The sequence below is a fragment of the Agromyces humatus genome, assembly GCF_021228295.1.
Classification (GTDB): Bacteria; Actinomycetota; Actinomycetes; order Actinomycetales; family Microbacteriaceae; genus Agromyces; species Agromyces humatus.
In genome coordinates this window covers 1-56,335 of record NZ_JAJQPD010000011.1, presented here as the reverse complement: position 1 = coordinate 56,335, position 56,335 = coordinate 1, and the positions used below count along the sequence as shown (strand labels likewise).

At 68.7% G+C, this 56,335-nt stretch carries 54 protein-coding genes and 3 tRNA genes (1 of these 57 cut by a window edge); 31 read left to right on the top strand and 26 right to left on the bottom strand.

The genetic code is table 11. The features are described from left to right. A protein-coding gene (locus LSF15_RS16500; RefSeq protein WP_232499654.1) for a type II secretion system F family protein crosses the window boundary here: on the top strand, positions 1-80 show its 3' portion. The gene continues 796 nt to the left of window position 1, outside the view; only the last 80 of its 876 coding nucleotides appear in the window; the start codon falls outside the window, past its left edge; its stop codon occupies positions 78-80. 23 nt (positions 81-103) lie between these two features. On the opposite strand, the gene LSF15_RS16495 is transcribed toward LSF15_RS16500, so the two are convergent. After that, positions 104-916 (bottom strand): HTTM domain-containing protein, encoded by an 813-nt coding sequence (locus LSF15_RS16495; RefSeq protein ID WP_232499653.1) that lies wholly within the window; start codon positions 914-916, stop codon positions 104-106. Continuing rightward, positions 907-1,293: a hypothetical protein gene (locus LSF15_RS16490; RefSeq protein ID WP_232499652.1), complete on the bottom strand. Its 387-nt coding sequence runs from the start codon at positions 1,291-1,293 to the stop codon at positions 907-909. The genes LSF15_RS16495 and LSF15_RS16490 overlap by 10 nt, the downstream gene beginning before the upstream one ends. Before the next feature lie 93 nt (positions 1,294-1,386). Between LSF15_RS16490 and LSF15_RS16485 the strand changes: the two genes are divergently transcribed. Together LSF15_RS16485 and LSF15_RS16480 are read left to right on the top strand one after the other, a co-directional pair. Further along, a complete protein-coding gene (locus tag LSF15_RS16485; RefSeq protein ID WP_232499651.1) occupies positions 1,387-2,412 on the top strand; it encodes an alpha/beta hydrolase in 1,026 nt (341 codons plus the stop codon). Between the two features lie 277 nt (positions 2,413-2,689). Continuing rightward, positions 2,690-3,808: a hypothetical protein gene (locus LSF15_RS16480; protein ID WP_232499650.1), complete on the top strand. Its 1,119-nt coding sequence runs from the start codon at positions 2,690-2,692 to the stop codon at positions 3,806-3,808. A 213-nt stretch (positions 3,809-4,021) separates the two neighbouring features. Here LSF15_RS16480 and LSF15_RS16475 read toward each other — a convergent pair whose 3' ends face one another. From LSF15_RS16475 to LSF15_RS16445, 7 genes are read right to left on the bottom strand one after another with little or no spacing between them, the layout of a single operon-like run. Continuing rightward, a complete protein-coding gene (locus tag LSF15_RS16475) occupies positions 4,022-4,783 on the bottom strand; it encodes an NUDIX domain-containing protein (RefSeq protein ID WP_308188485.1) in 762 nt (253 codons plus the stop codon). Positions 4,784-4,838: 55 nt separating this feature from the next. Next, a complete protein-coding gene (locus LSF15_RS16470) occupies positions 4,839-5,327 on the bottom strand; it encodes a YajQ family cyclic di-GMP-binding protein (protein WP_232499649.1) in 489 nt (162 codons plus the stop codon). Positions 5,328-5,386: 59 nt separating this feature from the next. Then, the gene (locus tag LSF15_RS16465) at positions 5,387-7,072 is read right to left on the bottom strand and encodes a glycoside hydrolase family 13 protein (RefSeq protein ID WP_232499648.1); all 1,686 of its coding nucleotides are present in this window, start codon (positions 7,070-7,072) and stop codon (positions 5,387-5,389) included. A 44-nt stretch (positions 7,073-7,116) separates the two neighbouring features. Then, positions 7,117-8,034, bottom strand: a complete 918-nt coding sequence (locus LSF15_RS16460) for a carbohydrate ABC transporter permease (protein WP_232499647.1) — start codon at positions 8,032-8,034, stop codon at positions 7,117-7,119. Further along, positions 8,034-8,972 (bottom strand): carbohydrate ABC transporter permease, encoded by a 939-nt coding sequence (locus tag LSF15_RS16455; protein WP_232499646.1) that lies wholly within the window; start codon positions 8,970-8,972, stop codon positions 8,034-8,036. The genes LSF15_RS16460 and LSF15_RS16455 overlap by 1 nt, the downstream gene beginning before the upstream one ends. Before the next feature lies 1 nt (position 8,973). After that, positions 8,974-10,296, bottom strand: coding sequence for an ABC transporter substrate-binding protein (locus tag LSF15_RS16450; protein WP_232499645.1), 1,323 nt, complete (start codon positions 10,294-10,296; stop codon positions 8,974-8,976). 30 nt (positions 10,297-10,326) lie between these two features. Beyond that, on the bottom strand, positions 10,327-12,507 hold the full coding sequence (locus LSF15_RS16445) for an alpha-galactosidase (RefSeq protein ID WP_232499644.1): 2,181 nt from the start codon (positions 12,505-12,507) through the stop codon (positions 10,327-10,329). Between the two features lie 124 nt (positions 12,508-12,631). Here LSF15_RS16445 and LSF15_RS16440 point away from each other — a divergent pair, with 124 nt between their 5' ends. After that, complete coding sequence (locus LSF15_RS16440) at positions 12,632-13,780, top strand: ROK family transcriptional regulator (protein WP_232499643.1); 1,149 nt, start codon at positions 12,632-12,634, stop codon at positions 13,778-13,780. A gap of 7 nt (positions 13,781-13,787) precedes the next feature. Here LSF15_RS16440 and LSF15_RS16435 read toward each other — a convergent pair whose 3' ends face one another. Then, positions 13,788-14,807: a LacI family DNA-binding transcriptional regulator gene (locus LSF15_RS16435; protein ID WP_232499642.1), complete on the bottom strand. Its 1,020-nt coding sequence runs from the start codon at positions 14,805-14,807 to the stop codon at positions 13,788-13,790. A 209-nt stretch (positions 14,808-15,016) separates the two neighbouring features. Here LSF15_RS16435 and LSF15_RS16430 point away from each other — a divergent pair, with 209 nt between their 5' ends. The 5 genes from LSF15_RS16430 to LSF15_RS19105 all read left to right on the top strand — a co-directional run bounded on the left by LSF15_RS16430 (position 15,017) and on the right by LSF15_RS19105 (position 19,983). Continuing rightward, positions 15,017-15,181 (top strand): hypothetical protein, encoded by a 165-nt coding sequence (locus LSF15_RS16430; RefSeq protein WP_231047932.1) that lies wholly within the window; start codon positions 15,017-15,019, stop codon positions 15,179-15,181. 22 nt (positions 15,182-15,203) lie between these two features. Continuing rightward, entirely contained in the window at positions 15,204-15,941 is a 738-nt protein-coding gene (locus LSF15_RS16425) for a PH domain-containing protein (protein WP_232499641.1), read from the top strand. A 199-nt stretch (positions 15,942-16,140) separates the two neighbouring features. Further along, positions 16,141-16,222 (top strand) — tRNA-Tyr (locus tag LSF15_RS16420). A 120-nt stretch (positions 16,223-16,342) separates the two neighbouring features. Continuing rightward, complete coding sequence (locus LSF15_RS16415) at positions 16,343-17,176, top strand: inositol monophosphatase family protein (protein ID WP_232499640.1); 834 nt, start codon at positions 16,343-16,345, stop codon at positions 17,174-17,176. A gap of 764 nt (positions 17,177-17,940) precedes the next feature. Next, a complete protein-coding gene (locus LSF15_RS19105; RefSeq protein WP_232499639.1) occupies positions 17,941-19,983 on the top strand; it encodes a M23 family metallopeptidase in 2,043 nt (680 codons plus the stop codon). Between the two features lie 41 nt (positions 19,984-20,024). On the opposite strand, the gene LSF15_RS16405 is transcribed toward LSF15_RS19105, so the two are convergent. Continuing rightward, the gene (locus LSF15_RS16405; RefSeq protein ID WP_232499638.1) at positions 20,025-20,414 is read right to left on the bottom strand and encodes a hypothetical protein; all 390 of its coding nucleotides are present in this window, start codon (positions 20,412-20,414) and stop codon (positions 20,025-20,027) included. Positions 20,415-20,481: 67 nt separating this feature from the next. Beyond that, positions 20,482-22,200, bottom strand: a complete 1,719-nt coding sequence (locus LSF15_RS16400) for a glycoside hydrolase family 13 protein (protein WP_232499637.1) — start codon at positions 22,198-22,200, stop codon at positions 20,482-20,484. Positions 22,201-22,471: 271 nt separating this feature from the next. Between LSF15_RS16400 and LSF15_RS16395 the strand changes: the two genes are divergently transcribed. The 6 genes from LSF15_RS16395 to LSF15_RS16370 all read left to right on the top strand — a co-directional run bounded on the left by LSF15_RS16395 (position 22,472) and on the right by LSF15_RS16370 (position 28,797). Beyond that, a complete protein-coding gene (locus LSF15_RS16395) occupies positions 22,472-23,704 on the top strand; it encodes a sugar ABC transporter substrate-binding protein (RefSeq protein WP_232499636.1) in 1,233 nt (410 codons plus the stop codon). A 78-nt stretch (positions 23,705-23,782) separates the two neighbouring features. Next, complete coding sequence (locus LSF15_RS16390) at positions 23,783-25,411, top strand: ABC transporter permease subunit (protein WP_232499635.1); 1,629 nt, start codon at positions 23,783-23,785, stop codon at positions 25,409-25,411. Continuing rightward, positions 25,411-26,397, top strand: coding sequence for a sugar ABC transporter permease (locus tag LSF15_RS16385; protein WP_232499634.1), 987 nt, complete (start codon positions 25,411-25,413; stop codon positions 26,395-26,397). The genes LSF15_RS16390 and LSF15_RS16385 overlap by 1 nt, the downstream gene beginning before the upstream one ends. A 156-nt stretch (positions 26,398-26,553) precedes the next feature. After that, positions 26,554-28,476, top strand: a complete 1,923-nt coding sequence (locus LSF15_RS16380; protein ID WP_232499633.1) for a glycoside hydrolase family 13 protein — start codon at positions 26,554-26,556, stop codon at positions 28,474-28,476. A 138-nt stretch (positions 28,477-28,614) separates the two neighbouring features. Continuing rightward, positions 28,615-28,686 (top strand) — tRNA-Thr (locus LSF15_RS16375). 37 nt (positions 28,687-28,723) lie between these two features. Beyond that, a tRNA-Met gene (locus LSF15_RS16370) sits at positions 28,724-28,797 on the top strand. A 123-nt stretch (positions 28,798-28,920) separates the two neighbouring features. Here the strand turns inward: LSF15_RS16370 and LSF15_RS19100 are convergent. Beyond that, positions 28,921-30,054, bottom strand: a complete 1,134-nt coding sequence (locus tag LSF15_RS19100) for a site-specific integrase (RefSeq protein WP_232499632.1) — start codon at positions 30,052-30,054, stop codon at positions 28,921-28,923. Between the two features lie 2 nt (positions 30,055-30,056). Continuing rightward, positions 30,057-30,704: a helix-turn-helix domain-containing protein gene (locus LSF15_RS16360; protein ID WP_232499631.1), complete on the bottom strand. Its 648-nt coding sequence runs from the start codon at positions 30,702-30,704 to the stop codon at positions 30,057-30,059. A gap of 101 nt (positions 30,705-30,805) precedes the next feature. Here LSF15_RS16360 and LSF15_RS16355 point away from each other — a divergent pair, with 101 nt between their 5' ends. The 13 genes from LSF15_RS16355 to LSF15_RS16295 all read left to right on the top strand — a co-directional run bounded on the left by LSF15_RS16355 (position 30,806) and on the right by LSF15_RS16295 (position 38,476). Continuing rightward, on the top strand, positions 30,806-31,021 hold the full coding sequence (locus LSF15_RS16355) for a helix-turn-helix domain-containing protein (protein WP_232499717.1): 216 nt from the start codon (positions 30,806-30,808) through the stop codon (positions 31,019-31,021). Continuing rightward, complete coding sequence (locus tag LSF15_RS18890) at positions 31,018-31,239, top strand: helix-turn-helix transcriptional regulator (RefSeq protein WP_269756565.1); 222 nt, start codon at positions 31,018-31,020, stop codon at positions 31,237-31,239. The genes LSF15_RS16355 and LSF15_RS18890 overlap by 4 nt, the downstream gene beginning before the upstream one ends. Beyond that, positions 31,236-31,457 carry a hypothetical protein gene (locus tag LSF15_RS16345; protein ID WP_232499630.1) on the top strand — a complete coding sequence of 74 codons (222 nt, stop codon included), beginning with the start codon at positions 31,236-31,238 and terminating at the stop codon, positions 31,455-31,457. Before LSF15_RS18890 ends, LSF15_RS16345 begins: the two co-directional genes overlap by 4 nt. After that, positions 31,441-32,796: a DNA primase family protein gene (locus LSF15_RS16340; protein ID WP_232499629.1), complete on the top strand. Its 1,356-nt coding sequence runs from the start codon at positions 31,441-31,443 to the stop codon at positions 32,794-32,796. The genes LSF15_RS16345 and LSF15_RS16340 overlap by 17 nt, the downstream gene beginning before the upstream one ends. 19 nt (positions 32,797-32,815) lie before the next feature. Then, positions 32,816-33,025, top strand: coding sequence for a hypothetical protein (locus tag LSF15_RS16335; protein WP_232499628.1), 210 nt, complete (start codon positions 32,816-32,818; stop codon positions 33,023-33,025). Then, positions 33,022-33,168: a hypothetical protein gene (locus LSF15_RS16330; protein ID WP_232499627.1), complete on the top strand. Its 147-nt coding sequence runs from the start codon at positions 33,022-33,024 to the stop codon at positions 33,166-33,168. Before LSF15_RS16335 ends, LSF15_RS16330 begins: the two co-directional genes overlap by 4 nt. Further along, a complete protein-coding gene (locus tag LSF15_RS16325) occupies positions 33,165-33,476 on the top strand; it encodes a hypothetical protein (protein WP_232499626.1) in 312 nt (103 codons plus the stop codon). The genes LSF15_RS16330 and LSF15_RS16325 overlap by 4 nt, the downstream gene beginning before the upstream one ends. 4 nt (positions 33,477-33,480) lie before the next feature. Continuing rightward, on the top strand, positions 33,481-34,140 hold the full coding sequence (locus LSF15_RS16320) for a hypothetical protein (RefSeq protein WP_232499625.1): 660 nt from the start codon (positions 33,481-33,483) through the stop codon (positions 34,138-34,140). 43 nt (positions 34,141-34,183) lie between these two features. Beyond that, positions 34,184-35,329: a hypothetical protein gene (locus tag LSF15_RS16315; protein ID WP_232499624.1), complete on the top strand. Its 1,146-nt coding sequence runs from the start codon at positions 34,184-34,186 to the stop codon at positions 35,327-35,329. After that, complete coding sequence (locus LSF15_RS16310) at positions 35,326-35,682, top strand: hypothetical protein (protein WP_232499623.1); 357 nt, start codon at positions 35,326-35,328, stop codon at positions 35,680-35,682. The genes LSF15_RS16315 and LSF15_RS16310 overlap by 4 nt, the downstream gene beginning before the upstream one ends. Further along, entirely contained in the window at positions 35,679-37,097 is a 1,419-nt protein-coding gene (locus tag LSF15_RS16305; RefSeq protein WP_232499622.1) for a tyrosine-type recombinase/integrase, read from the top strand. The genes LSF15_RS16310 and LSF15_RS16305 overlap by 4 nt, the downstream gene beginning before the upstream one ends. Positions 37,098-37,705: 608 nt before the next feature. Further along, positions 37,706-37,852 carry a hypothetical protein gene (locus tag LSF15_RS16300; RefSeq protein WP_232499621.1) on the top strand — a complete coding sequence of 49 codons (147 nt, stop codon included), beginning with the start codon at positions 37,706-37,708 and terminating at the stop codon, positions 37,850-37,852. A gap of 51 nt (positions 37,853-37,903) precedes the next feature. After that, the gene (locus LSF15_RS16295) at positions 37,904-38,476 is read left to right on the top strand and encodes a hypothetical protein (protein WP_232499620.1); all 573 of its coding nucleotides are present in this window, start codon (positions 37,904-37,906) and stop codon (positions 38,474-38,476) included. 454 nt (positions 38,477-38,930) lie between these two features. Here LSF15_RS16295 and LSF15_RS16290 read toward each other — a convergent pair whose 3' ends face one another. From LSF15_RS16290 to LSF15_RS16250, 9 genes are read right to left on the bottom strand one after another with little or no spacing between them, the layout of a single operon-like run. Next, a complete protein-coding gene (locus tag LSF15_RS16290; RefSeq protein WP_232499619.1) occupies positions 38,931-40,103 on the bottom strand; it encodes a glycerate kinase in 1,173 nt (390 codons plus the stop codon). Beyond that, positions 40,100-40,981 (bottom strand): sugar phosphate isomerase/epimerase family protein, encoded by an 882-nt coding sequence (locus LSF15_RS16285; RefSeq protein ID WP_232499618.1) that lies wholly within the window; start codon positions 40,979-40,981, stop codon positions 40,100-40,102. The genes LSF15_RS16290 and LSF15_RS16285 overlap by 4 nt, the downstream gene beginning before the upstream one ends. Next, on the bottom strand, positions 40,978-42,183 hold the full coding sequence (locus tag LSF15_RS16280) for a dihydrodipicolinate synthase family protein (protein WP_232499617.1): 1,206 nt from the start codon (positions 42,181-42,183) through the stop codon (positions 40,978-40,980). Before LSF15_RS16280 ends, LSF15_RS16285 begins: the two co-directional genes overlap by 4 nt. 20 nt (positions 42,184-42,203) lie before the next feature. Beyond that, positions 42,204-43,427 carry a Gfo/Idh/MocA family protein gene (locus tag LSF15_RS16275; RefSeq protein WP_232499616.1) on the bottom strand — a complete coding sequence of 408 codons (1,224 nt, stop codon included), beginning with the start codon at positions 43,425-43,427 and terminating at the stop codon, positions 42,204-42,206. A gap of 5 nt (positions 43,428-43,432) precedes the next feature. After that, entirely contained in the window at positions 43,433-44,221 is a 789-nt protein-coding gene (locus tag LSF15_RS16270; protein WP_232499615.1) for an ABC transporter ATP-binding protein, read from the bottom strand. Then, positions 44,211-44,969: an ABC transporter ATP-binding protein gene (locus LSF15_RS16265; RefSeq protein WP_232499614.1), complete on the bottom strand. Its 759-nt coding sequence runs from the start codon at positions 44,967-44,969 to the stop codon at positions 44,211-44,213. Before LSF15_RS16265 ends, LSF15_RS16270 begins: the two co-directional genes overlap by 11 nt. Next, positions 44,966-46,168: a branched-chain amino acid ABC transporter permease gene (locus LSF15_RS16260; protein WP_232499613.1), complete on the bottom strand. Its 1,203-nt coding sequence runs from the start codon at positions 46,166-46,168 to the stop codon at positions 44,966-44,968. Before LSF15_RS16260 ends, LSF15_RS16265 begins: the two co-directional genes overlap by 4 nt. After that, positions 46,152-47,036 carry a branched-chain amino acid ABC transporter permease gene (locus LSF15_RS16255; RefSeq protein ID WP_232499612.1) on the bottom strand — a complete coding sequence of 295 codons (885 nt, stop codon included), beginning with the start codon at positions 47,034-47,036 and terminating at the stop codon, positions 46,152-46,154. The genes LSF15_RS16260 and LSF15_RS16255 overlap by 17 nt, the downstream gene beginning before the upstream one ends. Before the next feature lie 10 nt (positions 47,037-47,046). Next, complete coding sequence (locus LSF15_RS16250; protein WP_232499611.1) at positions 47,047-48,282, bottom strand: amino acid ABC transporter substrate-binding protein; 1,236 nt, start codon at positions 48,280-48,282, stop codon at positions 47,047-47,049. Between the two features lie 145 nt (positions 48,283-48,427). On the opposite strand from LSF15_RS16250, the gene LSF15_RS16245 reads away from it, so the two are divergent. Then, positions 48,428-49,447 (top strand): LacI family DNA-binding transcriptional regulator, encoded by a 1,020-nt coding sequence (locus LSF15_RS16245; protein ID WP_232499610.1) that lies wholly within the window; start codon positions 48,428-48,430, stop codon positions 49,445-49,447. A gap of 58 nt (positions 49,448-49,505) precedes the next feature. Here the strand turns inward: LSF15_RS16245 and LSF15_RS16240 are convergent, their stop codons facing one another. From LSF15_RS16240 to LSF15_RS16230, 3 genes are all read right to left on the bottom strand, one after another. Then, positions 49,506-53,198 (bottom strand): PQQ-dependent sugar dehydrogenase, encoded by a 3,693-nt coding sequence (locus tag LSF15_RS16240; RefSeq protein WP_232499609.1) that lies wholly within the window; start codon positions 53,196-53,198, stop codon positions 49,506-49,508. Positions 53,199-53,431: 233 nt separating this feature from the next. Continuing rightward, positions 53,432-53,827, bottom strand: a complete 396-nt coding sequence (locus tag LSF15_RS16235; protein ID WP_232499608.1) for a MarR family winged helix-turn-helix transcriptional regulator — start codon at positions 53,825-53,827, stop codon at positions 53,432-53,434. 38 nt (positions 53,828-53,865) lie between these two features. Next, the gene (locus LSF15_RS16230; RefSeq protein WP_232499607.1) at positions 53,866-54,510 is read right to left on the bottom strand and encodes an NAD(P)-dependent oxidoreductase; all 645 of its coding nucleotides are present in this window, start codon (positions 54,508-54,510) and stop codon (positions 53,866-53,868) included. 269 nt (positions 54,511-54,779) lie between these two features. Between LSF15_RS16230 and LSF15_RS16225 the strand changes: the two genes are divergently transcribed. Then, the gene (locus LSF15_RS16225; RefSeq protein WP_232499606.1) at positions 54,780-54,998 is read left to right on the top strand and encodes a hypothetical protein; all 219 of its coding nucleotides are present in this window, start codon (positions 54,780-54,782) and stop codon (positions 54,996-54,998) included. A 215-nt stretch (positions 54,999-55,213) separates the two neighbouring features. After that, on the top strand, positions 55,214-56,335 hold a 1,122-nt coding region (locus LSF15_RS19095), incomplete at its 3' end, for a cell wall-binding repeat-containing protein (protein WP_232499605.1).

Sequence of the window (56,335 nt, the reverse complement as noted above, 5' to 3'; positions counted from 1 at the left end):
TCTTCTGTCTCCTCCCCGCGATGTTCATCGTGATTCTCACGCCCGCGGTGCTCGGCATCATCGACCAGTTCGCTCGCTGAGCTGCATCCGAACGATCCAGCCCTCAGGCGCGCTTGGCGGTCTCAACGCCCACGCCTTCGACCGCGCCCTCGCGTATGGTCCGCCACGCGGGCCGAGCGATGAAAAGCGGGTAGAGCGAGACGCACGTGATCGCGAAAGCGATAAGTGCGAAGGTCTCGTTGTTCATGAGCGTGATGATCGAGAGGTGCAGCCCGAGCCCGAACACGACGGCGACTCGTCTGCTCGCACGGAACCAGAGGCCGATGCCGATAACGAGCTCGACCACCACTGTCATGACCGAGGCGACGAAGTAGAGCTGCCACGGCAGGTCGAGCCAGACCCACGTCGAGAGGGGCTTGCCCGAGATGAACGGCAGGTTCATCTTGCTGAGCGCAGAGAACAGATAGAGCACCGACAACTGGCTCATCATGAGCAATTGCGGCCACCAGACCACCGATGTTCGAGTGCGACTAGGTCGCACCGACCACGTCGTCCCCGATTGGGCGAACACCAGATAGACGAGAAGCAAGGTCGCGAGCCACCGATGGCTGCTGTACGCCTGCTGATCCCAGAGCAGCACTGTCGCGCTCAGCACGACCGAGATGGCGGCCGCCGGCGACGTCATGAACCCAAATGTCACCGCGATTCCCGCTGCGACCGCCAGTAGCAGTCCCACGACGAGCCAGGCCGTCGTCAGTATCGGCATACCCTCGAAAATGGGCACTGCGAGTCGTCCCGACGCGATCCGCTGCAGGATCTCGAAGGCCTCAACTGCGTTGAAGACCGTGGCGATGCCGATGCCGATGCGTGCGACCGCTATCGGGCGCGGATCTGTGCGAATCTCGGTCAGCCGCATTCGATGCTCCGAACCCGACCAGACTGCTCGACGCGCACGTCTACCGCATCGATGAAGGACTCGCAGAGCGCCTCGGGAAGCAGCGGCAGCCAATCGATGTCAGGCCGGTACTTGCCCATGAGCTGGTCGAATTCGGTCACGGTGTGCTCACGCCCGTCGACGTCGATGACGGTCGCGGTGACTGCGCCCAGCCCCGAGTACATCTGGAACCCGAACTTCTGCGGCGGAGGTTGCAGCAGGGCGACCAGCGGTATCGCGATCTGCAGGGCTATGACCACGAGCACGGCGGCGGTGCCCGCAAGGCTCCCTCGATCCCTGCGGGCACCGAGGACGTCGGGCGCGTCGGGCGCGCCGGCACCTTCGGGTCGCGCCTGCACATCCATACGCTACGGGCAGATCGAACCTGGACCAACGCCCACGTTCGTGGGGGATCGCTAGGCTGACGACACGACGCAGGGAGGTGCGCGGCCGTGGACGAGGGGGAGCGTGACGAAGAGCAGTGGCGCCCCGACGTGCTCGGCGACGGGTTCGAGCAGCTGACGCTGCCGCTCGGCGACGACGATGAGGGTGAGGTCGTCGCCACCCTCGTCCGTCACACACCCAGCCGCAGGCGGTGGTTCTGGGAGGCGCGGGGAGCGGCATCCGATGTCGACGTGCTCTACGTGCACGGATGGAACGACTACTTCTTCAACCGCCCGCTCGCCGAGTTCTGGTCGAACGCGGGCGCCCGCTTCTTCGCGCTCGACCTGCGCAAATACGGCCGCAGCCTGCGCCCCGGGCAGACTCCCGGCTACGTCACCGATCTCGCCACCTACGACGCCGATATCGAGGCGGCGCTCGCGCAGATGGGTCACGCGGTGACGGATGTCCCGGGCTCGCGCCCCCGACCCCTCATCCTGCTCGGGCACTCCACCGGAGGGCTGACGCTCAGCCTGTGGGCCGCGCGAAATCATGGGCGTGTCGCGGGGCTCGTGTTGAACAGCCCGTGGCTCGAGTTCCAGGGCAGTCGCGTCGCGCGTGAGGCGCTCGCGCCGGTGATGAGTTGGGGTGCGAAGGTCAATCCGATGGGGCCGCTGCCGAACGTCGACCTCGGGTTCTACACCCGGTCGATCGCGCGCGAACTCGACGGCGAGTGGGAGTACTCGCACGAGTGGCGGCCCGACCGGGGGTTCGCGGTGCATCCGGCGTGGCTCACGGGCATTCTCGCCGGCCACGCGAAGGTCGCCGCGGGCATCGACGTCGGGGCTCCCGTGCTGACGGTGCTCTCGGCGCGATCGACGCTGCAACCGCGATGGGATGACGCGATGCTCTCGAGCGACATCGTGCTCGTGGTCGACGACATCGCGCAGCGCGCGCTTCGGCTGGGGCCAACGGTCACCGTGGCGCGCATCGACGGGGCGCTGCACGATGTGTTCCTGTCGCGCGAGCCCGCGCGGGCGGCGGCCTACGAGGCCGTGGCGCACTGGCTGCGGGGCTACGCCCCGAGGCGGCGCTGACGCTCGCCGCCCGGCGTCGTCGCCTCGCCGCCTCGCTGCTCGCCCCGCCCCGCCGCCCGACCCACTCGCCGCTCGCCCCGCCACCCCGAGCCCGTTGAGGGGGCGCACTGTGCTTGAGTGATGCAGGAAGTCACCTCAGTCGCGGCGAGCCCACTCAAGCCCGCCCCGCCCCTGCCGTCGAAGCGACTTGTCCCCAACAACTACAGCGCCAGGGCGCGATCGCACCCCTCTCGACAGCGCGTCCGGCACCACCAGCACGCCGGGTGAAACTGATCGCATGCACGCCTTCCCCCACACGGAATCCGGTTTCATCCTCGCCCGCGACGTGCGAGCCGTGGGTCAGGAGGCTGGACTCCGCGCCGCGGTCGCAGCCGGCGAAATGGTACGTACGCGCCGGGGTGTGTATCGTGACGCGACCGTGGCGCGGTCAGAGGAGGCCAGGTCGGAACGAGATGCGCTGCGCTATCGCGCAGATGTTCTCGCCGCCGTCGAGGTCCTCTTGGCCCCGACGTTCACGAGCTTTTCAGCGATCGCCCTCCATGGGCTGCCGATCTTCGGGCGGTGGCCGCGCGACGCATATGTACTCTCGGGCAGTTCGACCGGGCATCGCAGAAAGGGTCTCATCGCGGTCGCGTCGCTCCGAGCTGCTCCCGGAACAACCGTGGTCGGCGGCATCCGGTGCACGACCGTCGAGTACTCGCTGATCCAGCTCTGCCGTCACGCGACGCTCGCAGCGGCGCTGACAGCGGTGGATGCCGCGGTGCACACGCCCCGCTTTGGGCGAGCCCGCCCGTTGACGACGATCAGCCGATTGCGCGCAGAGCACCGGCGGCTCCTTCCGTACCACGGGAGTCAGCGCACCGAAGCTGTCCTTGGTCGGGCCACGACGGAGGCGGACACCCCGCTCGAGACCGTGAGTCGTCTCGTCATCGAAGAGCTGGGATTCGCCGCTCCCGACTTGCAGCACAGGCTGTGGCTTCCCGAACTGAAGCAGGAGGCGTTCATCGATTTCCACTGGCCCGACGTCAGCGCTGGCGCCGAAGCCGACGGCGGCGGAAAGTACCTGGCGCCCGCGCTTGCCGCGGCAGGCAGATGGTCCCCACCCGGCGATGGTCAGCGCGCTGATCCGGAAGTCGCGGCGACCGCGGCACGGGAGGCCGCCGCAGCCGTCATCAAGGAGAAGGAACGGGAGAACGCTGTACGTCGTCAGCTCAGGGCGTTCGATCGATGGAACTGGGCCGAGACGATGGCGCGGACGCCGCTTGCGCACCGGCTCATGGCGATGGGCGTTCCCCGCCCCCGCGCGCCTCGTATGCTTCTCGGGGACCAGGACGCACCGGCGGCGCGGCGCATTCGCCGTGCCCGCCGTACCACCATCGCGCCCGCCACCGACTGATCGCCACCGGTCGATCGTCGCCCGCCGATCGCGTCCACCTCATGGCGTGGGTGCTCCCCGCACCTGGCACGCCCGCTCGCTCAGATCGGCTTGAGTTCGGCTTGCTCGCTTGAGTGCGCGATTGGCCTCACTCAAATGCGGACGACTCACTCAAGCCAGGTCGGAAGTCCACTCAAGCCCGTCGCGTGCCCACTCAAGCCGCATGGAGTCGCGCTACGCCCGAGGCGTTGCAGCGAACGGTCCCTTCAGCGCCGCCCACTGCAACAGCATGATCGTCTTCGCGTCGACGATGTCGCGGCCGATGCGGTCGAGCGCATCGTCGAATTCGAGCTCGAGCACCTCGATGTCCTCGCCCTCGTCGGCGAGGCCGGTGCGGGCGCCGTCGACCACGTCGCCGCGGCGATAGGCCGCTGCGAAGAAGTGCAGTCGTTCGGTCACCGAGCCCGGGCTCATGTACACGTCGAAGACGTGCTCGACGGCGCCGACGACGTGCCCGGTCTCTTCCTCGGCCTCGCGACGGATGGCGGTCTCGGGGTCGTCCGCGTCGAGCAGCCCGGCCGCCGTCTCGATGAACATGCCGTCGGGGTGCTCATTCACGTAGACCGGAAAGCGGAACTGCCGGGTCAGCAGCACCGTGCGCGCCGAGGCCTCGTAGAGCAGGATCGTGGCGCCGTCACCACGGTCGTAGGTCTCGCGTTCCTCAACGCTCCACGAGCCGTCGGCGTGCTGGTAGTCGAAGGTCGTGGCCCGCGTCACGTACCAATTCGAGGTGAGCACGGTGACGTCGCGCACCCGCACGCGAGGATTGCGGTCGAGGTCGCGGCCGACGAGGTCGAGACCCGTGCGCCCACGGCGATCGGGCACGTCGACGCCCGGCTGCGGCATCCGCCCGCTCTCGCCCCTGCCCCCGCCCTCGTCGCCGGGCGCGCCCGCGCGTTCGGGCGCGGTTCGCGGCGCATGTTGCGGTGAAGACACCGAATTCGCTCCCTCCATCGGAACGCCGGCCGCGAAGCCCGCGTGGTCCGCGCGACTAGCGGAAGTTCACGAACTGCAGGGCGACGTCGAGGTCCTTGCCCTTGAGCAGCGCCATGGTGGACTGCAGGTCGTCGCGGCTCTTCGAGGAGACGCGCAGCTCGTCACCTTGGATCTGCGACTTCACCGACTTCGGCGCCTCGTCGCGGATGATCTTCGAGATCTTCTTCGCATTGTCGCTGTCGATGCCGTTCTTCAGGCCGATCTCGATGCGGAACTCCTTGCCCGACGCGTAGGGCTCGCCCTCGTCGAGCGAGCGCAGCGTGATGCCGCGCTTGATGAACTTCGACTCGACGACCTCGAGCACCGCCTTGACGCGCTCTTCGGTCTGCGCCTTGAGCAGCACCTTCTCGCCCGACCACTCGATCGACGCGCCCACGTTCTTGAAGTCGTAGCGCTGCGCGACCTCTTTCTGCGCCTGGTTGACCGCGTTGTCGGCCTCCATCTTGTCGACCTTGCTCACGATGTCGAACGTTGCATCTGCCATGCGCGCCAGTTTACCGAGCGGATGTCGCGGGCAACTCCTCGTCGCGACATCCGCTCGTCTCACCTCGCCGAGCGGCGCAGCCAGGCCGTCGCCGCGCCCGGGAGCCGGCCCTCGACCGGCGGCGCACTCATGACGAGCACCTCGCCCTCGGGCAGGTCGACCGCCGCGGACCCGAAGTTCGTGATCGACTGCCACCCGCCCGGGCGCTCGAACCACAACACGTCGTCGGATCCCGAAGGGTGCGACAGCCAGGTCAGCTCCTCGGAGTCCTGCAGGTCGCGGCGCAGCCAGAGCGCGCGCCGGTAGAGGTTGAGCGTCGAGTCGGGTTCGGCCTCCGCGGCCTCGACGGAGAACGAACCCCAATCCGCGGGCTGCGGCAGGTGCGCGCCGTCGGCGCCGAACCCGAACGACGAGCCTGTCGTCGTCCAGGGCAGTGGCACGCGGCATCCGTCACGGCCGACATCACGACCGGGGCTGCGGAAGAACGTCGGGTCCTGACGTGCGGCGTCGGGAATGTCGGCGACCTCGGCCAGGCCGAGCTCCTCACCCTGGAAGAGGTAGGCGCTGCCGGGAAGGGCGAGCATCAGGAGCGATGCGGCCCGGGCCCGTCGCAGACCGAGCTCGACGTCGATCGCGGGGGAGACGCCGCCCGAGAGCAACCAGTCCCGGCCGGTCTGACCGTCGTTGCCGCGGTCGTCGGGCAGGCCGTAGCGTGACGCGTGCCGCACGACGTCGTGGTTCGAGAACACCCACGTGTTCGACGATCCCGTGACCGTGACGGACTGGATGTTGTGGTCGATGATCGCCCGGAACCCGTCGGCGTCGAAGTCCGCCCGCAGCAGGTCGAAGTTGAACGCCTGGCCGAGGCTCGTCGGCTTGGCGTAGCGGTGACGGCGCGTCGGCTCCACCCACGCCTCGGCCACGGCGATGCGCGGCGGGTCGTACTCGTCGAACACCGCTCGCCATTCGGCGTAGATCTCGTCGAGCTCCTCGCGATCCCAGAGCGGATGCGACCCCTCGGCGCCGATCTTCAGCTCCTCGAGCTCAGCGTGCGAGCGCAGCGGGTAGGTGAGATCCTTCGCCAGTGCGTGCGCGACATCGACCCGGAAGCCGTCGACGCCGCGGTCGGCCCAGAACCGCAGCGTGGTCAGGAAGTCGTCTCGCACCTCGCGATCGGCCCAATTGAAGTCGGGCTGCTCGGGTGCGAAGAGGTGCAGGTAGAACTGACCGTCGCCCACGGGTTCCCACGCTGAGCCGCCGAACATCGACTGCCAGTCACTCGGCGGCTCGGTGCCGTCGGCCCCCTCGCCGTCACGGAAGAGGTATCGATCGCGAGCCGTCGACCCGCGGGGCGAGGCAAGGGCTTCCTGAAACCACACATGCCGGTTCGACGAGTGGTTCGGCACGATGTCGACGATGAGGCGGATGCCCGCGGCGTGCAGCGCCCCGACCATCTCGTCGAAGTCGGCGAGCGTGCCGAGCTTCGGGTCGACGTCGCGGTAGTCGTCGACGTCGTAGCCGCCGTCGGCGAGGGCCGACGGATAGAAGGGGGACAGCCAGACTGCATCGATGCCGAGCTCGGCGAGGTACGGGATCCGGCTCGTGATGCCACGCAGGTCGCCGATTCCGTCGCCGTTCGCGTCGGCGAAACTGCGGGGGTAGATCTGGTACACGGCGGCCTGACGCCACCAGTCGGGGTCGTTCGCGAGCACTGCGGGTGCTCCTGGGCTCAGGGTGTTCGTCATCGGTGTGTTCCTTTCGAGGTGGGTACCGTGCGCCGACGTCGCGGTCACTTGATCGAGCCCCGCGTCACTCCCGAGATGACCCACCGCTGCGAGAAGATGTACACGATCAGCAGCGGCGCCATCGCCATCAGGTACGACGCGAATGCGACCGTGTAGTCGGTGTTGAACTGCCCCTGGAACACGTATTGCGCGAGCGGCAGCGTGCGGGCCGCGGGGTCGGTCAACACGACGAGCGGCATGATGAAGTCGTTCCACGCCCACACGCATGTGAGGATGCCGACCGTCGCGTTCATCGGCATGAGCAGCGGGAAGATCACCGACCGGAACACCCGCCAGGTGCTCGCGCCGTCGACCCGGGCCGCCTCCTCGAGCTCGATCGGGATCGACCTGATGTAGGCCGTGTAGATGAAGATGTTCAGGGAGAGGCCGTAGATCGTGTAGAGCACGATCATGCCCGCTTGATTGTCGAGCCCGAGGATCGCGGTCTGCTTGACGAGCGGCAGCATGATGATCGGGAACGGGATGAACAACGCCGCCAGCAGGTAGAAGAACACGCCCTTGAAGAACGGCCGATGGATGTTGCGGGCCAGCGCGTAGGCGACGACCGAGCTCGTCAGCAGCGTGAAGACCACCGATCCCACCGTGATGATCGCCGTGTTGGCGAGCGCCTGCGGGAAGTTCGTGCGCTCCCACGCCTCGGGGAAGTTCTCCCAGCGGATCGGGTTCGGCCACTCGAAGCCGGTGCCGCTCGCGAGCTGCTCGGGCGTCTTCAGCGCGACGACCACCGCGAGGTACAACGGGATCAGGATCGTCAGCGAGCAGACCGCGATGAGTGCGGTCGCCCACCAGTTGACGCGGCGGGTGTCGTCGTCGGGGTTGCCGCGGCGCTTGCGACCCGGCATGGCCGCGATGGCGTCGACCTCGGCCTCGAGCTGGCTGGCGGTGTTGGTTGCGGTGGTCATCAGAAATCGGCCTCTCTGCGCTGAAGGACCCGGAACTGGAAGAGCGAGACGATCGTGATCACGACGAAGAAGATCACCGCGTTGGCCGTCTGGTAGGCGAACTCGCCGCCCGAGAACCCGCCGCGGAAGATGAGCAGCGTCACCGACTCGGTCGAGGTGCCGGGGCCGCCGTTCGTGAGGGCGACGATCGGGTCGAACACCTGCAGGAACCCCTTCAGGCTCAACACGACGTTGATCGTGAAGAATGCGCTGATGAGCGGGAAGGTGATCGACGTGAATTGACGCCACGGCTTCGCCCCGTCGAGCGACGCGGCTTCGTACAGCTCGGCCGGGATCGTCTGCAGGCCCGACAGGTAGATGATGATCGCGAAGGCGCAGGCCTGCCAGACCGCGAGCGCCACGATCGCCGTCCACGCCCAGTCGGGGTTGGTGAGGATGTTGTCGGCGAAGAGGGGGATGCCCGAGAGGATCTTCGGCAGCGAGTTCGAGAAGAAGAACTGGAACACGTAGCCGATGACCAGGATGGCCAGCACGTAGGGCACGAAGTAGACGCCGCGCCAGAAGTTGCGCGCCCTGATCTTGGCGTTCAGGCCCAGCGCGATCGCGAGCGAGAGCACGTTCGTGAGGATCGTCGCGACGATCGCGAACAGGAACGAGAACCCGTACGCCGCGAGCACGCGGTCGTCCTTGAAGAGATTCAGGTAGTTCGAGAAGCCGACGAAGTTCCATTCGCCGTAGCCCGCGTAGTTCGTGAAGCTGAAGAAGATGCCCACGAGCACCGGAACGGTGTGGAAGGCGGCGAAGGCGATGACGGCCGGCCAGACCATCCAGTAGAAGGCCGGAAGCGCTCGGCGACTCTCGAGCCTGACGCGCTTCGCGCGGGCCGGCTTCTCGCCGGTCGTCGACGAGCTGCGCACCGCTTGGGTCAGCGTGGTCATGTCATTCTCCCGTCACTGGGATGGTGCGAGCGGCGACCTTGCTCCACTCGCTGTCGAGGGTGGCGAGCGCGGCTTCCACGTCGCCGTCGAAGAGGAACTGCTGGTCGATGGCGGCGAGCGGGATGCTCGGCGGGATCTGGTGGTCGATGAATCCCGTGATCCTGCCCTCGTCGAAGTACGGCTTGACCGACTGGATCGCCGGGTCGTCGCTGAGTTCGGCACCCTCGACGGACGGCACCATGTTCTGCGACGCCGCGAACTCCTCGATCACGTCCTTCTCGAACAGATAGTCGATGAATCGCAGGGCCTCCTCGCGGTGCGGGGTGTTCTCGCCCATGGTCACGACCACGTCGACACCCGAGACGAGCATTCGGTCGTCGGGGTCGTCGGTGGCCGGGTAGGGGAAGATCGCCGCATCGATGTCGGGGTTGATCGCCTTCACGGGGCTGATCGCCCAGATGCCCTGCATGAGCATCGCGACCTCGCCGTTCGCGAACGCGGCGTTGCCGTCGTCGTAGGTCTTGCCGCGGTAGCCCTCCTGTGTATAGCTGAAGAGCTCGAACTGCTGCTCCATCGCCTCGGCGAAGTCCTTCTGGAACGACACCTCCGCGTCGGGACCGACGTTCTCGCCCTCCTCACGCATCTGGTCGAAGAAGTCGCCCTGCGCGGGATACGCCCCGAGTGCGTTGAACGAGGGCAGACCGGTCCACGAATCGGCGAGCGTGCCGTAGAAGGGCACGATGCCGGCGTCCTGGAGCGCATCGCACACGGCGATGAGCTCGTCCCAGGTCTCGGGAACTTCGAGCCCCTCCTCCTCGAAGATCTGCTGGTTGTAGATGATGCCGTTGGCGTTGTTGACGTAGCCGAGGCCGTTGACCTCGCCCTCGGCGTTGCCGAGGTCCGCGAGGATCTCCTGCACCGCGGGATTGATCGTGTCGAGCACCGGCTCGTCGGAGAAGTCGTAGAACACGCCCGCCTGGGCGAGCCGCCCGAAGCCGCCGTTCGCGTTGAGGGTGATCACGTCGGGCGCCTTGTCCTTCACCAGCAGTGTGCGGATGATGGTGTCGGCTTCGGCGACCTGGTTCTGTATGACCTTGATGTCGGGGTTCTCGGCCTCGAAGTCCGCGATGATCTCGGTGAAGTCCTGGAGCGCCTCGCCCTTGAACTGGAAGAAGTCGAGGGTCACGACCTCATCGCCGCCGCCGGCTGAGCATCCGGCGAGCAGCAGGGCGCTCACGGCGACTGATGCCGCGGCGGCTGCCGTACGTCGCTTCGCGCGCGGCCGTTTCCGGTGCGGGGTCGGGCGGATGGTCTCGTCCGTCATGATGCGCCTCCTTGCGCTGTGGTGCGGTGGTCAGTCCGTGGAGCCGTCTGAGCTCGCGGAATCGGTGGCAGTGGACCGGTCGGTGGCGACCAGTTCGAGGAGCACGAGCTGGGCGGGGAACAGCACGGGCGCCTGCAGGCCCGCCGTGGCGAGCTGGCGGCCGGTCAGCGTGATCGGCTGTTCGGCCCAGGGGAGCGGGGACTGGCCGGGGCCGTCGGCGACGCTCCCCGCCGCGATCCGCACGGTGTAGCGACGGTCGGCGTCGAGGCCCGGCAGCGTGAACCGACCGGGCGGGTAGGTCACGCTGGTCGCGACCTGCGTGAAGGTGAACACGGCGGATGCCCCGTCGACGGCGACGATGCCACGAACGTCGGTCGTGGCATCCGGGGTATCCGCGTGCACGACCGCGCCGGAGTGGATGAGCGCGCGGTGGCGCTTGTGCAGTTCGACCCAGCGGGCGACCGAGGCCAGCCCGTCGGCGTCGAGGGTCGTCAAGTCCCACTCGATGCCGAGGTGGCCGAGCATCGCGACGCCCGCGCTGAGATCGAGCGGCACCTGCCGCCCGGTGGAATGCACCGTGGGGCTCGTCAGGTGCGCCCCCATCATCTCGGGCGGCACGATCAGGCTGGTGTAGCGCTGGATCTGCAACCGCTCGACGGGATCGAGGGTGTCGCTCGTCCAGATGCGGTCGGTGTGCTCGAGGATGCCGAGGTCGACCCGGGCGCCGCCCGACGCGCACGACTCGATCTCGAGCCCCGGATGCCTCAGCTTGAGCGCCGCAAGAAGGCGGTAGAGCGCCTCGACGTTGTCGTGCACGCGGGCGCGGCCCGAGTCGACGGCGCCGGCCTCGAGCAGGTCGCGGTTGTGGTCCCACTTGAGGTACGCGATGTCGTGCTCGGCGAGCAGCGTGTCGAGTCGTTCGAGCAGGTATCGCCAGGCGTCGTCGTTCGCGAGGTCGAGCACGTATTGCTGGCGCGCGGGCACGGGCAGCTCGTCGCGCCCGCGGAGGATCCAATCGGGGTGCTCCCGGGCGAGTTCGCTGTCGAGGTTCACCATCTCGGGCTCGACCCAGAGGCCGAACTCCATGCCGAGCCCGCGTACGTGCTCGATGAGCGGCGTGAGTCCGGACGGCCACACCGCCTCGTCCACGTACCAGTCACCGAGACCGGCGGTGTCGTCACGCCGGCCCCGGAACCAGCCGTCGTCGAGCACGAACCTCTCGACGCCCACCGCGGCCGCGCGCTCAGCGAGGGCCGCGAGGGTGTCGAGGTCGTGGTCGAAGTAGACCGCCTCCCACGTGTTGAGGGTCACGGGTCGGGGGCGAGCCGGATGCTGCGGGCGGGCACGCAGCTCGTCGTGGAAACGCTGCGACAGGCGATTGAGCCCGTCGCCCCACGAGCCGATCACCCACGGCGTCGTGTACGACTCGCCCTCGCCGAGCACGATCTCGCCGGGGACCAGGAGCTCACCGGCCGAGAGGAAGGACTCCGCGGTGGGGGTGCGCTCTGCCGCGATGCGGTGGTTGCCGCTCCATGCGACGTGCACCCCGTAGACGAGCCCGCGCTCGAAGCCGAATCCCGTGCGGCCGGCCGCGAGCACCAGGCTCGCATCGGCGCCGGGGCGGCCGCGACGGCTCTCGCGGAGGTGCGTGCCGATGGTGAACGCGTGACGCTGCGGTGAGCGTTCGCGGAGGTGTCGCCCTGTGGTGTCGAGCAGCTCGCCGAGGTCGCCGGGGACGGGGAAGGTCGGGGCGAGCGAGACGAGCGAGTACTCGTCGTCGACGGCGTTCTCGACGGTGATGCGCTGGCGGAGGAGCCCCGACGCGGTGACCCCGAGCGTGATCGTGGCCACGAGGCCGGCTGCGTCATCTGCTGCCCTGACGACGGCGTTGGTCGAGGCCTCGTCGACCTCGATCGACTCGGTGACGAGCTTCGTCGAGAAGTGACGCCCGTTGCGGTGGCCCGCGAGACCGGGCGTGCCGAGCCAGCCCGAGGACTCCTGCGGGATGAGTGTGAGCGGTGCCGGCTGGTCGAGCCCGCCGGAGACCCGCTGAGGCAGGGCCGCCGTGCCGAGGGCCGCGAGTTCCGCTTCGCCGACATCGCCCTGGTCTTCGCCCCAGAACACGATGACCGGCAGCGGGGCATTGCGGGCGTCGAGGATGACGCTGGTTCCCCCGTTGCGGAGGTGGAGGAGCTCGGTGCGGCGTTGCATGAGTTATTTCTACGACAGAAATAACTTGGTTGTCAACCCCCCGGATCCATACGTCCGGTGCGCCTAGGACGCGCCAGATCCGCCTCTTTCATGTCAGAATGAAACAAACGCGGGAGGTTCACCGATGATGGAGCGCCAGGTCTACGTCAGCGACTCGGGGCGCGAGCTCGCCCGCGAGGTGCTCATCCACGGGCCCATCTCACGTGCCGAACTCGGTCGCCGTCTCGGGCTCTCGCCGGCCAGCCTCACCCGCCTCAGCAAGCCCTTCCTCGATCGTGGCTGGTTCATCGAGGCGGCCGAGACGGTGCAGGGCGCAACCGGTCGCCCCGCGAAGCCGCTCGACGTGCAGGTCGACTCGCGTCGATTCGTCGGTGTGAAGGTCACGGGCGAGTCGGCGTTCGGCGTGATCACCGACCTGCGGGCCGGCGCACTCGGCCAAGGGGAGCGGAGCCTCGCCGGGCACGACGTCGACGCCGTGGTCGAGGCGGTGTCCGACCTCGTGGCAGGACTCCGCGACGGCGACGGCGTGGAGGTCTCCGGTCTCGGTGTGAGTATCGGCGGCAACGTCGCCGACCAGCGGGTCGTCACGCGGGCGCCGTTCCTCGGATGGCGCAACATCGCGCTCGCCGATCGGCTCGAGCGCGAACTCGGCATCCCAGTCACCGTCGAGAACGACGTCACCGCCCTCACCACCGCGGAACAGTGGTTCGGCGCGGTGCGCGGACGACCCGCTTTCGCTGTCGTCACCATCGGCGCGGGCGTCGGCTACGGCCTCGTCATGCACGACAGGGTCGTCACCACCGCCGACTCGGGACTCGGTCTCGGTGGGCATCTGCCGCTCGATCCGAACGGTCCGCTCTGTCTCGACGGGCATCGCGGATGCTCCACCGCCATGTTGGCCATCCCGAGCATCACCCTGCAGTTGGGCATCGCGCTCGGCCGCGAGGTCGACTACGACGAGGTGCTGCGATTGGCTGAGTCGGGGCATCCGCTGGCCGTCTCGGTCACCTCGGCCGCGGGGCGGGCGCTCGGCCGCATGATGGCGACCATCGCGAACATCGCCATGGTCGACACGATCGTGCTGTCGGGTGAGGGCGTCGCGTTGTGGAACGCCATCGGCGACCTCGCGCTCGCCACGCTCGCCGAGGACCGCGACCCCGATGCGACGCCCGTCGAGATCAACGTCGACGACGCGGGTTTCGTATCGTGGGCGCGCGGTGCGGCGGCGGTGGCGATCCAGGCCGCACTCGGACGACTGCGGCTGCCCGCCTGAGCCCGGCTCAGACGGGCGGGATCGCCGTCGACGAGCGCACGCGCAGCTCGTAGGGGAGTGGCGTCGCCGCCGGAGCGGGCGCATCGGGCGTACTCGGCTCGAGCCGCTCCATGAGCACGTCGACCGCCATCTCGCCCTGCAGGCGCGGAAACTGCGCCACGGTCGTGAGTCCGAAGAATTCGCTGAGGTCGTGGTCGTCGATGCCGACGATCGAGACGTCGCGGGGTACGACGAGTCCGAGGTCGCGTGCGGCGAGGATCGACCCGATCGCCATCTCATCGGATGCCGCGAAGATCGCCGTCGGGCGACCGTGAGGCGCGCCCAGCAACTGCTTCGCCGCGTGGTACCCGCCCCGGATCGTGAAGTCGGCGGGGGCGAACAGTCGGAGGTCGACCTCGATGCCCGCGTCGTGCAGCGCGCCCTCGTAGCCGGTGCGGCGGTTCGTGGGCAGGTGGAAGTCGAGGTCGAACTCGAGGTCGCCGCCGATGTGCGCGATGCGCGTGTGGCCGAGCGCGATGAGGTGCTCGGTCGCGAGCCGGGCGACCGCGGCATCGTCGATCGTGAGCGTGGGAACGTCGGGGATCGGGCCACCGACGCCCACGAGTGGCTTGCCCAGATCGTGCAGCCGTGCGACCTCGTGCTCGGTGAGTTCGAGCGACACGGCAATCACGGCGTCGACGCGCTGTCGCAGCAGGAAATGCTCGAACACGCTCGACCGCTCGTTGCCCTCGCCCGACAGGTTGTACAGGGTGAGGTCGTAGCCGCGCCGCAGCAGCGCGCGTTGCGCTCCCTCGAGCACCGACGAGAAGAACCAGCGGTTGAGGAACGGGATCACCACGCCGATGTTGCGAGTGCGGCCGGAAGCCAGTGAGGACGCGTTCGACGACACGACGTAGCCGAGCCGCGCGGCCGCCTCTTCGACCTTCGCCTTCGACGCGGGCGACACGTGACCCCGTCCGCTGAGCGCGCGCGACACCGTCGCGGTCGACACTCCCGCGAGCTTCGCCACCTCTTCGATGCCGGCCATGACCCCTCATTCCCGGCACCGCCGAGTCAGGGGCATCCTATCGTCTGCCCAGTATTCAGGCCGGTCGCGCAGCCGATCCCATGGCTGCCGCATCTGGCGCTCTTCGGGGTGGCGCATTGCCGTGCCCCCTGTCGTGGGGTAGACATGGCGAGATTTGTTTTTCCAGGGGGCGTTGGCCGGCGTGCGGCTATCAGAAGGGAGCAACACGCGTGAAGTGGGTCAAACGCATCGTCATCGCGCTGGTCGTGGTGTTCGCGTTCTTCTACATGGTCACCCGTCCCGAAGATGCGGCCAACGCCGTGCAGGGCGCTGTCGGCGCAGTGTGGGGCGGAGTGCAGTCGGTCGGTCAGTTCTTCACGTCGCTGGCGTCGTAGTCGGGCTGGGCGGGCTCGCACCATGACGCGCCGCGGCTTCTTCGATCCGCACGTCGAGCGGTACCTCATCGCCGATGAGGGTGAGGTCGTCATCGACGAGGTCGCCAAGCACTGGGCGGCGATCGTCCTGCCCGTGCTCGAGTTGCTGCTCGCGCTGCCGGTGCTGCTGCTCATCTTCCTCATGCCGTCGCAGCTCTACTGGCTGCCGATCGTCGGTGCGCTCTGGCTCGCGTTCCGGGGCATCTGGCGCATCCTGCAGGCGCAGATGGATCGGTTCGTCATCACCAACATGCGGGTGTTCCGTGTGCACGGCATCCTCGCGCAGCACATCGCCACGATGCCGATCACCCGAATCCTCGACATCTCGGTGAAGCGGCCGGTCGTCGGCCGGATCTTCGGGTTCGGCCACTTCATCTTCGAGTCGGCCGCGCAAGACCAGGGCCTGCGCGAGATCAAGTTCGTCGGCAACCCCAACGAGCGTGGCCTCACCATCCAGCGGGTCATCCAGCGCTCGGGTCTTCGCGGAGGCATGCGTTCGGCAGGCCGCGACTACGTCAACGCCGACTCGGGCCGCGGCGACGGGAGTCCGTTCAACACCGGTCGCACCGACTCCGATCGCACCGACACCGGGCGCACCGACACCGCACCCATCAGCACGGTGCACGCCGAGTCCACGCCGGTCGACACGAGCGCCTGGGCTGTGAGCGCCGACAACCCCGCGTGGGATCCGAAGTCGGGCGACACCCAGCCCCTCGGCTGAGTTGGGTGACCGGCGCGCGGCGGCGTCGGTGCGAGCCGAGCGCGACCCTCGCCGGCCGTTCACCGACCCCGCGCGGGCGCGGTGAACGGGGCCTGAACGGGCGCGCGAAATCCGCTCGCCGCCTCGATTTCTCGACACGCCACCCGGCGGGTATCCTTGACAGGCCCCCGGTTGTGTGCAGAACTCGGTCGGGTGCGATGGCGAGTTACCCAAGCGGCCAAAGGGATCTGACTGTAAATCAGCTGTCTACGACTTCGGGGGTTCGAATCCCTCACTCGCCACACGAGAATGCCCCGGTCAGCCGGGGCATTCGTGCGTTCCGGGTGAGGTTCACGAGGCGTGCGCCGACCATTCGCGACATGTTCGTCGGCGCGGTCGGCGGTACCGCGTAGCGTGAGGGGATGACCCAGCACGAGGCATCCGTCGACCCTGCAGCCCTGCTCGACCTCGCGAGGAGCATCGCAGTCGAAGCGGGGGAGTTCGCCCTCGCGGCGCGCCGCGCCGGGGGCAGCGGCATCGAGGTCGCTGCGACGAAGTCGACGCCCACCGACATCGTCACCGCGACCGACCGCGACACCGAGGGGCTCATCCGCGAGCGCATCCTCGCGGCGCGTCCCGACGACGGCATCGTGGGCGAAGAGCACGACTCGCGCGTGGGCACGAGCGGCGTCAGCTGGGTGGTCGATCCGATCGACGGCACCGTGAACTTCCTGTACGGGGTGCCCGCCTGGACCGTGAGCATCGCCGTCGTGACCGGGGAGCCCGACCCGAGCAGCTGGCAGGGCGTCGCGGGCGTGGTCTTCAATCCGACGACGGGCGAGGTGTTCACCGCGAGCGCCGGCGGCGGGGCGTGGCTCGGCGACGAGCGACTGCAGGTCAACACGGGCGTACCGCTCGGGCGGGCGCTCGTCGGCACCGGGTTCGGCTACTCGGCCGAGCGGCGACGCGAACAGGCCGAAGTGCTGCTCGGAGTGCTGCCGCAGGTGCGCGACATCCGCCGCATCGGGTCTGCCGCGCTCGACCTCTGCCTGCTCGCCGCAGGGCGCCTCGACGCCTACTACGAGCGCGGGCTCAACCCGTGGGACCACGCGGCCGGCGCCGTGATCGCTCGTGAGGCCGGGGCACGGGTCGGCGGCGGGCCGCGCGGTGAGCGCGAGAGTTCCGAGTTGTTCGTGGCGGCCGCTCCGGAGCTGTACGAGGAGTTGACAGCGGCGCTCGAGGCGGCCGGGGCGTGAGCGGGGCCCGCAGCTCGCGCAGCAGCATCCGCAGGCTCACGAGAATGGGCGCGATCCTCGCTGTGAGCGCGGCATCGCGACGAATCTCCTGACCTACGTACTGCGTGCAGGTCTGAGTTGCGGGCTGATTGGAAGGCCGCGGCCGCGGCCTCGCGGCGTGTCGCAGATGAAACCGCTGGTCAACTCGGGCAACCGCGACGGAAACCTCATTCTCGCGTGGCATTCGCCTTCGGGAACGGCTACGCTTTACCAATCCGTTATCTCGGCGCAGGCCGGGATGAGCACCTCCTCCGAAGTCCCATCCCCGTCCCCCACGCCGAAAGCCCCAATACGTGCTCGAGTCCCCCCTCGTGCCCGACGGTTCCACGCCAGGCACTCAGGCTGATCTGCGGCCTGAGCGACCCCTGACCCGTCGGGAGCAGCGCGCCCGCGAGGCCGCCGAAGCGTCGCGTGCGTCTGGGGCGCCCGGTGTCGAGGCGGCCGGGCTTCCGATGCGACCACGTGGCATCGAGCGTCCGGCGCAGCCGCGGGGAGTCGAGTTTCCCGCCCAGCCGGCCGCGATCGAGTTCGCGGCCAGGCCTACTACGGTCGCGCCTTCGCCTTCGCCTTCGCCTTCGCCTTCGCCTTCGCCTTCGCCTTCGCCTTCGCCTTCGCCTTCGCCTTCGGCTTCGGCTTGGCCTTCGGGTTCGGGTTCGCCTTCGGCTTCGCCTTCGGTTTCGGCCTCGGGTTCGGGTTCGGCTTCGGGTTCGGGTTCGGTCGAGCCGGTGGTTCGACCAGCAGCGGCGTGGCCAGAGTCGGCCCAGCCCGCTGCCGTCGAGTCCGCGGTGCGGCCCGCTGCCGTCGAGCCTGCGGTTGCAGTGATTCCTGATGCCCCTGCCCCCTCCTTCGCCGCCCCATCCGGCGGCTCGCAGCCGAGCTTCGACGAGCTCTTCGGACTCGCGCCGGCGTCGTCCGAGCCGGTCGACCGCCGCTCACGGCGCACGGCTGAAAGCGGTGCCCAAGGGCGGCCCACCGGCGTTCGGCCCGCGGAAACGCGACCCACGGACGTGCAGCCCGCCGGCGTGCAGCCGGCCGAGTGGCGGCCCGCCGAACCGCTTCAGGCCGCCAGGCCGACACCGGCGACACCCGTCTTCACCCCGCAGACCCCCGCAACACCCACCGCACTTCCCAAGGCCGAGTCGATCGCCCCACGGCGTGACCGCGACTCGGCCTTCGTCATGTCGCGCGCCGATGCATCGGATGCCGCCGCCGGCGCAGGTGCCGCCGCAGGCGCAAGTGCCGCCGTCGGCGCGGGCGTTGGCGGCTTCGACGCCCTGTTCGCCGACCTCACCGTCGACGATGACGAGCCCGAGACCGGGCGGAGCCGTGGCGGTCGCTCAGCACGGGCCGAGCGCGCGCCGAAGAAGAACAAGAAGACCAAGAAGGCGAAGTCGGCCAGGGCACTGCCGAAGTCGATGACGCGGGGTGCCGAGGCGGCCGCAGCCGGTGTCGCTGCGGGCGACGCCGTGGCATCGGCGACCGTCGCTGCCGCGGCTGCTGCCGCGGCCGCCGCCTCCGCTGCCGCGGTGGCCTCCGCAGCCTCCAATGCCGCGGTTGCCTCCGCAGCCTCCGCGATTGCTCCCGCCGCCGCGACCGCCCCCACCGCTGCGACCGCATCCCGTGCGGCGATCGCGTGGGGCGCGATGCCGACTGCGCCGAGCGCGACGCCCGCTGCGAAGAGCCCGACGCGCACTGCGCCGAACTCGACGCCCGCAGTGCCGGCCGCGCCGGCCTCGGCAGCCTCCGACGACTTCGCCGCAGCAATCGCCGCAGCCGCGATCGGGCAGACCTCGTCGGTCCACACCGAAGACGTCGACGACCTCGACCTCTTCGCCTCGTCGTTGCAGAGCGACCCCGCCGCTTCGAGGTCGCGAACCGCGTCGAACGCGTCGAGCCGCACCTCGCGCCGCCCGCAGTCGTCGCCTGCGCCGGCCGCTCGCCGCGCGGCCTCAGGCGTCGCCGGTCGAACGGTCGACTCGGTGCCCGCACGCCGGGGCGCGACATCCGCTCGCCTCTCGGCCGTCCGCTCATTCTCGATGCGCCCGCCTCAGAGGCGTCGCCGCGGAGCCCGCACGCTCGCGAGCATGATCGCCATGAGCTTCGCGGCGCTGCTCGCGGTCGCGACATCCGTGCCGTCGCTCTCGCTCCTGACGCCCGCCGACGTGCAGGCCATGGCGCTCGAGCAGGCGACGATGCACAGCGAAGACGGGCAGCGCGTCGTGATCTCGGGCGGTGTGCTCGCGACGCAGACCGTGCAGTCCGAGGGCTACGAATCGCAGACCGTGCAGGAGTACGCCGAGGCTGCGGGCATTCGCGCCGACAGCGACTTCATCAACAACCCGGCCGGAACGATCCAGTGGCCGTTCGCGGTCGGCGTGCACGTCGGCGACCAGTTCGGGTACCGCGACTGCGCCGGATGTTCCAGCGACCACGGCGGCCAGGACTTCAACCCCGGCCTCGGGGCCGAGATCCAGGCCATCGCCGACGGCACCGTCGTCGACTCGACCGACGGGGGCGGCTCGCTCGGCGTCGTCGTCATGATCGATCACGTCATCGACGGCGAACTCATCACGAGCGTCTACGCGCACATGGAGTACGGCTCGCGCCGATTCGAGGTCGGCGACACCGTCGAGGTCGCCGACGTGCTCGGCACGACCGGCTCGACCGGTATGTCTACCGGACCGCACCTGCACTTCGAGATCCGCATCGGCGGAGTCGACGGCACCAAGGTCGACCCGCTCGTCTGGCTCTACGCCAACACGAACTAGAGCCCGCGGTTCGCCCGCGAGGGCACTCCGCGACTCAGGAGTCAGCCGCCTGAGCCACCCTCGGGTTGCAGCAACTCGAGCACGTCGGGACTCGGCGTGGCGGGACATCCCGACCATTCGAGCCGGAACCGCTCGGCGAAGAGCAGCCCGCCCGATGCGCCGCGCACGGCGAGCGTGATCGACGTCGGTTGATCGACATCGAGTTCGGCCGTCCACTCGCCGTCGGTCGTGGGCGGGGCCAACTCCCGCCCGCCCTCGATGCAACCCGACCAGCACTGCACCGAGACGGCGCCGGGCTTGATCGTGTGCACCGTGATCGAGGTGGACGTCTCGTCGCGGCAGTCGGGCGCGGTGCATCCGGCCAGGGTCGCGGCGAGTGCGGCGGCAGCGGCGACCAGCGCGAACTCCAACCCCGCACGTCCTCGGCGCATGCGACCACGGTACTGCGGGCGCGGTGGGGGTGGCGCGGCTCTCGTCCTGCGTTGCGCGCCGGGCGAGTTACGCGCGGAGCCAGGCCGTGGTGTCGGGCGCGAGGGCGCGGTCGGCCAGGACTTCGCTCGTGAGCAGCACGTCGCCGGCGGGCAACTCGATCGCCGTGGAGCCCGTGTTCGCCACCACGATGACGTCGCCGTTGCGTAGCGCCACGACGTCGGCCGGGTAGCCGGTGAGCCATTCGACCGACCCCGAGGCGAGGCCGTGCTCACGCCGCCGCGCGAGCGCGTCGCGGTACATCGAGAGCGTCGAGCCGGCGACGCCGCGCTGCTGATCGCGCGCGAGCTCGGCCCACTGTGCGGGCTGCGGCAACCACGAGGCATCCGAGGGGCCGAACCCGTACGAAGGAGCCGATCCCTCCCACGGCAGCGGCACGCGACATCCGTCTCGTCCGTATCGCTCGCCCGCCGTGCGGAACCAGGTGGGGTCCTGACGCGCGTCGTCGGGCAGGTGGATGACCTCGGGAAGCCCGAGTTCCTCGCCCTGGTAGAGGTAGGCAGATCCGGGCAGCGCGAGCATGAGTGCGGTCGCGGCGCGGGCGCGGCGCAGGCCCGGTGCGTACGACGGGAGCCCGGCCGAGCGGGGGCCGAGGCCGTGGCCCTGGGGGTTCGGCTCGGTCACCGAGAGGCGGGTGGCGTGGCGCACGACGTCGTGGTTCGAGAGCACCCACGTCGATGGGGCGCCCACCGCGCCGAACGCGTCGAGGGAGGCATCGATGACGGTGCGCAGCGCGGCGGCATCCCAGGGGGTCTCGAGGTAGGCGAAGTTGAATGCCTGGTGCATCTCGTCGGGGCGAACCCACTTGGCGACCCGACTGAGCGGGTCGACCCACGCCTCGGCGGCGAGGATGCGCTCGCCGGGGTACTCGTCGAGCAGCGCGCGCCAGTCGCGGTAGATCTCGTGCACGCCGTCTTGCGCCCAGTAGGGCGCACCGTCGCCGGCCTCGTCGCTGATCTCGGGCTCGAGCGCCACGCCCGTCGCATCGGTGCCGACTGTGTCGTGGAGGGCGTCTGCCGTGACCCCGCCGGCGCCGCCCATGCTGCCGCCCGCGGTGGGCGGCGTGTAGTCGGGCAGGCCGTCGGCCTTGATCATGCCGTGAGCCACGTCGACGCGGAACCCGTCGACTCCGCGGTCGAGCCAGAAGCGCAGGATGCGGCGGAACTCCTCGCGCACCACTTCGTTCGTCCAGTCGAAGTCGGGCTGCGAGCTGTCGAAGAGGTGCAGGTACCACTGACCGGGCATGCCGTCGGCCTCGGTGACGCGGGTCCACGCGGGGCCGCCGAAGACCGACTCCCAGTTGTTGGGGGGCAGCCCGCCCGCGGTGCCGTGGCCGTCGCGGAACAGGTAGCGCGCACGCTCGGCGCTGCCCGGCGCGGCGGCGAGCGCGGCCTGGAACCAGACGTGCTGGTCGCTCGAGTGGTTCGGCACGAGGTCGACGATGACGCGGATGTCGCGTGCGTGGGCCTCGGCGACCATGGCATCGAAGTCGGCCAGGGTGCCGAAGCGCGGGTCGACGTCGCAGTAGTCGGTGACGTCGTAGCCCGCGTCGCGCTGGGGTGAAGTGTAGAACGGCGAGAGCCAGATGGCGTCGATGCCGAGGTCGTGCAGGTCGCCGAGACGCGACGTGATGCCGGCGAGGTCGCCCATGCCGTCGCCGTTCGCGTCGGCGAACGAGCGGGGGTAGATCTGGTAGATCGCGGCGGTGCGCCACCATTCGGAAGTCATGCGGAAACTGTACGACATCTGAACAAAGGATGGAAACGCTTGCATGCTCAGCGCAAGAACTAATGGTCACGAACCGGTATCGATCGAGGCATCCCGGTTTGGCGATGCGGCGTTCTCAAGGTATACCTGTAATCGCTTGCAGATCGCGAGCACTCCACACGAAAGAGCGGCCTTTCGGTCACGGTGCAGTGGTTCCGCCCGGCGGAACGGGGAATACAGCTCCTCCACCAGGCGAAGGTGCCGGACTCACGCACACGAAGGGCACACACCAATGAGGGTGAACAAGAAGAGCCTGCTCGCGGTCGGCGCGGCGGCGGTCGTCGCGACGCTCGGCCTCGCGGCCTGCTCCACCGGATCGGGCGAGGCCGACGAGGCCGCGGCCGCGGGCGGCACGCTCACGGTCTGGGTCGACGCCGAGCGCGTCGACGCGCTGCAGGCCGCAGCCGACGCCTACTCCGAAGAGAAGGGTGTCGAGGTCGAGCTCGTCGGCAAGGACAACGCCGACATCAAGGACGACTTCATCCAGCAGGTGCCGACCGGCAAGGGCCCCGACATCACGATGGGTGCGCACGACTGGCTCGGCGAGCTCTCGACGAACGGCGTGGTCGCGCCGATCGAACTCGGCGACTCCGCCGCCGACTACCTCCCGGTCGCGGTCGACGCGTCGACCTATGAGGGCACCACCTACATGCTTCCGTACGCGGTCGAGAACATCGCCGTGCTGCGCAACGCCGACCTCGTTCCCGAGGCCGCCACGAGCTTCGACGACATGGTCGCCAAGGGTCAGGCCGCCGGCCTCGCCCACCCGTTCGTGGTCGAGCAGGGTGCCGAGGGCAACCCGTACCACCTCTACCCGTTCCAGACGGCGTTCGGCGCTCCGGTCTTCGGCACGAACGACGAGGGCTACGACCCCACCGACCTGCAGCTCGGAAACGCGGGCGGCGAGGAGTTCGCCTCGTGGCTCGGCGCGCAGGGCAAGAACGGCACCGGCAACTTCAACACCGACATCGACGGTGACATCGCCAAGCAGGCGTTCCTCGACGGCACCGCCGCCTTCTGGCTGACCGGTCCGTGGAATGTCGGCGCCGCGATCGACGGCGGCATCAACGTCGCGATCGACACCGTGCCCAGCCCGACCGCTGAGGCGGCCCAGCCGTTCGCCGGCGTCAAGGGCTTCTTCGTCTCGTCGGAGTCCGAGAACAAGGTCGCCGCGAACGACTTCCTCGTGAACTACATCGGCACCGAAGACGTGCAGCTCGAGCTCTTCGAGGCGGGCAACATCCTCCCGGCGCTCTCGGCCGCAGCCGAGACCGCGTCGAGCGACCCGATCATCGAGGGCTTCGCCGCCGTCGGTGCCGAGGCCGTGCCGATGCCCGCGATCCCCGCCATGGGTTCGGTCTGGGAGTACTGGGGCATCGCCCAGGCCGGCGTCATCAACGGGGCCGACCCCGTCGCGACCTGGCAGAAGCTGACCAGCGACGTGCAGGCTGCGATCAGCAAGTAACGACCGAGACGCTCCGGGTCGGATGTCGCAGCGACATCCGACCCGGAGCCCTCACGTTCGACGGGAAGAGCAAGCAGCATGACGACCACGGTTGACGAAGAGGTCACGCCCGAAACCTCGGGTACGGCACCGAAACCCACGAAGCGGCAGCGGCAGGCCGCACGCATCGCCGACGCGGCATCCGGTGGGGTGAAGATGCTGCTCTTCAAGCTGCTCGCGCTCGGAATCATCGACGCGATCGCCGTGTTCGCGGTCTTCGTGCTCGTCGGCGCAGGGCAATGGCTCGTCGCGGCCATCGTCGGCGTGGTCGCCGTCGCCGTCAACTGGATCTACTTCTCACGCCGCAAGCTCCCGGCGAAATACCTCACGCCGGGCGTGATCTTCCTCGTCGTGTTCCAGGTGTTCGTGGTCGTCTACACCGGCTACATCGCCTTCACCAACTACGGCACCGGGCACAACGGCTCTCAAGAGCAGGCGGTCTCGTCGCTCATGGCGTCCTCGCTCGAACGAGTGCCCGACTCGCCGACCTACGGTGTCACCGTCGTCGACCAGTTCGGCACCCTCGGCCTGCTCGTCACCGATCCAGATGGCCAGGCGAGCGTCGGTACGACCGAACAGCCGCTCACCGAGGTCGACGCAGACATGGAGGGCGGCAAGGCCGTCGCCATCGACGGATGGACCACCCTCAGCTTCGCCGACGTGATCGCACGCACCGACGAGATCACCGAACTCGCTGTGCCGTTCTCCGACGACCCGAACGACGGCGCCATCCGCACGCCGGACGGGTCGAGCGGTTACCTCTACCTCTCGAACCTCGAATACGACGAGGCCGCCGGCACGATGACCGACCTCTCGACGGGCACGGTGTACTCCGACATCGGCACGGGTGCGTTCACCTCGGCCGACGGCGACGAACTGCTGCCCGGGTGGCAGATCACCGTCGGCTTCGACAACTTCGTGCGCGCGGTCACCGATCCGCGCCTCGCGCAACCGCTCGTGTACGTCACCCTCTGGACGTTCGCATTCGCGCTCATTTCAGTCGCCTCGACGTTCTTCCTCGGGCTGTTCCTCGCGATCGTGTTCAACGACATGCGCATGCGTGGACGGAAGTTCTACCGGATCATGATGATCCTGCCGTACGCGATCCCGTCGTTCCTGTCGGCCCTGATCTGGGCGGGCATGATGAACGAGAGCTTCGGATTCATCAACCAGGTGCTGCTCGGAGGAGCATCCATACCGTGGCTGACCGATCCATTGATGGCGAAGGTCTCGGTGCTCATCGTGAACCTGTGGCTCGGGTTCCCCTACATGTTCCTCGTGTGCATGGGCGCGTTGCAGTCGATCCCCGACGACATTCAGGAGGCGGCGACCGTCGACGGCGCGAAACCGTGGGCGATCTTCCGGCTGATCAAGCTGCCACTGCTGCTCGTCACCGTCGCGCCGTTGCTCATCGCATCGTTCGCGTTCAACTTCAACAACTTCAACGTGATCTACATGTTGACCGATGGCGGCCCACGCGACGCGAACGCCCCCATCCCGGTCGGGTTCACCGACCTGCTCATCACCATGGTCTACAAGGTGGCCTTCACCGGACAATCGCGTGACTACGGCCTGGCGAGCGCGTACTCGATCATCATCTTCATCATCGTCGCGGTGATCTCGATCATCGCCTTCCGTCGCACCAAGAGCCTCGAGGAGCTGAACTGATGGCTGACTCCCTGGACACCTCGGCGGGCACGCCGTACCGCGAGGGCGACCTGCTGCGGTCGGGCGCAGTCGTGGCAGGCCTCGACCCCCAAGCGGTCGAGACGGCGAAGCGCGGCGGCCCCAGGCGGCCGTTCGACTTCGGCCGTTGGTTCCGTGCGACCGGGTGGCGGCACATCGTTGCGCTCATCATGGTCGCGTTCGCCCTGTTCCCGATCGTGTTCGTGATCTCGTCGTCGCTGAACCCGCAGGGAACCCTCACCGGGTCGAACGCGCTGTTCTCGAAGATCGGCCTCGAGAGCTACGCGCGCATCCTGTCCGACCCGCAGGTTCCGTACCCGGCGTGGTTCGCGAACACGCTGATGGTCGCCGGCATCACCGCGGTCGGCACGGTCTTCCTCGGCGCGCTCGCGGCGTATTCCTTCTCGCGCATGCGCTTCACCGGGCGTCGGTTCGGTCTCATCTCCATCGTCGTCGTGCAGATGTTCCCGCAGCTGCTCGCGGTCGTCGCGATCTTCCTGCTCATGAGCTCGATCAGCGACTGGTTCCCCGCGATCGGCCTGAACACCCACATCGGCCTGATCATGGTGTACCTCGGCGGTGCGCTCGGCGTGAACACCTTCCTCATGTATGGCTTCTTCAACACGATTCCCGCGTCGATCGATGAGGCGGCGAAGATCGACGGCGCGGGCCACGCCCGCATCTTCTTCACGATCATCCTGCGTCTCGCGGCACCGATCCTCGCGGTCGTCGCGCTGCTGTCGTTCATCGCGTCCGTGAACGAGTTCGTCGTGGCGTCGGTGCTGCTCATCGACACCGAGAAGCAGACCCTCGCCGTGGGCCTCACGAAGCTCGTCTCGAATCCGCGCTACGCGGACTGGAGCGCGTTCTCGGCCGGCGCGGTGATGGCGGCGCTCCCGGTCGTCGCCCTGTTCCTCTGGTTGCAGAAGTACATCGTCGGCGGCCTGACGGCCGGCGCGGTCAAGTAGGTCGCCGGGTCACAGCGTCGCGTCGCCCCGGCGTGGAGAGGTGTTGCTCGTTCAGGGGATTTCAGCGACACACCGAGCAGGCCGGGGCCCATGACGGCGTGTCGCCAAAATCCCCTGAACGAGCAGACAGCCCGCAACACCTGAGAGGGTCGAACCATGCCTGAGCGACTGAGCCCCCACCACGACGGATCGCCGCTGCACGTCTCGACCCAGGCGCCCGCGCTCGGCGAGGTCGTGCGCGTTCGGCTGCGCGTGCCCGACACGTTCGGTCCGCTGCGCTGGGTCGGCACGCGTTCGAACCCCAACCGCGAACCCCGGTTCGACGAGGCGGTGCGGCTGCCCGACGGTGGCACGGGCGCGCCCGGCGCGGCCGGCGTGGCTGACGGCTGGCAGTGGTGGGAGGCCGCGGTCGAGGTCGAGAATCCCGTGCACGGCTATCGCTGGCTACTCGTCGGCGGTGACGGCCGTCAGCATTGGCTGAACCAGGCTGGGCTGTCGAGCGTCGAGGTGCGCGATCACGACGACTTCCGTCTCGTCGCGCATGCGCCGGCACCAGAGTGGGCCGCCTCGAGCGTGATGTACCAGGTGTTCCCCGATCGGTTCGCGAAGTCTGATGCCGCGCCGTTCGAGAGGCTCCGGGAAGAGACGAAGCTGCCCGACTGGGCGATCCCCGCCGAGTGGACAGACCAGCTCGACCCCGTGCCGCCGGGCCGCTCGGCGCAGTTCTACGGCGGCGACCTCGACGGCGTGCGCGAGCACCTCGACCACCTCGAGGCCATCGGCATCAACCTGCTGTACCTCACCCCGTTCTTCCCGGCTCGGTCGAACCACCGCTACGACGCCTCGACGTTCGACCACGTCGACCCGCTGCTCGGCGGCGACGAGGCGCTGGTCAGGCTCGTCGAGGCGGCTCACGCGCGGGGCATCCGTGTCATCGGCGACCTCACGTCGAATCACTCGGGCGACGCGCACGAGTGGTTCCGCGCGGCGCAGGCCGACCCCGCCGCGCCCGAACGGGCCTTCTACTACCTGCACGACGACGGAACGTACGAGTCGTGGCTGGGCGTGCCGAGCCTGCCGAAGTTCGACTGGAAGTCGCGCGAGCTGCGCCGCCGGTTCATCGACGGACCCGACTCCGTGGTGGCCCGGTTCCTGGCGCCGCCGTTCAACCTCGACGGGTGGCGCATCGACGTCGCAAACATGACGGGGCGGCTCGGCGACGAAGATCTCAACGAGCAGGTGCGGCTCACGATCCGCGCGACGATGCTCGACGTGAACGCCGACACGATCCTGCTGGGCGAGTCGACGAACGACGCCGCGAGCGATTTCCAGGGCGACGCGTGGCACGGCGCGATGACATACACGCCGCTCACCCGACCGTTGTGGAGCTGGCTGCAGCAGCCGGGCAGCCCCGCCGGCGGCGGCATCGGATTCGCGCTCGCGCGGGTGCCGACGTTCACGGGTGGCGAGTTCGTCGCGGCGCACCAGCGCTTCGCTGCGGGGTTCCCGTGGCGCACGCGCGTCGCGACCATGAACGCGCTCGACACGCACGACACCCCGCGGTTCGCGACCTCCGCCCTGCCCGGAACCGTGCCCGTCGCGTTCGGGCTCGCGGTGACGCTGCCGGGAATCCCGGTCGTGTGGGCGGGCGACGAGTTCGGGCTCACCGGCATCGACGGCGAGGCATCGCGCACGCCGATTCCGTGGGGGAGCGAGGGCTCGGCGGATGTCGCACCGGTGCTCGAGACGTACCGTTCGCTCGTCGCGCTGCGGCGGGCGCATCCGGTACTCGCCACGGGTGGCATCCGCTGGCTCGCGGTCGGCGACGACGCGGTCGCGTTCGTGCGCGAATCGGCAGAAGAGACCCTGCTGGTCTTCGCCGCGCGCGCCGCGTCGACGCTGTCGTTCGAGACCGCTGCGCTGCCGCTCGGGTCGGCCCTGTCGGCGCGATCGGATGCCGCTGCTGTGGCGTTCGGCGATGCCGGGCTCGCGACATCCGACGGTTCCACGACGCTCTCGGCGACCGGGCCCTCGTTCGCCGGCTGGGTGCTGCCGGGCGTTTCGACGCCCGCGTGGTGACGCCGGACGCGGAGGCGATCAGCCGCAGAGTTCGGCCGGCGGAATCCCTCCGTCGGCCCCGATTTCTCGCGGACCCGCGGTGGTTCGAAGCACGCCTCGTGAGGTGATATCCTCGTACGGTTGCCAATTGCGGCGCACGCCCCGATAGCTCAGTGGTAGAGCACTTCCATGGTAAGGAAGGGGTCGTCAGTTCAATCCTGACTCGGGGCTCTGGTTCGGTCTGAGCGTATGCTCGAAGAACCTTCCCGGCGGGGTAGCTCAGGTGGTTAGAGCACACGGCTCATAATCGTGGTGTCGCGGGTTCGAGTCCCGCCCTCGCTACAAGAGGCCCGGATTTCTGCGGAAGTTCGGGCCATTCGTGTGTTATCAGGTAGGCCGACCCCGCACAAACCCCGCACATTCGATTCCGACACTCGAGCGCCGGGCGCGCCGCACCCCGCACTTTCAGCGCGCGAGGTAGTCGCCCATCGCCGCTGCGGCGCGAGCGCTCTCGGCGTTCTTGGCCATGTACACGTCTTGCGTGATCGATGGGTTCTCGTGGCCGAGGTACTCGGCGATGTCGCGCGCCGAGAGGCCGGCACGGTCGAGGGCCGTCGCGACCGTCTTGCGGAAGCTGTGCGTCGTCACGGTCGGGTAGCCGATCCGCTCTCGCGCCTCGGCCCAGTCTCGCGACGTGTTGCGCGGGTCGCGGAGGTTGCCGAGCACGGTCGGGAACACGAGCCCGAGCGGGTTCGACTCAAGGCGCACACGCCGGTCGACGAGCATGCCGAGCAGCGACGACGGCAACGCGATCGTGCGGGCGCCGGCCTTCGTCTTCGTGTGGTCCTGGCGGATGAGGCCCACGCCGCGCGCTCGCACGACGTTGGCGCGGATCGTCACCCGGCCCGCCTCGAGGTCTACGTCATCCCAGACGATCGCGCACGCCTCGCCGACGCGGCATCCGGTGCCGGCCAGAAACTCGATCATGTCGGCCGCGTCGACCTGGCGAAGCCGCTCGTCAGCGCGCACCGCCTCGAGCAGCTCGGCGAGCCGCTCGACCGGGATCGCCTCGGCGCCGCCTCTCGCCCTGGCGATCGGCGAGAGTTCCCGCACCGGATTGTGCCTGACCGCGTTCGCACGCGCTGCGATGCCCATCATCCCCGAGAGCACCGCGCGGCACCCCTTCGCAGCGCCCGGCCCATTCGTAGACCGCACGCGCGCGATGAACCGCTCGAGGCGCTCTGGCGTCGCCTCAGCGATCGTCACCGACCCGAGCGCCGGCCGCACGAGATGCTCGATCGTCTGCCGGTACGTGTCGAGCGTGCGCGGCGCGCGGTCGGCCTTCGACTCGAGGAACCTGTCAGCGAGCTCGGACAGGTGCGTCTCGCGGCGCACGTCGCCGCCCGTGCTCGTGCTGAGCGTCGTCAACGCGCGCTTGAGCGACGCGACGGCCTTGGCCTTCGACGGCGCGAAACGCTCGACCTGGCGAAGCCTGCCGTCCTCGAACCGGTATCGCGTGCGCGCGCGCCAGCGCCCCGGCTCGACCTCGACGACGGTAACGGCGCCGTGGCTCGCGATCGGCGTGCGAGGGCGTGGCACGACTATGCCCCTGCGCCGGTCTGGCCGCGTTCGTCGGCTCTGCGCCGGATTGTCGGTACTGCGATCCCTTGGTTCTGCAGCTCGACCTCGAGGGCGCGCAGTCGCTTGTTGATCTCAATCGTCCGTTTCACTGCGAGTTCGTGGGCGGTCGGGTTGTCCGCGAGGCCCTGCGCGTCGACCGCAGATTGGTCGTACTCGCTCAGTAGTTCGTCGTAGGCGAGCTTCAGAGTGAAGGGTTCGGTCGCCGCATACCAGGCGGAGAAGTCGCCGCTGGATGGTCGGGAATCGGTCGCCGGTATGTAGTCGCTCCAACCGTTGAACCAGTCGACGGCGTGCCAGGGATCGCTGAACGCGCCGTTCAGAATCTCGACGGTTCCACCGCCCTCGATCGGAATTAGCAGCGCCATCGGTGGCACGTCGAGCGCTTTCGCAAGCACGAGCAAGTCGGCGACCGATACGAAGTCGCGCCGGCCGCTCTCGAGGTTCGCGATGACTGATCGCTTGATCTCATGGCCGAGTTCCGCCGTCCGGTCTGCCAGCGCCTGCGCGCTCATCTTCGACTCTGGACGCTCTCGGTAGCGCTTCACCTGCCGCCCGACGCTCTCGGCGAGCCGTGCCGGCCAGGAGTCGGAACTGTTGCGTTCTGCCATGTGTAGAAACAATACCCGCATTGGTTGCATCCTCCAAGCACTTCGAGGTACTGTGATGTCTAGAAGTAATCCACGATCAATCTGTGTCAGGAGATGGCAACATGGATCTTTTGAAGGCAGCTCGCGAGGACGGGCACGCGACTCTCACTCGTGCCGAGGTCGCACGTCTCCTTCGGATCGACCCCCGAACTGTGAACGAGGGCATCCGCGAGGGAACCATCCCAAGCGTTCGGGTCGGCCGGCGTGTTCTGATCCCACGTGAGCCGCTACTCGAGATGTTCAGTACCTCGCAGCAGAAGCCGGGGGACGACCGATGAGCGCCACTCTTCGCAGCGTGGACTCGCTGCCGGAACTCTCGACCCGGCCAGAGCTCTCCGAGTTCACCGGGGTTGCAGTGTCCACCCTCGCGCGGTGGATGACTGAGGGCGTTGGCCCTAAAGCGACCAAGCTCGGCGCTCACGTCCGGTATCGCAAAGCTGATGTGCTCCGCTGGCTCGATGCATGCGCCGTCGAAGAGGCGGCGGGTCCGGCATGAGCGCGCAAGCGGCGGCGGGGGAGACCGTGCTCGCAAGCTACGTCTCTCGCGCCGACGGCTCGAGCGCCTCGCTCTTCGAGCAGATGCAGGCCGCGCGGGTCGAGCGGGATCGATTCGAGCCGGCCTCGGAGATGTTCAACATCTTCGATGCCGATCTTCGCGAGCTGAAGCTGGCCGCGATCGTACAGAGAGGCGAGCACCATGGCGAGCGAGAATGAGCCGCCGTTGGCAGAGGTCGTCCCTATCGAGGGACGCGGCCGCGGTAGCCGCAAGAGCGGCGACAGCGCACCGGTCGCTTTCGCTGGCCCTGACGGCAAGCTCGACGCGACGCAGGTCGCAGCACACGTTTCGCCCGGCCTCGGCCGCGGCATCGATCTCGACTGGTACGTGTACGACACCGGAGTCTGGCGCCGCGACCCGGAGTGCATCACTCGACGAGTCGCCGCCGCCCTCGGCCACCGCTACAGCCAGACCGTGCGCGGACAGGTCGAGGCGCACATGTTGAACCTCGACCTCACCTCGGTGGGCGTGCGAGACCTCCCGAGCGGATACCTGCCGTACATCGTTCTCGACGATGGGGTCTACCACTGGCGCGAGGATGACATCACCGACCACGACCCCGCCCTCGGTGCGCTCACGAAGCTCCCGGTGAGGTTCGATCCGACCGCCGAGTGCTCGAACTTCGACACCTGGTTGACAACGACGCTCGAGGATCCCGCCCTGATCGAGCACGTCTGGGAAATTCTCGGCTACATCCTCATGACTGGCAATCCATTCCAGAAGGCATTCCTCTTCCAGGGCGCCGGGGGCAACGGGAAGTCCGTACTGCTACGTGTCATCCAGCGTCTACTCGGCCGCGACAATTACTCGGCCGTGCCGCTCCACACCCTGATCGAGGATCGATTCGCGCCGGCCGCGCTGTTCGGCGTGCAAGCGAACATCTCGGGCGACCTCTCGAGCAAGTTCGTAAACGAGCCCGAAATCCTCAAGACCGTGACCGGAGGCGATGACCTCACATGCTCGAGGAAGTTCGGGCAACAGTTCACCTTCACGCCCTACGCCGTGCCGATCTTCGCCGCGAACGAGTACTTCCGCACGTCGGACACATCGAAGGGCTGGCAACGCAGATGGTGCGTCGTTGAATTCAACCGCGACGTGACGATGCTCGGACCGTTCGACGAGTCGGTGCTGTTCGATGAGCTCGCCGGCATCTTCAACCACGCGATGCGCTCGCTTCGGGAACTGATGTCGCGTGGCCGGTTCGACCCGCCGCAGCTCGCAGTCGACGCGACAAAGCGACTGCACGACGCGGCCGACCCGATCGCTCAGTGGCTCGAGGATGACGAGAACGTCGTGCTCGACGCATCCGGCGCGGCAGCCCGCGTGGATGTCTACCAGACGTACCGGCGCTGGTGCACCGCGAACGGCTACCAGGCGGTCGCGTCGGGCCCGTTCGGGTCGAAGCTCCGAGCACACGGGATCGGCTCGTCACAGCCGAACGTCGGCGGTCGTCGCGTGCGGTATTACACCGGCATCACGGTCCTCAGGGCCGACTGAGAACGACGGAGACGAAGCGATGAACAAGACCGAGCTGATGACCATCATCCGGGCGCACGTCGACGCTTGCGAAGAGGTCGCCTCGCTGATCGTGGCAGACATCCACACGGCTCATGGTGTGTCGGCCCAATCACTTGAGGCCGCGAAGGCCCGCCGCGCTGCGACCTACTCGGCCCTCCTGGGGGCCGTCGCACACCTTCCGATCCCCGTCGCAGGAGACGAGCGGTGAACGCCTCGCCCCTCGACCGGGCCGCGATCCTCGCATGGCTCGACGAGCGCGCCGTCTCGGTCGGGTTCGTGCCCACGGCCGTGTACCTCGGCCTCGCCGACCGCATCCGCCGCGGCGACTTCGATGAGAGGGCCGACCGATGACCCGCCTTCACTTGCTCGGCGACGCGCTGCCGCCGCTGCCGCCGCCGGCCCGCTCGCGCGACGACGCCGCCGCCCTGGCGCTCTGGCTCCGCGGCTGGGATGCCTGCGCCGCATGGCTCTGGCCGCAGCTCGACCGAGCGAACCGCGACGCCGACCTCTGGTACGAGCGCGCGAACAACACCCCCACGGCACTGGCGGAGATTCGCCAGCGCCGCCTAGACGCCCACTTCGAACAGGAGTGGGAGCGGTTCAGCACCGCACATCACAACACCGCCCCGGCGCCCGCCGGGCACCACGAAAGGCACTGAAACCATGTCACTGTTCACCACCACGAAGCCCGCCGCCGGCCTGCCCACCGGCTACGACGACGAGCGCTCGGTCTATTTCGTCCCCGAGGCCGCCCGCGAGCACTACGCGGCCGTCTACCCCGCGGTCGCCGAGGCGCACACCGCGCTGTCGCGCGGCGACGCATTCGCCGGGATGAACTCCCGCGCCTTCGCGCGACAGGTCGTCAACCGCCGCTACAGCGGCGAGCACCGCCCGACCGACCTCGCGCCCCACGTCATCGACGCCCGGATCGAGGCCGACGTCGAGTCCCTCAAGTGGGAGATCCTGAACGACTACGAGGGCGTGTTCGCCCACCGTGCCGCGGTCGCGGCCGCTCTCGCCGAGTCGACGGCCGTCCGCGAGCGGGCGCGCGCCGCCGCTGCCCACGAGAAGCACCACACCTGCCCGGAATGCGGCACCGTCGCACTAACTCGCGAGACCGGCCTGCCGGTCAAGACCCGTGCGCTGTACTTCGAAGAGGCCGAGGACCGCGCGCCGTACCCCACAAAGGCACTCCGCTCGTGCGCGATCTGCTTCGAGCAGGTGCGCGCCGCCTACATCGCCCAGCAGGCCGAGACCAAGCTCGCTGACGGCCGCACCCGCGCTGAGGCCGCACGCGACACCCTGCGCCGCCTGTTCGCCTGAGCATCCAGCCGACCAAACACACCATCCCGAAAGGATCAAGATCATGGCACGTGGCGATATCGAAGTACCGATCAGCTCCGAAACCAAGGGGTTCAAGCAAGGCGTCGAGACCGGCATCATCAAGCCCCTCGAGGACGCTGAGAAGGCCCTCGAAGAACTCGGCAAGAGCAAGGGTGCCGACCAGCTCGAGCGCGACCTCGAGGCCGCGCAGAAGGCAACCGACAACCTCGCGGACGAGACGAAGGACGCCGCCCGCATCATCGAGCGCGAGTACCGCGACGCCTACCGCAAGATGAAGCAATCCGCCGACGACGGATTCGACAAAGCGAAGGAGGGTGCCAACGACCTGAAAGACGAGGCCGGCCAGGCTGGCCGCGAGTCCGCGGCCAGCTTCCGCGGCGAGTGGTCCGACGTCGGCGAGTTCATCCAAGAGACCGTCGCGAACGGCATGTCCGGGTTCGGCCCGCTCGGAGCCGCCGCAGGCATCGCGGCCGCGGTCGGCATCGGCGTGATCACGTCGGAGATTCAGAAGCAGCAAGAGGAAGCCGACGAACTCAAGCGCCGACTCACCGAGGCGTACATCGCCGCCGCAGAGGAAGGCCGCAACTACCTCAGCGTTCAGCAGATCATCGAGGAATCTGGCGCGATCTACGAGGACGCCGAGCGCCTCGCGGTCGCGACGGCGGATGCCGCGAAGTTCGCGGTAGATCGGCAGCTCGTCGTGCAGGCGATGGCCGGCGACGAGGACGCAATCAATGCCGTCATCGCCGCAGGCAACGCGCTCGTCGACGAAGGCACGCAGAAGATGCGCGACAAGGCCGACGCCGGCAAGAACGTGTTCGACATCGAGACGGCAGAGGTCGCGACCCTCGAGCAGATCGTCGGTAAGTACCAGGATCAGCTCGGCCTGCAGCAGACCGTGAAGAGCAACGCCGAAGAGTACTTGGCGCTCGTCGAAGCCCAGAACGCCAAAGAGGCCGCCGGCAACAGCGCTGCGCGACAGGCGATCACCGACCGTGGCGCCGCGCTCGAGCGGTACTACGCGAAGGCCGCAAACCCGCCGCAGCCCACGGTGAAGGTCAACGTGAACACGACCGACCTCGACGCCCTCGAACGACGCCTGAACCGCGGCGCGACCATGACCGTGCGCGTGAACGCTGACGGCACGATTGGAAGGTTCCTCGAATGACCCGCTTCGATGACGAGATCACCGATGCGGAGTTCCTCGCGATGAACCATCGACGCATCGACTGCCCGCTCTCGTGGTGCCGCGGCCGCTACCTCGACCACGGCGGCGACGGCGCCGAGCCCGACGCATGGGTCCACGAGGGCGAAGACATCAAGCTCGGCTCGCTCGGCTCGGCCGCGTTCATCCGCGTCGGCGCCGGGCCGGTCCGGCTCGCCATGTCCCTCGAGCTGCGCGGCGAGTTCGACGTAGACGGCTTGCAGGCGATTGCCGCCGATCTGCACGGCATCCAGGCATGGACGGCGCAGATCGGCGCGATCCTCGCCAGCGACCCGATGAGTGGAGCACTCGAATGAACCGCGTTCCGTCCGACGAGTGGGTCGTCGAGCTCGACGGCTTCGAGCGGCGCATGCTCGTGCAGGGATACTCGCCGTCAACCATCCGCACCCGCCTCGCCCGCCTCCGCCGGTTCGCGGGCGAGGCGGCCGCGGCGCCATGGGCGATGACCCCGGCCATGGTCGCGGCATGGCTCTCGCAGCTCGCCGAGGGCCAGCAGCGAAAGGACTACCGGATCGCGCTGCGCGGTTTCTACGAGTGGGGCCACCGCCGCGGACTCGCCGAGCCCGGCATGGTCCCCCCGCCAGTCGCGCCGGGCCGCACGATCGAGGCCGTCTGGAGTGATGCCCTCACCGCGTTCGAGGTCGCCGAGCGCGCCGCCGGCCGGGCGCCCGCGACGATCCGGCGCCGCATCGATCGGGTTCGCCGGTTCGCTGCAGGCCGCGAGGGCTCGCCCTGGCACGTCACAGTCGAGGATGTCGAGGGCTGGCTGCAATCGTTCACCGGCCCGCACGTCGAGGCATCGCTGCGCGACTCGCTGCGCGCGTTCTACCGCTGGGCCGTGCGCAGCGGTCGCGCCCACACCGACCCGACCGACAGCGGCACGCATCGCTCGCTTCGCCTCGCGGTGCCCGAGGCATGGGAACCAGTGCTCACCGCGTACGACCGGGCCATGATCGGCACCGGCTACCCGGCAACCACGCGCGGCCAATACCTCGCACACCTGCGCCGCTTCGCCCGCGACTGCCCCTCGCTCGAGCCGACGACAGTCGCGCTCGATGACCTGCTCGAATGGATGGGCGGCAAGCACTGGGCCGCCGAGACGCGACGCGGCGCACGGTCGGCCCTGCGCCAGTTCTACCGGTGGATGGTCGACTCAGGGCGCATCGAAGCCAGCCCAGCCGAGAAGCTCCCCAAGGTGAGGCTGACACGCTACCTCGCCCGCCCAACCGACGACGACGCGCTGCGCGGCGCGCTCGAGGACGCCGACGATCGGGAGACACTCGCGATCCGCCTCGCCGTCGAGGCCGGCCTACGCGCGGGCGAGGTTGCCCGCGTGCACTCCCGCGACATCGCCGGGCCGACCGACTCGGCATGGCTCGTCGTACACGGCAAAGGCTCGAAGCAGCGGCGCGTCCCGATCAAGGCCAGCCTCGCCGCGCAGCTCCGTGCGCGTGGCGACGGGTTCGTGTTCCCCGGCGGAAGCGCCGGTCACCTGTCCGCCGGCTACATGTCGAAGATCATCTCGCGGCTCCTGCCCGAGGGCGTCACCATGCACACGCTGCGGCACCGGTTCGCGACTCGCGCCTACAATCACGGCCGTGACGTGTTCACCGTGCAGCAGCTGCTCGGCCACGCCTCACCCGCGACGACTCAGCGCTACGTGCTCGTCTCCGACGACAGCATGCGCGACCTCGTAAACGCCGTCGCATAGACGCGACTCACACACTGCGCCCCGGTCGCCTCGAGCTGGCCGGGGCGCAGCCGCGCACCCCCGCACCCCCGAGCGGATGCCATGCCGATCGGGTCACCGAGTGCGGGTGGCCGAAGCTTCGACTGAGACGCGCTGAGTCGGGCTCTCGGAACAGGTGGCGGAACAGGTACAACGATCGTGCCGCGACAGCGGCGAGCGAGCGACCGAGCCGCTCGGAACAGGCGGAGGCCGTCTCGGAACAGGCGGAGGCCGTCTCGGCACCGATTCGGAACAGGTAGCGGAACAGGCTGCATCCCGCGTGAACACTGGGCAGGAACAGGCGGAACATGTCCCACTCTATTAATGAGAGTAGAAAGGGAAGAAAGGAATAGTAGGTGTGTAAGAGGTAAAGGTAGGGCGGAACGTGTTCCAAGTGTTCCGACCGACCTCGCGAGACGACCGTCAAGCGGTTTTTTTTGTCGGCACCGTCGCACCCCCGCCTTCGGCTCTACAGCCATCCCTCCCCCTGAATCCGAGTTGGCTCGGAACATGTTCCGCCTGTTCCGAGCCCGCGCTCTTCGGCTCGGTCGGCTGACTCCGATCCCCGCCAGGTGCACTCGGCCGGGCCCATGGATGACGACCTAATCGCGACCGAGCCCGACTGCCCGGTCTGCGGCACGCGCACGATCTGGAAGGCCGGCCGCTACATCTGCCGCTCGTGCGCGGTCTCGGTGATCGAGCAGGCGCCCGAGGCGAGTGACGGTCGATCGGCGTAGATTGATCCCCGCGCGGGCCGGTGCGCTTCCCTCGAATGGAGCAGCCGCCCGATGCGCTACTGGCAGCCGAAACTAAGGTCGATCCGTGCCGGCGAGTGGTTGCTGTTCGACGACTCGAGGCGCATCGCCGTGATCCGTGAAGTGCACGTCAGCTCACCACCACGCCCGCTGCTCCGCGCCGAGACCTGGGCGCCGGATGAGGATGCGCGCGTGTTCCTCGGCTACTTCCCGGTCGACGCTCTGCGCCTCGCCGCCGAGACTGTCTGGTGGGAGTACCGCGCCGCGGCCGAGTTGCCGAAGGCCGCCGAGTCGACGAGGGCGCCCGAGCCACCGAGGGTGCCGCCGGGATCGGGCGACGGGTCGGCGCGGCATCCGCTGCTCAACGCCCAGGAGCACACGCCGGGAGTCTGGACGCTGGTCGACTCCACCGGCCGAGAGTACGGCGCTGTGCGCATCGTGCGCGAGGGCGCCGCCGTCGTCTACGTCGGCGAGCTGCGCGGCGAGCGCCTCGGTGGCCGGAACGTCAAGCTTCGCGAGGCCGTCGAGAAGGTGCACGCCGCCTATGTGCGCTCGTTCAACGCGACCCCGGTGCGAGCCCGGCCGGACGCTGGCCGTACCCGATAACTCTTGCGCGTCGCCTCGACCCCGCATTTACCCCGCACATTCAGCGGCAACGCTCGGTATGCGTCGGGATGCCGTGGCCAGTGAATCAGCGGCCAGAGGCATGCAGCGCGACCCCGCAGAAACCCCTGATTCGGCTGCGTCGAGAATCGTGGTGTCGCGGGTTCGAGTCCCGCCCTCGCTACTGGAAATCATCGTTTGACCAGGGGTTCTTGTCCCAGATAGACGAACAGGGCTCGTTGAGTTCAACGATTGTTCAACGTTCATGCGTCAGCGACCGCGTTTCGCGGGCTTCTGCGGAGCAGGTGTTCGACCGTCCCGTGTCGCTTGGAGGAAGGCGGCGGCGGTGGCCGCGCCGCCTCGCGTGCGCAGCCGCTTCCCCGCTGGCAGCGGCACGGTGGGCAGCCCGATACCGGGCCTATCGAGCGGCGGGCATGGCCACACGAGGAGACCGAAGCTATGCACTCGTCTGCATTGCACTCGTCGGCCGGTGTTCGAAGGCGAGCGCGGTGCGGCGGCCGGCCTCGACGAGCCAGTGCTCGGCGTGACGCTGCGCCTCGGCCGGTGAGCCCGCCACGCGCGACAACGACTCCGCGATCGCGAACGGGGCGAGGTCGGCATCGGGGGCGATCCGACCGGCGACGAGCACCGTCGCAGCACCCGACTCTGCGGCGAGCCGCACGATGAACGCGGGCACCTTGCCTGCCGCGGACTGGCCGTCGTAGGAGCCTTCGCCGGTGATCACCACCGTTGCGGACGCGACGGCGTTCGAGAGGCCGATGACCTCGGCGACCTGCGCCGCTCCGGGCAGGAGTTGCGCGCCCCACGCGATCAGCGCCATACCGGTGCCGCCCGCGGCCCCGGCGCCGGGTGATGCCGGGTCGACACCGAGGAGCGTCGCGAGCCGTGCGAGGCCCGCGTCCACGACTTCGGCACAGCCCGGGTCCAACCCCTTCTGCGGGCCGAACACCGCAGCGGCGCCGGTCGGCCCGACGAGCGGGTTGGGGACATCCGACAGCACGATCACCCCCGCCTCGGGCAGCGGCACCAGATCGCTCAGTTCGACGGATGCCAGCCGGGTCAGACCTCGCGCGCCCGGCGCGCACGGATCGCCCGCGGCATCCATGAACCGCGCCCCGAGCGCGGTCAGCGCGCCCATGCCGCCGTCGGTCGACGCACTCGATCCGATCCCGAGGACGAGGCGCGAGACGCCGTACCCGAGGGCCGCGCGCATCGCCTGCCCGAAGCCGAGGGTGTGCGCGTCCCATGCGCGGAGGTGGCCGCCGAGCAGTTCGATCCCCGACGTCGATGCGAGGTCGATCACCCCGGTGCCGGCTGGCGCCTCCGGGGTGGGCGGCAACAGGAGCCACGAGGCATCCGACATCACGTCGTCGGGTCCGCTCACCGTGACCGGTATCCGCTCCGCACCCGCCACCGATGCGTCGAACGCGTCGAGCGTGCCCTCGCCGCCGTCGGCCATCGGCTTCAGCAGGATCTCGTCGTCGGGGCGCACCGAACGCCAGCCTTCGGCGAGCGCACTGGCTGCCGATGCCGCGCCGATCGACCCCTTGAAGCTGTCGGGGGCGATGACGACGCGGATCGGCTCCGCCGACCCTCTCGCGGGGCTCACCCGACCGCGGCTGCCGCCAGGTGCGGCGAGACGGCCTCGGCGAACCCGGCCGCGGTTCGCGTCACCACTTCGTCGCGCGACGTCGCCCAGACCTCTGCGTTGAAGATCTCCACCTCGACATCGCCGCGGTAGCCGGTGGCGAGCACCGCTCGGGTCATCGGGCCGAAGTCGATCACGCCGTCGCCCGGGTAGTGCCGCGCCAGCAGCACATCGGCCGCGAGCGGCGCCTTCCAGTCACACACCTGGTAGCTCGCGAGGCGCCCTTCCCTGCCGGCGCGCGCGATCTGCGGGAGCACATCGGGATCCCACCACACGTGGAACGTGTCGACCACCACGCCCACGACCGCGGGGACGAACGGCGCCGCGAGGTCGAGCGCCTGTCCGAGGGTCGAGACGACGGCACGATCGGCGGCGTACATCGGGTGCAGCGGCTCGATCGCCAGGGTGACCCCTGCAGATGCCGCGACCGGGGCGAGCTCCGCAAGCGCGTCGGCGACCCGGTCACGTGCGGCGACGAGATCGCGAGACCCCTCTGGGACGCCGCCGGCGACGAGCACGAGCACCGCGGCGGAACCGGGAGCACCTGCCGCCGCGAGCGTCGCCGTCTCCTCGATCGCGCGACGGTTCTCGTCGATCGCGGCGCGCCGCTCGGCGCCCTCTGGAGCTGTGACGAACCCGCCGCGACACAGCGACGAGAAGCGCAGCCCCGAGTCGGCAAGCATCTTCGCCGCGGTTGCGAGCCCCACGTCGTGCACGGGCTCGCGCCAGAGCCCGATCGCCTGCAACCCGCCGCCGGCGGTGATGCGCAAAGCCTCGGCGAGGCCGGCGTGCTTGATGGTCGCCTGATTCATCGATAGGCGAGGGTCGGCCATGGTCATGCGTCCACTCCATTCAGGCGCAGCAGGCGATGCCAGCGCTCGGCCGCGAGTTCGGGCTGTTCGAGGGCGCCCGACGCGTTCGCGAGCTCCACGACCTGCGAGAGGTGAGGCAGTGAACGCGCCGAATGCAGGCCACCGACCATCTGGAACGCGGGCTGGTGTCCGTTCAGCCAGGACAGGAACGCGACGCCGGTCTTGTAGTAGAACGTCGGCGCGGCGAAGACCTGCCGGCTGAGCGCTTCGGTCGGGCTGAGGATCGCGCGATAGCGCCCCGCGTCGCCGTCGTCCAGCGCCTGGATCGCCGCCGACGCGACGGGCGTGACAGCCGCGAATGCGCCGAGTAGCGCATCCGAATACGTTCGATACCCGTTCCCGTTGCCGGCGGCAGCGGGGGCGTCGACGCCGGCCTGCGTTCCCTCGATGAGGCTCACGTAGTTGAAGTCGTCGCCCGTGAACATGCGCACCCCCTCAGGCAGTCGCTCTCGGACCGAAACCTCGGCGTGCGCGTCGAGCAGACTCATCTTGACGCCCGCGACGGCATCGGCGTGCGCTTCGATGATCTCGATGAGCACCGTGGATGCCTCGTGCCAGTCGTTCGACCCGAAGTACCCGTCGAGCGAGGGATCGAACGCCGTGCCGAGCCAGTGCAGCACGACCGGCGTCGACGCCGAGGCGAGCACCTCGCCGTAGACCCGTCGATAGTCATGGGCGCTCGTCGCGGCCCGCGCGAGGTGGCGACTCGCCATCAGCACGGGGCCGGCACCCTGCTCTTCGGCGAAGTGCAGCTGGGCACGATACGCGTCGACGATCTCGTCGAGGGACGCCGCTTCGGACTCCAGGTGGTCGGTGTTCACGCCGACGACGAGCGCCCCGCCCTCGTCGCGCGCGACCTCCGCGCTCCGGGCGATGAGCTCGCGCGTCGAGGCGGCATCCAGACCCATGTTGCGTTGGGCCGTATCCATGGCGTCGGCGACGCCGAGCCCCCACGAGTACACGTGGCGCCGGAACGCGAGCGTCGCGTCCCAGTCGATCTCGGCCGGGCGCCCTGGGGTGTTGTCGGCCCAGGCCTTCGGCACGACGTGAGCGGCGGCGTAGGCCGTGCGCGAGCGCAGCGGCGTGCTCGGCCGCGCGAACGCCGGCGCATCGGCCAGTCCAGTTCGCACGACCGTGCCCTCGTCGCCGAGGAGCGTGAGCTGGGACATCCGCTGCGTCGTTCGCTTCGTCACGACTCGACGACGTCGAGCGACTCGAGCGTGTCGAGCGACTCGCGCGAATCGACCGAATCGAGCGAATCGAGCGCGCCCCCCGGCTCGAGCGCCACCTTCCGGCCTTCGCGGCTCGAGCGCAGGCCGGCCTCGGCGAGTTGCACCCCGCGCGCGCCGGCGGCGAGGTCGAACTCGTAGGGCGTGTCGAGCACGTGCGATACGAGGAATTCCTCCCACTGCTGCTTGAACCCGTTCTGGAATACCTCGTTGGTCGGCACGTCGACCCAGTCGGCGTCGTAGTCGTGGTCGTCCGCGAGGTCGGGGTTCCACACCGGCTTCGGCGTCGCGTTGCGCGGTTGGATCCGGCACCCGAAGAGCCCGACGACCGCGGACCCGTGGGTGCCGTCGACTTGGAACTCGACGAGTTCGTTGCGATCGACCCGCACGGTCCAGCTCGAGTTGATCTGCGCGACGATGCCACCGTCGAGTTCGAAGATGCCGTATGCGGCATCTTCGGCTGTCGCTTCGTAGGGTGCCCCCTGCTCGTCCCACCGCCGCGGGATGTGCACCGACGCCTGCGCGTACACCGATCGCACTGGACCGAACAGGTTCTCGATCACATAGTTCCAGTGCGGGAACATATCGACGATGATGCCACCGCCGTCTTCCGTGCGGTAGTTCCAACTCGGACGCTGCGCCGGCTGCCAATCGCCCTCGAACACCCAGTAGCCGAACTCGCCGCGAACGCTGAGGATGCGGCCGAAGAAGCCGGAGTCGATGAGCCGGCGCAGCTTCTGCAGCCCGGGCAGGTACAGCTTGTCGTGTACCACCCCGGTGCGAACACCGGCGGATGCCGCGAGCCGGGCGAGTTCGAACGCCTCTTCCGCCGTCTCGGCGGTGGGCTTCTCGGTGTAGATCGTCTTTCCGGCGGCGATCGCCTTCCGCAGCGCCGACGCGCGCGCCTTCGTCACCAGGAAGTCGGCGTAGATCTCCCACTGCGGGTCCGCGAGTGCGGCATCGAGGTCGGTCGTGAAGTCCTCGATGCCGTGCTTCGCGGCAAGCTCGGCGAGCTTCTGCTCGTTGCGCCCCACGAGCAGCGGACGCACAGTGACGCGGCTGCCATCGGGCAGCTCGACGCCGCCCTGGTCGCGGATCGCGAGGATCGAGCGCACCAGGTGCTGTCGATACCCCATGCGCCCGGAGACGCCGTTCATGATGATTCCGATGGTGCGGCTCGTCATGCCGGTCACCGTCCTTTCGTTGCGGGTTCGGCGGTGGAGCCGCCGACGTGGGCTGAGTCGGCGGGTCGGCCGCCGAGGTAGAGGTCGCCGAGTGCGGGATCCGCGAGCAGTTCGGGTGCGGGACCCGAGATGTGCACGCGACCGAGGTCGAGCACGCAGCCGATGTCGGCTGTTTCGAGTGCGCGTCGCGCGTTCTGCTCGACGAGCAGCACCGCCGTGCCCGCATCGCGCATGCGCGCGACCTGCTCGAACACCTTCGCCGTGGTCTTCGGGTCGAGTCCCATCGACGGTTCGTCGAGGAGCACGACCTTGGGGCTCACCATGAGCGAGCGCGCGAACTCGACCTGCTTCTGCTGACCGCCCGAGAGCAGGCCGGCGAGCTGCTTCCACCGCTCGCCGACGATCGGGAACAGGTTCTGCACGAATGCGACTCGCTCGTCGATGGCCTTCTGATCCTTGATGGTGAACGCGCCGAGCAGCACATTCTCGGCGACCGTCATCTCGCGGAAGACGCTGTGGCCCTGCAGCACGTGCGCGAGGCCGTGCTTGAGCATGTGCTGCGAGTTCGTTCCCGTCACGTCGACGCCGTCGACGACGATCGAGCCCGATCGCGGGGCGAGCATGCCGCTCGCGACCTTGAGCACCGTCGACTTTCCGGCGCCGTTCGGGCCGACGAGGCAGACGACCGTCGCGGGCGGCACCTGCACGGTGAGGCCGCGCAGCACGAGTGCCGCTCTTCCGTAGCCCGCTTCGATGTCGTTCAGCTCGAGCAGGTATTTCGATTCAGACGCCAAGGTACGCCTCCAGCACTCGCGGGTCCTTCTGGATGTCGGATGGCGCGCCCTCGGCGATCGGGCGTCCGCGGTCGAACACCACCACGTGGTCGCAGAGGCTCATCACCATCTCCATGTTGTGCTCGACGATGATGAACGTCTTGCCCTCGTCGTTGAGCTCGCGCACGAGCGTGGCGATACGGCCGATGAGCGCCGGGTTCACGCCGCCCGCCGGCTCGTCGAGCATGATCGTGTCGGGATCGCCCATGAGCACGCCGGCGAGCTCGAGGAGCTTCTGCTGGCCGTAGCTCAAGTTGCGCGCCTCGGCCTGCTCGAGGTGGTCGATGCCGACGCGGCGCAGCCAGTGCCGGGCACGCTCACGCTCGTGCTCGTCGTCGGCCGAGCGCAGCAGCGTGCGAAGGCTCGGATGGCGCACCGCGACGAGCAGGTTCTCCATCACCGTCATCCGGGGGAACACCCGGCAGAGCTGGAAGCTGCGCCCGATGCCCGCACGCGCGACCCGGTCGGATGCGTGTCGAGTGATGTCGTTGCCGCGATACGCGACCGAGCCCGCGTCGGGCTTGATCATGCCGGTGACGCAGTTGAAGAACGTCGTCTTGCCCGAGCCGTTCGGGCCGATCAGCCCGTTGACCTTGCCGTCGACGAACCGCACCGAGGCATGGTCGACCGCGGTGACGCCGCCGAACGACTTGGTGAGCTCGACGGTCTCGAGGCTCGATGCAACGGCGACGGGTGCCTGGGCGCTCATCGGACCACCTCCCTGTTGTCGGCGTCGGCATGCGGGTCGGGTGCCGCGCCGGCGCGGTGATCGGATGACGCGCCGGCGCGCGGTTCGGATGTCGCGGCCGCCCGGTTCTGCTCGAGCAGCTCGGCCGCGGTGACGTCGCGGATCGACGTCTGCTGCGGGCGGAACCGGTCGATGAGTGCGCGGACGGCGGGTATCACCCCGTCGGGCATGAAGAGCACGACGACGCCGAGCAGCAGACCGGCGGCCACGAGGTGGAACTGCGTGTCGCCGAACTCGAGCTTGAAGTACTCGAGCGCGATGCCGACGACCAGGGCCCCGAGCAGCGGGCCGAACAGGTGCCTCACGCCGCCGAGCAGCGCCATCAGCACCATGTACGAGCCGACGAGGATCGAGAACTGGAAGATCGGGTCGAGATCGCCGAACCAGAGCGCGTACAGTCCGCCGCCGAGCGCCGTGACGAGCGCCGAGAGCACGTACGCGATGAGCTTGAAGCGCGTGGTCGGCACCCCGAGCGAGCGCGCCTTGTCCTCGTCTTCGCGAATGGACTTGAGCGCGGTGCCGAACTTCGACCGGTCGATGATCCACCAGGCGACGAGCGCTGCGGCGAGCAGCGCGGCGAAGAGGTAGAAGAACACGCGGTGGTGCTCGGGCCGCATCAGGTCGGGGAACGGGCGCGGCACGATCAGCCCCTCGGACCCGCCGGTGAACTCGCGCCAGCTCTGGAACACGAGCAGCAGGATGAGTACGAACGCGATCGAGACGATCACGAACGACGCACCGCGCACCCGCAGGGCGGCAATGCCGACCGGGATCGAAACGGCCACTACGAGCAGTGCCGCGAGCACCCAGGCCACGAAGCCGGGAAGCTGGAGGTACTTCACGATGAGCCCCGTGCCGTATGCACCGAGCCCGAAGTACGCGGCGTGTCCGAGTGAGATGTACCCCGTGAACCCGCCCATGAAGTTCCAGCCGGTCGAGAGTACGGCGTAGTTCAGGATCACGACGCCGGCCGACAGGATGTACGGGTTCGGCGCGACGAACGGGAAGGACAGCACGAGTGCGGCGCCGATGACGACCAGCGCCAGGCTGACGAGCCTCGGCCACCGGGATCGCCGGGGCGTGTCGGGCACGACGACGACGGTTTCGGTGACCGCCGGTCCGAGGGCGGCGGACGCGGTCCGCTCAGAAACGTTGCGCAAGGCGACCTCCGAAGAACCCCTGTGGACGGAACATCAGCGTGGCGAAGAGCGCGACGTAGAACACGGTCTGCGCCCACGTCGCGCCGAGCGGCAGCTGCAGCAGGCTCTGCGAGATGCCGAGCAGCATCGCCGCGATCGCCGCACCGGGGATGCTGCCGAGACCGCCGACCACGATGATCGCCATGAGCGGGCCGATCCAGTGCCAGTGCAGCGACGGGTAGATCGTCGCGTCGAGCGAGAGCGCCGTGCCGCCGATCGCCGCGGTCGCGAGCCCCAGCCCGAACCCGTAGCCGGCGGTGCGGTCGGTGTCGATGCCGACGAGCCGTGCCGCCTCGGGGTGCTGGATGGTCGCGCGCAGCGCCCGGCCGAATCGCGTGTACTTCAGCAGCAGGTAGAGGCTGAGCAGTGCGAACGCGGCGAGCACGAACGCGACCAGCTTGACTACCGGCACCTGCGCCCCGAACACGTTGAGGCTGTCGCCCGCGTACGGCAACTGGATGCGCCGCTGCGTGCCGGTGAAGATGAACCCGAGCGCACCCTCGATGATGAGCGCGATCGCGAAGGTCAGCAGCACCGACATCATGGTGAGCGTGAGCGGCTTGAGCCGGGAGACCAGCAGCCGCTGCATCAGGAACCCGGCCAGGAAGAACACCGGCACGGTGACCACGAGCGAGAGCATCGGGTCGAGGCCCGTCTCACGGTTGAACCACCAGGCGAGGTAGGCGGCGAGGATGAGGAAGGCGGAGTGGGCGATCATCACGACGCGCATGATTCCGAAGTACAGCGTCAGGCCCGCTGCCAGGAGGGCGTAGAGCCCTCCCAGCAGCACGCCGAGGATGACGCTCTGGAGCAGCAGAGATCCGGACACGATGGCTACGTCACCACGCCGGCTTCGGGATGAGGAAGTCGGCTTCCTTCGCGTCATCCGGCAGCACGATCTTGATCTCGCCATCGACCCACTGCTGGATCAGGTGCGCACCCGAGGGTCGACCGGCTTCGTCCCAGCTGAGCGGGCCGACGACGGTCTCGACCGTGTTCTCGTGCAGCCAGTCGATGAGCTGCTGCTGGCACTCGCCCTGCTCGGCGCAGCCGACGGCCTCGACCGCGGCGGCGACGACCTGGCCGGTCGTGTAGGCGTTCGCCTCGTCTTCGGCGGGCGGGTTGCCGAAGATCTCGGTGTACTGCTCGACGAACTCGACGTTGCTCGGGTACGACGCGGTCTCGGACCATCCCGTCGGCGAGAGGATGCCCTCGGTCTGATTGCCGATCGCCGACGCGAACTCGGGGTTCGTCGGGGCTGTCGAGAACGCCGCGACCTTGGGCTGGTAGTCGAGCTGCTGCAGCGCGATGATGAGGTTCACGCCGTCCTGGTACTGGCTGCCTCCGATGACGACGTCGGCCTTGGACTCGGCGATCTTCGCGGCGATGACCGAGAAGTCGGTGGTGTTCGGCGGGTATACCTCGTCGACGAGGATCTCGACGCCGCCCTCTTCGAGTTTGTCGCGCAGGCCGTAGGCGGTGCCTTGGGCGAACGGGTCGTCCATCGAAGCCACGGCGGCGGTCTTGGGCCGCTCGCCTTCGGGAAGCGAGAGCAGGTAGTCGGCGAGGTAGTTGTAGTGGTCGTTCGCCACGGCGGGCGCGGCGTAGAAGAGGTTCTCGAAGCCCTGCTCGAACACCTCGGCCGCCGCGCCGGCGGGCTCGACGAAGAGCATGCCGTACTCCTGGGCCACTCGAGCCGACGGCACGACGAGCCGCGTGGAGAAGGGGCCGAAGACGAGGTCGACGCCGTCTTGCGCGATGAGCGACTCGTAGTCGGAGACGACTCGGTCGGCATTCGACTGGTCGTCGAGGATCTTCAGCTCGACCTGGCGACCGAGCAGGCCGCCCTGCTCGTTGACGATCTGTGCCCATGCTTCGTAGCCTCGCTCGACGCCCTTGCCGGGCTCCGAGAAGTCACCGGTGAGCGGCAGCGACACGCCGATCACGATCGGATCGTCGTCTGCGCTCGCGCCGTCGCCGGGACCGCCGGAACACGCGCTCAGTACCAGACCGGCGCTCGCGGCGAGAGCGAACGCCGCGGTCACCCGGCGACGCGTGCTGTGTAATGCGTCCATGCTGCCTCCTACCTCGTTGTACGGAAGCGCTTTCGTAAGCGCTTTCGTCACTATAGTGAGAAGAGCCGGATGATGGCAACAGTCAGACCGAGATCGGACGCCGAGGAAATGGCGGCGACGCCGGTGGTCCGGAGGAGGGAGCACGATGAAGCAGCCCGATGCGACACGACTCGTCGATGTCGCGGCGGCCGCGGGGGTCTCCCTGGCGACCGCATCGCGCGCGATGACGGGCGGCACCGGCGTCTCCGACGAACTGGCCGAGCATGTGCGCGCCATCGCCGAGCGGCTCGGCTACGTGCCGAATCTGCACGCACGCGGACTCGCAGGCGGGCTCGTCTCGAGTATCGGCCTCGTCGTGCACGAGATCGGCGACCCCTACTTCGCCGAGATCGCCAGCGGCGTCCTGCATCGCGCGAGTCTCGCGGGGCAATCGGTGCAGATCACGCACGCCGATCGCGACCCGCGGAGTGAGCTCACCCAGGTGAACGCGCTCATGATGCAGCGCGTCGGGTCGATCATCATCGCCGGTTCGGGCTACACCGATCCGGCGCTCGAAGCGCCGCTCGGCGACGCACTCGCGCAGTACCGAACGCGCGGCGGCCGCGTCGCGGTCATCGGTCGCCACCACCTCGACGTCGACGCCGTCCTCCCCGACAACCACGCCGCCGGCGTGTCGGTCGCGACGCACCTCACGGGACTCGGCCACCGTCGCATCGGCGTGATCGCCGGTCCGCTCGGATTGAACACGGTGAGCGACCGTCTCGACGGGCTGCGGTCGGTCTTCGACTCGACCGGCGTGCACGTGACGGTCGTCTCGCATTCGTTCACCCGCGAGGGCGGTATCGACGGCACGAACGCACTGCTCGACCGCGGATCCCCCGTCACCGCGATGGTCGCACTCAACGACGCCATGGCGCTCGGCGTGCTGCGCGCACTGCGGCAGCGCGGCATGCGGGTGCCCGAAGACGTGTCGGTGGCCGGCTTCGACGACATCGCCGTAGTGTCGGATGTCGCTCCCGCCCTCACCACAGCCCGGATTCCCATGGCCGAGATGGGCGCCCAAGCGGTGGCGCTGATCCTCCGCGCCGAAGCCGACGAACCGCGACGCATCTCGATGGGCCACGAGCTGATCGTGCGTGCATCCACGGCGGCGCCTCCCGACTGACGGCGCGCCGGAGCCGCGCTCCGCAGGTCAGCGGGGCGCGGCTCCGGTGCATCGAGCGTCAGCGACAGTCACGTCCGGTGTAGGCGGCGTCGAACGCGATGCTCCTCGGCAACCCGTCGATCGTCGCCGTCGCCTCCACGCCGACCGAACCGTCGGCGATGCCGGACGCGCGCGGCACGAACACGCGGAAGGCGCTCCTGCCCGGCGCGATGCTCGTCACCTTCCTCGTCCCGTACTCCGAGGTGAGCGTCGCCGCGACCGGAACGGCCTCGCGGTTCGCGATCCACACCGTCAGGAACGGCTGGCCGAAAACGCAGCGCACCTGCGCGGTCGCTGACACGTCCAGCGGCGGCGTCGGCGGCACGAGCGGCGTCGCGGTGATCGAGACATCCCGGGCGCGTCCGAAGTTGTCGAACGACCCGAACCCGACCCGGCCGCCGCTGAACGCCGTGTCGGTGGCGGTCATCAGGGGGATCTCGGAGTTGTCGACGTAGACCGCGATCTCGCCGGTGTCGGCGCAGTAGTCGAGGCGAACGTCGTGCCACAGCATGTCGTCGACCGCTCTCGGTGCCCCCACCTTTCCGGTCCACTGATCGTCGATGCGCACGCGATCGGCGTCATTCACGACGAAGATGCCGTTGTGCGGGTAGATGGCGTTGTCCTGCGACAGGTGCGCGTAGTAGAACTTCGTCGGCGACTGGTAGTTCCAGATCAGCACGACGTCGCGATTGCTCGCCGACGTGCTCTCGTCGAGCCGCACCTCCGCTTCGTAGCGCAGCGAGCCCAGCTCGGGCCCGGCCGTCAGCGTCGCGTACTCGAACGGCCGACGCGGTCCCGTCGGCGCCGTTCCCGGGGTCTTCAGCACGATCTCGTCGCCCGGGAATTCCCAGTTCGACGGCGTCAGCGGCGACCAGTTCACCCCGGCGTCGATGTCGTCGAGCACCACCCCGGACGGCTCGCACTCGGTGCGCTCGGGCACGCCCGTGACATCCGTGACCTTCCAGATCTTTCCGTTCGCCTTCGACAGCAGGTAGATCTCGCCCTCGGCATCCGTTCCGAAGCGCAGGTCGACCCGAGAGCTCCCGGCGAGCTGCGGCATCGTCGTCGGGGCGCCGTCGGGCCCGACGAGCTTGACGCCGTAGAACATCGGCTGCGCCTGGCCGCGGCGCAACGCCGATGCAGAGGTGTAGCGGATGTCGCCGTCGACGATGTCTCCGAAGACGTAGCCGCCGTCGAACTCCGGGTGCGCCTCGCCGCGGTAGGCGAATCCCGTCACGAGCGAGACCCCGGTGTTGCGCCCGAGATCGAGCACGGGGTAGTCGTAGCCGTTCGCATCATCGTCGGCCGGGAGGGGATAGACGTTGCCCGAGTCCGACTTCTTGAAGACGAAGGATCCTTCGCGCTCGTTCCAGCCCGCGTTATCGCCCTTCTCGATCTGATAGATCGAGTCGATCGTCTTCTCGCCGATCTGGCCGACGAACATGCGTCCGTCCGCGGCATCCCAGCTGAAGCGATGCGGATTGCGGAACCCGAGCGCCCAGACCTCGCCGAGCGCGCCCGCCTGACCGACGAACGGGTTGTCGGCGGGAATGCCGTAGGCCGCGCCGGGACCGTTCGTGCCGGCCGGGTCGATGCGCAGGAGCTTGCCCTGCGGCTTGCCCGGGTTCTGCGGGTCGGGCGCGAAGTTGGGGTTCTCGTTGCCGTCACCTACGGCGATGTAGAGCTTGCCGTAGTCCGCGGCATCCGGCGCCGCCGTCGGGTTGAATCCGATCTGCTGGATGCCGTGCAGGAACCGGCTGAATCCGATGCGCAGCACCTCGCGGCTCGTGCCTTCGAACGTCGACGCCGATGGGTCGGTCGCCGTCCACTCGGTGATCACGCCGTGCACCCTGGTGTCGCTCGGCGCGGGCAGGGTCGGCGTCTTGGCTGTCAACGCCGCGCCCGCCTCGGTATGCACGGTGTAGAAGCGTCCGTTCCGTGCGAACTCCGGGTGGTGCGCGACGAACCCGAGTCCCGTTCCCAGCGACGGCGATCTGACGAAGTCGGGGAATCGCGTCGTCGCATCAAGGTACGCCGTCGGTGCGCCGTCGTCGACGAGCCACAGTCGTCCGTTGAGATCGGGCACGGCGTAGACGTCATCGCGTCCCGGGACTTCGGCGAGGAAGTTGATTCGCGGCGATCCCGCAGCACTGCCCGGGATGGTGGTCACGTCGCTGAGATGGAACGTGACGTCGGAGGGGAGCGGCGTACGCGGGACTGGGGTGCTCAGCGGGGCCTCGGCGACGTCGGATGCCTCGCAGTCGGAGGCGTCCCCGCTCGGCACGCGAAGGTTCTTGCTCGCCGGGTCGATCGCGATGTCGTCGATCCACTGCGTGCCAGGGCTCGTCGCGCCCTGGATCACGAAGAATCGGTCGAGTGCACCGGCGACCTGCGACCGGAAGCCGTAGGTGCCCGCCTGGTCGACTGGTAGCTGCGTGGTCGTCACGTACTCGCCGCCGCGGCTGTGGATGGTGAAGGTGTCGGTGGTGTTGTCGGCCACCATCCATACGCACTGCCACGTGTTCTCGGCCCAGGTGCCGACCGGTGTGAACCCGGCAGGCGGGCGCACGTTGAGCACGCTCGAGCGCTGGTTGTTGGCCTGCACGCGGGAGTCGCCGAAGGCCGCTGGCGCGTCGACGTCGGTCAGCGCGATCGACGTGTCGACGAGGCCGGACCGCTGGAATCGGAAGAAGAGCGTTCCGGTCGCTGAAGCCTCGATCGCGTCGAGGGCGCGGTGCACCTTCGTGTTCGCGCCGACGAGCTGCAGGGCCGAGTTCGCGGCATCCGCGGGGTCGGCGGCGATGGTCGCACCGGCCGTCGCCGTCCAGCCGTCCTGCCCGTTGATCGCTCCCGCCGTGAGGTTCTGGAAGTCGACCACCGAACTGAAAGCGGGCGCCGGGTCGGCGGTGGATCCAGCCGACGGCGAGACGAAGATCGAGTCGAGCCAGGTCGGTGCCGTCGGCAGGTCGTCGGGGTCGTTGAGCACGAGGAGCGTGACGAGCGGGTCGGCCGTCGCGGTGCGGAACGCGAACGTCGCCTCGCCCTGTGCGCCCGTCGCCGGCTGCGGCGCCTCGCCCGGAGCGGCCGTGTGCACTGTGTACGCGTCGTTCTCGTTGTCGACGTCGAGCCACACCCGGAGAATCCCGTCTGCCGGCAGTTCGGCATCGAGCACCACCTCCGCGGCGCCGTCGCGGGCGACGAGGCCGCGTTCGTCGATCGTGAACTGCGGTCCGAAGTCGTTCAGGTCGAGCGCGTCGCCGGTCGTGTCGGCGCCGAGACCGGGCGAATCGTCGGCGCTGAGACCGACGTTCAGCCGAGTCCTGCTCGGATCGTCGGCCAGCACCTCGAAGAAGAGAGTGCCCCGAGCGGATGCCTCGATCGCGAGGTCGCCGAGGGACGCGTATGCGTTGCCCCGGTACTGCACATTCGGGTTCGTGCCTCCGTGCAGCAGCGCGAGCGCCTTGCCCGACAGCGAGGCTGGAACCTCCGAGCTCGCGAACGCGCCGTCCGCGGCGCCCGGGGTGTTGACGTGCCAGGGCCCCTGCTCGCGCAGGCTCCCGCTGATGTAGTCGTCGAACAGCGCGAGCGGCTGGAATCCCGCCGTCACCGAGTCCGGCGGTTGAGCGGTTGCCGGCGCGATGCCGGCTCCCGCGATGACGGTGACGCCGGCGATGGCGCCGATGAGCATGGAGCGAACAGACTTGCCGAGCATGCAGATCCCCTACCTCGTCGTAGCGAAAGCGCTTTCGGAAGCGCTTTCGCCACCATATTGGGTGAGGCTGCGCAATCGCAATGGCGAATATCGCCGCACGACGACCGGGTGCGGTGTATGACGAACAACCTGCCCTTGTGAAGTGAGCTTGATGCAGATGCCCCACGCGCGCTTCGAGCCCAACGGGAGGCGGCCAGCGGTGCCTGTCACGAACACGGCGGCTTGGGTGCTGGCTACTCGGTGATCCGGGAGAGAGTTCGTGCAAGGGCGATGAGCTCATCATCGCTGACCGAGGCGAATCGCGGCAGCAGGCGCTCCACGGCTGCGCGTTCGAATTGCTCGACCTCGCCGGCGGCGTCAGCGGTGAGTCGGATGACCCGGGAACGGGCGTCATCGGGATTGGGCTCGGTGTCGACCAATCCTTGGCCCCGCAACCCGTCGATGAGCTGGGTCACGGCCCCTGCCGTGACGCCCAGCACGGTCGCGAGCCGCCCGGGAGTGACCCGCTGGCGGTCATGCGCGAGCGTGAACAGCGCCTGCATCTGCGTGCGGGTCAGATCCCGTCCGCGGAATGGGACACGCGGGCCGGCGGCGATCGTCTGCCCGAGCAATGTCACGGACTCGAGCACTGAGGCGACGCACTCCGCCCGATCGGGGCCATCGGCCATCAGTTGCTCACGAACGGCATCTGGTGGATGAACGTACGGTCGTCGACCTGGGTCAGGATGAAGTCAGCGAGGTCATCGCGGCTGATCTGCGTACTCGAGTCCACGCCGACCCACCCGACACGGTACGTGCCGACCCCGGGCGTCTCCATGAGACGGGGACCCCGCACAACCGTCCAGTCGAGACCGCTCGCCTGGAGGACCTCGAGGTGCTGCTCCGCGTCCGCGAGCACATGCCCCGAGAGGGCCTTGAGCAGGAACCGGATGACCTTGTCAGCAGACTTCGGGCGATCCTTCCCCTCGGCTCGGAGCCCACCGCCCGAGAGCGTGACGATGCGCCGTACACCGTGCCGCGACATCGCCGCGACGATGTTGCGAGTGCCCTCGGTCTGCAAGCGCTTGGGTGAGCCCTTGACCTGTCCGAACAGCGCGAGAACCGCACCTGAGCCGGCGACGGTGCGATCAACTGCATCCGCGTCGAGGACGTCACCTTGGATCGTGGTCAGCAAGGGATGGGCGCGCGCTGCCTCCGACAACTTTCCGGGATCGCGGACGAGGGCACGAACGTGGTGGCCGGTCGCGAGGGCGCGATCGAGAACGCGCCGGCCGGTCTTGCCGGTTGCGCCGAGAAGTGCGATGGTCGTCATGATTATAGTTTAGTTGCTAAAAGAAGATCGGCCGCCCAACTTCCGCCGGCCTATATGCGACCGTGGCTCGCTCTGGAGCCCCCGACGCACTGCCTCCGCCGCACGAACGTCCCATGAGGTTCTGCGCCGGGCCGATTCCTGTTGCCGTTTCGGAAGTCGAATGGGCGGCTTCGCAGATCGCAGCTGCGGGAAGTGCATCCGAACCCGGGCTTGGGGACGAAGTATAGGTACCGGGTGAATACGCACCCACCGATTGAAGGGGAAGTTCAATGAAGCGCATTCTCGCCACCGGATTCATCGCCGCTCTCGCCACGCTCGGCGTCGCCGGCACCGCCCACGCTGCGCCCGCCGACGCTGCCTGCTTCGGCCAGGTGCACAAGACCATCAACACCGAAGGCGCCCTCGGATTCACCAATGTCGGAGACGTCGTCAAGGCAATCGGCGGCCAGGGCAAGAACGAGACCGCCAGGGGGATCTGCGGCGACTGACATGCCCTGACGGGGTCAGCGCTGTCATCGGCGGCTCGGAACCGTTGGTTCCGGGCCGCCGACTCGACCACGAATATCGCTTGTGTCTCAGCGCGATGACAATCCGGGGCGCAAGCGAGTCGGCGTGCGCCGCTCCGCCCGTGTAAAGTCACCTCGGCGCGGTGATGCGCCGTCGACAGATGCGCCCTTCCCGCATCTCGTGAGAATGGATGCGCGTGACCCGAAGCCACCTGATCCGGATCGCGGCTGCGGCCGCTCTCATCATGGCCTTCGGCGGGCTGACTGCGGTGCCCGCCGCGATCGCAGGCCCGGTCTCGATCGGCGCAGGGGCAGCGCTCCACGAGTCCTTGCCCGCCAGCGCGACATCCGGCGTCATTACCGGGTTGGTGAGCCAGGTCGGCCGCGTCAACTTCGAGAGCACCGCCACACTGACAACGCTCGACGGAACGCCGATCGCCTCCGACGACGTCGACATCAACGGCGACTACTGGATCAGCGGGATCGCCCCCGGGAGCTACCTCATGAAGTTCTCGAGCAAGTATCGGCCCGCGGAGGCGCCATTCGGCTACTCGACCGGCTGGTACGGGAGCGGGAGCTCTTGGGCTGACGCAACACCGATCACGATCGTCGGCAACGAGACGCACTCGTACATCGACTACCGGCTCGTGGCGCGCGGGCAGGTCAACGGCAGCTATCAACGCAAGACCCTCGATGGCGCACTTCTCCCGCTCAGCGGGCGCACCGTCGCCGTCTACCCCGTCGGAAGCACGCCGAACGCCGTCGACGCCCAGTGGGCGACGGTCGACGACGAGGGCGCCTACGTACTCGAGAGCGACGCCGGCAGCTTCACGGTCGCCTTCGGACTGGTCTCATCGTCCTCCACGGGCAAGCCCGTCTTCGCGGCGGAGACGTACTACGGCGGCACGACGGCGGCGGCGGCCAAGACCGTGGTCGTCTACTCCGCGTCGACCATGGCGGGCATCTCCGCGATCAAGGACGACGCGGCACCCGTCCCCACGCCGACCCCCACACCGACCCCGACCCCCACACCGACCCCGACCCCCACACCGACCCCGACGCCCGATCCCGTGGTGCGTCGTTCGGGTGCCGATCGTTACTCGACCGCTGCGGCGATCAGCGCGGCCTCGTTCGCGCCCGGCGTCGAGAAGGTCTTCATCGCCTCCGGCGCGAACTTCCCCGACGCACTCGCGGGCGCTGCGGTGGCGGGTTCTGCCGATGCGCCGGTGCTGCTCGTGCCGGGCACCACGATCCCGACGGCCGTGAAGGCCGAACTCGAACGTCTCGATGGCAAGCAGATCGTCGTGCTCGGCGGAACC

Excerpts from the sequence above, each read along its gene's own strand:
- LSF15_RS16285 (WP_232499618.1), bottom strand. The coding sequence starts at position 40,981 with ATGACCATGGCCGACCCTCGCCTATCGATGAATCAGGCGACCATCAAG.
- LSF15_RS16295 (WP_232499620.1), top strand. The coding sequence starts at position 37,904 with ATGCGCTACTGGCAGCCGAAACTAAGGTCGATCCGTGCCGGCGAGTGG.
- LSF15_RS16310 (WP_232499623.1), top strand. The coding sequence starts at position 35,326 with ATGACCCGCTTCGATGACGAGATCACCGATGCGGAGTTCCTCGCGATG.
- LSF15_RS16355 (WP_232499717.1), top strand. The coding sequence starts at position 30,806 with ATGGATCTTTTGAAGGCAGCTCGCGAGGACGGGCACGCGACTCTCACT.
- LSF15_RS16340 (WP_232499629.1), top strand. The coding sequence starts at position 31,441 with ATGGCGAGCGAGAATGAGCCGCCGTTGGCAGAGGTCGTCCCTATCGAG.
- LSF15_RS16325 (WP_232499626.1), top strand. The coding sequence starts at position 33,165 with ATGACCCGCCTTCACTTGCTCGGCGACGCGCTGCCGCCGCTGCCGCCG.
- LSF15_RS16400 (WP_232499637.1), bottom strand. The coding sequence starts at position 22,200 with ATGACTTCCGAATGGTGGCGCACCGCCGCGATCTACCAGATCTACCCC.
- LSF15_RS16305 (WP_232499622.1), top strand. The coding sequence starts at position 35,679 with ATGAACCGCGTTCCGTCCGACGAGTGGGTCGTCGAGCTCGACGGCTTC.
- LSF15_RS16315 (WP_232499624.1), top strand. The coding sequence starts at position 34,184 with ATGGCACGTGGCGATATCGAAGTACCGATCAGCTCCGAAACCAAGGGG.
- LSF15_RS16240 (WP_232499609.1), bottom strand. The coding sequence starts at position 53,198 with ATGCTCGGCAAGTCTGTTCGCTCCATGCTCATCGGCGCCATCGCCGGC.
- LSF15_RS16345 (WP_232499630.1), top strand. The coding sequence starts at position 31,236 with ATGAGCGCGCAAGCGGCGGCGGGGGAGACCGTGCTCGCAAGCTACGTC.
- LSF15_RS16245 (WP_232499610.1), top strand. The coding sequence starts at position 48,428 with ATGAAGCAGCCCGATGCGACACGACTCGTCGATGTCGCGGCGGCCGCG.
- LSF15_RS16230 (WP_232499607.1), bottom strand. The coding sequence starts at position 54,510 with ATGACGACCATCGCACTTCTCGGCGCAACCGGCAAGACCGGCCGGCGC.
- LSF15_RS16360 (WP_232499631.1), bottom strand. The coding sequence starts at position 30,704 with ATGGCAGAACGCAACAGTTCCGACTCCTGGCCGGCACGGCTCGCCGAG.
- LSF15_RS16405 (WP_232499638.1), bottom strand. The coding sequence starts at position 20,414 with ATGCGCCGAGGACGTGCGGGGTTGGAGTTCGCGCTGGTCGCCGCTGCC.
- LSF15_RS18890 (WP_269756565.1), top strand. The coding sequence starts at position 31,018 with ATGAGCGCCACTCTTCGCAGCGTGGACTCGCTGCCGGAACTCTCGACC.
- LSF15_RS16320 (WP_232499625.1), top strand. The coding sequence starts at position 33,481 with ATGTCACTGTTCACCACCACGAAGCCCGCCGCCGGCCTGCCCACCGGC.
- LSF15_RS16495 (WP_232499653.1), bottom strand. The coding sequence starts at position 916 with ATGCGGCTGACCGAGATTCGCACAGATCCGCGCCCGATAGCGGTCGCA.
- LSF15_RS16455 (WP_232499646.1), bottom strand. The coding sequence starts at position 8,972 with ATGACCACGCTGACCCAAGCGGTGCGCAGCTCGTCGACGACCGGCGAG.
- LSF15_RS16390 (WP_232499635.1), top strand. The coding sequence starts at position 23,783 with ATGACGACCACGGTTGACGAAGAGGTCACGCCCGAAACCTCGGGTACG.
- LSF15_RS16450 (WP_232499645.1), bottom strand. The coding sequence starts at position 10,296 with ATGACGGACGAGACCATCCGCCCGACCCCGCACCGGAAACGGCCGCGC.
- LSF15_RS16435 (WP_232499642.1), bottom strand. The coding sequence starts at position 14,807 with ATGGCCGGCATCGAAGAGGTGGCGAAGCTCGCGGGAGTGTCGACCGCG.
- LSF15_RS16225 (WP_232499606.1), top strand. The coding sequence starts at position 54,780 with ATGAAGCGCATTCTCGCCACCGGATTCATCGCCGCTCTCGCCACGCTC.
- LSF15_RS16300 (WP_232499621.1), top strand. The coding sequence starts at position 37,706 with ATGGATGACGACCTAATCGCGACCGAGCCCGACTGCCCGGTCTGCGGC.
- LSF15_RS16465 (WP_232499648.1), bottom strand. The coding sequence starts at position 7,072 with ATGACGAACACCCTGAGCCCAGGAGCACCCGCAGTGCTCGCGAACGAC.
- LSF15_RS16380 (WP_232499633.1), top strand. The coding sequence starts at position 26,554 with ATGCCTGAGCGACTGAGCCCCCACCACGACGGATCGCCGCTGCACGTC.
- LSF15_RS16280 (WP_232499617.1), bottom strand. The coding sequence starts at position 42,183 with ATGTCCCAGCTCACGCTCCTCGGCGACGAGGGCACGGTCGTGCGAACT.
- LSF15_RS16470 (WP_232499649.1), bottom strand. The coding sequence starts at position 5,327 with ATGGCAGATGCAACGTTCGACATCGTGAGCAAGGTCGACAAGATGGAG.
- LSF15_RS16385 (WP_232499634.1), top strand. The coding sequence starts at position 25,411 with ATGGCTGACTCCCTGGACACCTCGGCGGGCACGCCGTACCGCGAGGGC.
- LSF15_RS16425 (WP_232499641.1), top strand. The coding sequence starts at position 15,204 with ATGACGCGCCGCGGCTTCTTCGATCCGCACGTCGAGCGGTACCTCATC.
- LSF15_RS16335 (WP_232499628.1), top strand. The coding sequence starts at position 32,816 with ATGAACAAGACCGAGCTGATGACCATCATCCGGGCGCACGTCGACGCT.
- LSF15_RS16395 (WP_232499636.1), top strand. The coding sequence starts at position 22,472 with ATGAGGGTGAACAAGAAGAGCCTGCTCGCGGTCGGCGCGGCGGCGGTC.
- LSF15_RS16460 (WP_232499647.1), bottom strand. The coding sequence starts at position 8,034 with ATGACCACCGCAACCAACACCGCCAGCCAGCTCGAGGCCGAGGTCGAC.
- LSF15_RS16415 (WP_232499640.1), top strand. The coding sequence starts at position 16,343 with ATGACCCAGCACGAGGCATCCGTCGACCCTGCAGCCCTGCTCGACCTC.
- LSF15_RS16250 (WP_232499611.1), bottom strand. The coding sequence starts at position 48,282 with ATGGACGCATTACACAGCACGCGTCGCCGGGTGACCGCGGCGTTCGCT.
- LSF15_RS16480 (WP_232499650.1), top strand. The coding sequence starts at position 2,690 with ATGCACGCCTTCCCCCACACGGAATCCGGTTTCATCCTCGCCCGCGAC.
- LSF15_RS16445 (WP_232499644.1), bottom strand. The coding sequence starts at position 12,507 with ATGCAACGCCGCACCGAGCTCCTCCACCTCCGCAACGGGGGAACCAGC.
- LSF15_RS16275 (WP_232499616.1), bottom strand. The coding sequence starts at position 43,427 with ATGACGAGCCGCACCATCGGAATCATCATGAACGGCGTCTCCGGGCGC.
- LSF15_RS16265 (WP_232499614.1), bottom strand. The coding sequence starts at position 44,969 with ATGAGCGCCCAGGCACCCGTCGCCGTTGCATCGAGCCTCGAGACCGTC.
- LSF15_RS16440 (WP_232499643.1), top strand. The coding sequence starts at position 12,632 with ATGATGGAGCGCCAGGTCTACGTCAGCGACTCGGGGCGCGAGCTCGCC.